The organism is Rhizobium grahamii CCGE 502 (assembly GCF_000298315.2).
In the GTDB taxonomy this organism is placed as follows: Bacteria; Pseudomonadota; Alphaproteobacteria; order Rhizobiales; family Rhizobiaceae; genus Rhizobium; species Rhizobium grahamii.
Map to the genome: position 1 here is coordinate 1 of NZ_AEYE02000024.1, position 57,451 is coordinate 57,451.

52 protein-coding genes and 4 pseudogenes (1 of these 56 cut by a window edge) are annotated in these 57,451 nt (G+C 56.8%); 28 read left to right on the forward strand and 28 right to left on the reverse strand.

Annotated features, from left to right (window positions below; genetic code table 11):
* The first annotated feature begins 2,667 nt into the window (after positions 1–2,667).
* From gcl to RGCCGE502_RS19570, 5 genes are all read left to right on the forward strand, one after another.
* Positions 2,668–4,452: a glyoxylate carboligase gene (gene gcl, locus RGCCGE502_RS19550; protein WP_016555921.1), complete on the forward strand. Its 1,785-nt coding sequence runs from the start codon at positions 2,668–2,670 to the stop codon at positions 4,450–4,452.
* A gap of 70 nt (positions 4,453–4,522) precedes the next feature.
* Positions 4,523–5,338, forward strand: coding sequence for a hydroxypyruvate isomerase (gene hyi / locus RGCCGE502_RS19555; RefSeq protein WP_016555922.1), 816 nt, complete (start codon positions 4,523–4,525; stop codon positions 5,336–5,338).
* A 3-nt stretch (positions 5,339–5,341) separates the two neighbouring features.
* Complete coding sequence (locus tag RGCCGE502_RS19560; RefSeq protein WP_016555923.1) at positions 5,342–6,226, forward strand: 2-hydroxy-3-oxopropionate reductase; 885 nt, start codon at positions 5,342–5,344, stop codon at positions 6,224–6,226.
* Positions 6,227–6,277: 51 nt separating this feature from the next.
* Complete coding sequence (locus RGCCGE502_RS19565; protein ID WP_016555924.1) at positions 6,278–7,546, forward strand: glycerate kinase type-2 family protein; 1,269 nt, start codon at positions 6,278–6,280, stop codon at positions 7,544–7,546.
* A gap of 44 nt (positions 7,547–7,590) precedes the next feature.
* Complete coding sequence (locus RGCCGE502_RS19570; protein ID WP_016555925.1) at positions 7,591–8,190, forward strand: hypothetical protein; 600 nt, start codon at positions 7,591–7,593, stop codon at positions 8,188–8,190.
* A gap of 309 nt (positions 8,191–8,499) precedes the next feature.
* Here the strand turns inward: RGCCGE502_RS19570 and RGCCGE502_RS34635 are convergent, their stop codons facing one another.
* From RGCCGE502_RS34635 to RGCCGE502_RS19585, 3 genes are all read right to left on the reverse strand, one after another.
* Positions 8,500–9,087 carry a response regulator gene (locus tag RGCCGE502_RS34635; RefSeq protein WP_016555926.1) on the reverse strand — a complete coding sequence of 196 codons (588 nt, stop codon included), beginning with the start codon at positions 9,085–9,087 and terminating at the stop codon, positions 8,500–8,502.
* A 104-nt stretch (positions 9,088–9,191) separates the two neighbouring features.
* Positions 9,192–13,136 (reverse strand): chemotaxis protein CheB, encoded by a 3,945-nt coding sequence (locus RGCCGE502_RS19580; protein ID WP_016555927.1) that lies wholly within the window; start codon positions 13,134–13,136, stop codon positions 9,192–9,194.
* A 128-nt stretch (positions 13,137–13,264) separates the two neighbouring features.
* Positions 13,265–13,744: an Lrp/AsnC family transcriptional regulator gene (locus RGCCGE502_RS19585; protein ID WP_016555928.1), complete on the reverse strand. Its 480-nt coding sequence runs from the start codon at positions 13,742–13,744 to the stop codon at positions 13,265–13,267.
* Between the two features lie 96 nt (positions 13,745–13,840).
* Between RGCCGE502_RS19585 and RGCCGE502_RS19590 the strand changes: the two genes are divergently transcribed.
* Genes RGCCGE502_RS19590 through RGCCGE502_RS19600 form a run of 3 tightly spaced genes read left to right on the forward strand, consistent with a single transcriptional unit; the run spans position 13,841 to position 16,989 of the window.
* Positions 13,841–15,337: an aminotransferase class V-fold PLP-dependent enzyme gene (locus RGCCGE502_RS19590; RefSeq protein WP_016555929.1), complete on the forward strand. Its 1,497-nt coding sequence runs from the start codon at positions 13,841–13,843 to the stop codon at positions 15,335–15,337.
* Positions 15,324–16,202, forward strand: a complete 879-nt coding sequence (locus tag RGCCGE502_RS19595) for an MBL fold metallo-hydrolase (RefSeq protein WP_016555930.1) — start codon at positions 15,324–15,326, stop codon at positions 16,200–16,202. The genes RGCCGE502_RS19590 and RGCCGE502_RS19595 overlap by 14 nt, the downstream gene beginning before the upstream one ends.
* Positions 16,203–16,206: 4 nt before the next feature.
* Positions 16,207–16,989, forward strand: a complete 783-nt coding sequence (locus RGCCGE502_RS19600; protein ID WP_016555931.1) for a sulfite exporter TauE/SafE family protein — start codon at positions 16,207–16,209, stop codon at positions 16,987–16,989.
* 308 nt (positions 16,990–17,297) lie between these two features.
* Here RGCCGE502_RS19600 and RGCCGE502_RS19605 read toward each other — a convergent pair whose 3' ends face one another.
* The 3 genes from RGCCGE502_RS19605 to RGCCGE502_RS19615 form a co-directional block, all read right to left on the reverse strand.
* Positions 17,298–17,510 (reverse strand): hypothetical protein, encoded by a 213-nt coding sequence (locus RGCCGE502_RS19605; RefSeq protein ID WP_016555932.1) that lies wholly within the window; start codon positions 17,508–17,510, stop codon positions 17,298–17,300.
* 309 nt (positions 17,511–17,819) lie between these two features.
* Positions 17,820–18,023 (reverse strand): hypothetical protein, encoded by a 204-nt coding sequence (locus RGCCGE502_RS19610; RefSeq protein WP_016555933.1) that lies wholly within the window; start codon positions 18,021–18,023, stop codon positions 17,820–17,822.
* Complete coding sequence (locus RGCCGE502_RS19615) at positions 18,013–18,375, reverse strand: hypothetical protein (RefSeq protein WP_040675174.1); 363 nt, start codon at positions 18,373–18,375, stop codon at positions 18,013–18,015. The genes RGCCGE502_RS19610 and RGCCGE502_RS19615 overlap by 11 nt, the downstream gene beginning before the upstream one ends.
* Before the next feature lie 82 nt (positions 18,376–18,457).
* Here RGCCGE502_RS19615 and RGCCGE502_RS39250 point away from each other — a divergent pair, with 82 nt between their 5' ends.
* The 3 genes from RGCCGE502_RS39250 (at position 18,458) to RGCCGE502_RS38095 (ending at position 20,670) form a co-directional block, all read left to right on the forward strand.
* Positions 18,458–18,796, forward strand: coding sequence for a hypothetical protein (locus RGCCGE502_RS39250; RefSeq protein ID WP_439332347.1), 339 nt, complete (start codon positions 18,458–18,460; stop codon positions 18,794–18,796).
* 1,077 nt (positions 18,797–19,873) lie between these two features.
* Entirely contained in the window at positions 19,874–20,353 is a 480-nt protein-coding gene (locus RGCCGE502_RS19625) for a pyridoxamine 5'-phosphate oxidase family protein (protein WP_040675177.1), read from the forward strand.
* 134 nt (positions 20,354–20,487) lie between these two features.
* The gene (locus RGCCGE502_RS38095) at positions 20,488–20,670 is read left to right on the forward strand and encodes a hypothetical protein (protein ID WP_081647282.1); all 183 of its coding nucleotides are present in this window, start codon (positions 20,488–20,490) and stop codon (positions 20,668–20,670) included.
* 43 nt (positions 20,671–20,713) lie between these two features.
* Here the strand turns inward: RGCCGE502_RS38095 and RGCCGE502_RS19630 are convergent, their stop codons facing one another.
* From RGCCGE502_RS19630 to RGCCGE502_RS38105, 3 genes are all read right to left on the reverse strand, one after another.
* Positions 20,714–21,013, reverse strand: a complete 300-nt coding sequence (locus tag RGCCGE502_RS19630) for a hypothetical protein (RefSeq protein ID WP_016555937.1) — start codon at positions 21,011–21,013, stop codon at positions 20,714–20,716.
* Positions 21,014–21,257: 244 nt separating this feature from the next.
* Positions 21,258–21,416, reverse strand: coding sequence for a hypothetical protein (locus tag RGCCGE502_RS38100; RefSeq protein ID WP_244441748.1), 159 nt, complete (start codon positions 21,414–21,416; stop codon positions 21,258–21,260).
* Positions 21,400–21,612, reverse strand: coding sequence for an RrF2 family transcriptional regulator (locus RGCCGE502_RS38105; protein WP_016555938.1), 213 nt, complete (start codon positions 21,610–21,612; stop codon positions 21,400–21,402). Before RGCCGE502_RS38105 ends, RGCCGE502_RS38100 begins: the two co-directional genes overlap by 17 nt.
* A gap of 97 nt (positions 21,613–21,709) precedes the next feature.
* On the opposite strand from RGCCGE502_RS38105, the gene RGCCGE502_RS19640 reads away from it, so the two are divergent.
* A complete protein-coding gene (locus RGCCGE502_RS19640; RefSeq protein ID WP_244441749.1) occupies positions 21,710–22,126 on the forward strand; it encodes an NO-inducible flavohemoprotein in 417 nt (138 codons plus the stop codon).
* A 200-nt stretch (positions 22,127–22,326) separates the two neighbouring features.
* Here the strand turns inward: RGCCGE502_RS19640 and RGCCGE502_RS19645 are convergent, their stop codons facing one another.
* Positions 22,327–23,862 (reverse strand): sensor histidine kinase, encoded by a 1,536-nt coding sequence (locus RGCCGE502_RS19645; protein WP_016555940.1) that lies wholly within the window; start codon positions 23,860–23,862, stop codon positions 22,327–22,329.
* A 596-nt stretch (positions 23,863–24,458) separates the two neighbouring features.
* Between RGCCGE502_RS19645 and RGCCGE502_RS19650 the strand changes: the two genes are divergently transcribed.
* Entirely contained in the window at positions 24,459–24,644 is a 186-nt protein-coding gene (locus RGCCGE502_RS19650; protein ID WP_016555941.1) for a hypothetical protein, read from the forward strand.
* Between the two features lie 162 nt (positions 24,645–24,806).
* Positions 24,807–25,088 carry a hypothetical protein gene (locus RGCCGE502_RS19655; RefSeq protein ID WP_016555942.1) on the forward strand — a complete coding sequence of 94 codons (282 nt, stop codon included), beginning with the start codon at positions 24,807–24,809 and terminating at the stop codon, positions 25,086–25,088.
* Positions 25,089–25,232: 144 nt separating this feature from the next.
* Here the strand turns inward: RGCCGE502_RS19655 and RGCCGE502_RS19660 are convergent, their stop codons facing one another.
* Both RGCCGE502_RS19660 and RGCCGE502_RS19665 read right to left on the reverse strand, forming a co-directional pair.
* Complete coding sequence (locus RGCCGE502_RS19660) at positions 25,233–25,439, reverse strand: hypothetical protein (RefSeq protein ID WP_016555943.1); 207 nt, start codon at positions 25,437–25,439, stop codon at positions 25,233–25,235.
* A gap of 357 nt (positions 25,440–25,796) precedes the next feature.
* Positions 25,797–26,195: a response regulator gene (locus RGCCGE502_RS19665; RefSeq protein ID WP_016555944.1), complete on the reverse strand. Its 399-nt coding sequence runs from the start codon at positions 26,193–26,195 to the stop codon at positions 25,797–25,799.
* A gap of 290 nt (positions 26,196–26,485) precedes the next feature.
* On the opposite strand from RGCCGE502_RS19665, the gene RGCCGE502_RS35560 reads away from it, so the two are divergent.
* The 4 genes and pseudogenes from RGCCGE502_RS35560 (at position 26,486) to paoC (ending at position 30,687) form a co-directional block, all read left to right on the forward strand.
* Positions 26,486–26,830 (forward strand): GAF domain-containing protein, encoded by a 345-nt coding sequence (locus RGCCGE502_RS35560; protein WP_244441755.1) that lies wholly within the window; start codon positions 26,486–26,488, stop codon positions 26,828–26,830.
* 110 nt (positions 26,831–26,940) lie between these two features.
* Positions 26,941–27,538, forward strand: a pseudogene (paoA, locus tag RGCCGE502_RS19675) (aldehyde dehydrogenase iron-sulfur subunit PaoA).
* Positions 27,535–28,485, forward strand: coding sequence for an FAD binding domain-containing protein (locus tag RGCCGE502_RS19680; RefSeq protein WP_016555947.1), 951 nt, complete (start codon positions 27,535–27,537; stop codon positions 28,483–28,485). Before paoA ends, RGCCGE502_RS19680 begins: the two are co-directional and overlap by 4 nt.
* Before the next feature lie 3 nt (positions 28,486–28,488).
* The gene (gene paoC / locus RGCCGE502_RS19685; RefSeq protein ID WP_016555948.1) at positions 28,489–30,687 is read left to right on the forward strand and encodes an aldehyde oxidoreductase molybdenum-binding subunit PaoC; all 2,199 of its coding nucleotides are present in this window, start codon (positions 28,489–28,491) and stop codon (positions 30,685–30,687) included.
* A gap of 176 nt (positions 30,688–30,863) precedes the next feature.
* On the opposite strand, the gene ypfJ is transcribed toward paoC, so the two are convergent.
* The 6 genes and pseudogenes from ypfJ to RGCCGE502_RS19710 form a co-directional block, all read right to left on the reverse strand.
* Positions 30,864–31,775, reverse strand: a complete 912-nt coding sequence (gene ypfJ / locus RGCCGE502_RS19690) for a KPN_02809 family neutral zinc metallopeptidase (RefSeq protein ID WP_016555949.1) — start codon at positions 31,773–31,775, stop codon at positions 30,864–30,866.
* Between the two features lie 36 nt (positions 31,776–31,811).
* A complete protein-coding gene (locus RGCCGE502_RS19695; RefSeq protein ID WP_019280167.1) occupies positions 31,812–32,144 on the reverse strand; it encodes a response regulator in 333 nt (110 codons plus the stop codon).
* A gap of 75 nt (positions 32,145–32,219) precedes the next feature.
* Positions 32,220–32,324: pseudogene (locus tag RGCCGE502_RS38780) on the reverse strand (DUF2934 domain-containing protein); the annotation flags it as partial.
* A 163-nt stretch (positions 32,325–32,487) separates the two neighbouring features.
* Positions 32,488–34,647 carry a catalase gene (katE, locus tag RGCCGE502_RS19700; protein ID WP_016555951.1) on the reverse strand — a complete coding sequence of 720 codons (2,160 nt, stop codon included), beginning with the start codon at positions 34,645–34,647 and terminating at the stop codon, positions 32,488–32,490.
* Between the two features lie 74 nt (positions 34,648–34,721).
* The gene (locus RGCCGE502_RS19705; protein WP_016555952.1) at positions 34,722–35,222 is read right to left on the reverse strand and encodes a YciE/YciF ferroxidase family protein; all 501 of its coding nucleotides are present in this window, start codon (positions 35,220–35,222) and stop codon (positions 34,722–34,724) included.
* 329 nt (positions 35,223–35,551) lie between these two features.
* Entirely contained in the window at positions 35,552–35,785 is a 234-nt protein-coding gene (locus RGCCGE502_RS19710; RefSeq protein ID WP_016555953.1) for a DUF6894 family protein, read from the reverse strand.
* 540 nt (positions 35,786–36,325) lie between these two features.
* Here RGCCGE502_RS19710 and RGCCGE502_RS19715 point away from each other — a divergent pair.
* The 3 genes from RGCCGE502_RS19715 to RGCCGE502_RS19725 all read left to right on the forward strand — a co-directional run bounded on the left by RGCCGE502_RS19715 (position 36,326) and on the right by RGCCGE502_RS19725 (position 42,720).
* On the forward strand, positions 36,326–36,577 hold the full coding sequence (locus RGCCGE502_RS19715) for a hypothetical protein (protein ID WP_016555954.1): 252 nt from the start codon (positions 36,326–36,328) through the stop codon (positions 36,575–36,577).
* A gap of 328 nt (positions 36,578–36,905) precedes the next feature.
* The gene (locus tag RGCCGE502_RS19720; protein WP_016555955.1) at positions 36,906–38,399 is read left to right on the forward strand and encodes a L,D-transpeptidase family protein; all 1,494 of its coding nucleotides are present in this window, start codon (positions 36,906–36,908) and stop codon (positions 38,397–38,399) included.
* Between the two features lie 322 nt (positions 38,400–38,721).
* Positions 38,722–42,720 carry a hybrid sensor histidine kinase/response regulator gene (locus RGCCGE502_RS19725; protein WP_016555956.1) on the forward strand — a complete coding sequence of 1,333 codons (3,999 nt, stop codon included), beginning with the start codon at positions 38,722–38,724 and terminating at the stop codon, positions 42,718–42,720.
* A gap of 257 nt (positions 42,721–42,977) precedes the next feature.
* Here RGCCGE502_RS19725 and RGCCGE502_RS34645 read toward each other — a convergent pair whose 3' ends face one another.
* The gene (locus tag RGCCGE502_RS34645) at positions 42,978–44,363 is read right to left on the reverse strand and encodes a YsnF/AvaK domain-containing protein (RefSeq protein ID WP_016555957.1); all 1,386 of its coding nucleotides are present in this window, start codon (positions 44,361–44,363) and stop codon (positions 42,978–42,980) included.
* Between the two features lie 450 nt (positions 44,364–44,813).
* Here RGCCGE502_RS34645 and RGCCGE502_RS19735 point away from each other — a divergent pair, with 450 nt between their 5' ends.
* The 6 genes from RGCCGE502_RS19735 (at position 44,814) to RGCCGE502_RS19760 (ending at position 48,920) form a co-directional block, all read left to right on the forward strand.
* A complete protein-coding gene (locus tag RGCCGE502_RS19735; protein WP_016555958.1) occupies positions 44,814–45,215 on the forward strand; it encodes a low affinity iron permease family protein in 402 nt (133 codons plus the stop codon).
* Between the two features lie 259 nt (positions 45,216–45,474).
* Complete coding sequence (locus tag RGCCGE502_RS19740) at positions 45,475–46,659, forward strand: sensor histidine kinase (RefSeq protein WP_016555959.1); 1,185 nt, start codon at positions 45,475–45,477, stop codon at positions 46,657–46,659.
* Positions 46,640–47,044, forward strand: a complete 405-nt coding sequence (locus RGCCGE502_RS19745) for a response regulator (RefSeq protein ID WP_244441751.1) — start codon at positions 46,640–46,642, stop codon at positions 47,042–47,044. The genes RGCCGE502_RS19740 and RGCCGE502_RS19745 overlap by 20 nt, the downstream gene beginning before the upstream one ends.
* A 255-nt stretch (positions 47,045–47,299) precedes the next feature.
* A complete protein-coding gene (locus RGCCGE502_RS19750) occupies positions 47,300–48,193 on the forward strand; it encodes a hypothetical protein (protein WP_016555961.1) in 894 nt (297 codons plus the stop codon).
* 263 nt (positions 48,194–48,456) lie between these two features.
* A complete protein-coding gene (locus RGCCGE502_RS19755; RefSeq protein WP_016555962.1) occupies positions 48,457–48,705 on the forward strand; it encodes a DUF982 domain-containing protein in 249 nt (82 codons plus the stop codon).
* Between the two features lie 2 nt (positions 48,706–48,707).
* The gene (locus RGCCGE502_RS19760) at positions 48,708–48,920 is read left to right on the forward strand and encodes a hypothetical protein (protein ID WP_016555963.1); all 213 of its coding nucleotides are present in this window, start codon (positions 48,708–48,710) and stop codon (positions 48,918–48,920) included.
* Positions 48,921–49,252: 332 nt separating this feature from the next.
* Here RGCCGE502_RS19760 and RGCCGE502_RS19765 read toward each other — a convergent pair whose 3' ends face one another.
* Positions 49,253–49,474: a hypothetical protein gene (locus RGCCGE502_RS19765; protein ID WP_016555964.1), complete on the reverse strand. Its 222-nt coding sequence runs from the start codon at positions 49,472–49,474 to the stop codon at positions 49,253–49,255.
* A 63-nt stretch (positions 49,475–49,537) separates the two neighbouring features.
* Positions 49,538–49,734, reverse strand: a pseudogene (locus RGCCGE502_RS38110) (DUF6894 family protein).
* A 282-nt stretch (positions 49,735–50,016) separates the two neighbouring features.
* Here RGCCGE502_RS38110 and RGCCGE502_RS19770 point away from each other — a divergent pair.
* A complete protein-coding gene (locus tag RGCCGE502_RS19770; RefSeq protein WP_016555965.1) occupies positions 50,017–50,976 on the forward strand; it encodes a c-type cytochrome in 960 nt (319 codons plus the stop codon).
* On the opposite strand, the gene RGCCGE502_RS19775 is transcribed toward RGCCGE502_RS19770, so the two are convergent.
* From RGCCGE502_RS19775 to RGCCGE502_RS19810, 7 genes and pseudogenes are all read right to left on the reverse strand, one after another.
* The gene (locus tag RGCCGE502_RS19775; protein ID WP_016555966.1) at positions 50,977–51,387 is read right to left on the reverse strand and encodes a c-type cytochrome; all 411 of its coding nucleotides are present in this window, start codon (positions 51,385–51,387) and stop codon (positions 50,977–50,979) included.
* Positions 51,362–52,252 (reverse strand): cytochrome c oxidase assembly protein, encoded by an 891-nt coding sequence (locus RGCCGE502_RS19780; protein ID WP_016555967.1) that lies wholly within the window; start codon positions 52,250–52,252, stop codon positions 51,362–51,364. Before RGCCGE502_RS19780 ends, RGCCGE502_RS19775 begins: the two co-directional genes overlap by 26 nt.
* 286 nt (positions 52,253–52,538) lie before the next feature.
* On the reverse strand, positions 52,539–53,141 hold the full coding sequence (locus RGCCGE502_RS19790; protein ID WP_016555969.1) for a cytochrome c oxidase subunit 3: 603 nt from the start codon (positions 53,139–53,141) through the stop codon (positions 52,539–52,541).
* Positions 53,138–55,044 (reverse strand): annotated as a pseudogene (ctaD, locus tag RGCCGE502_RS19795) (cytochrome c oxidase subunit I). Before ctaD ends, RGCCGE502_RS19790 begins: the two are co-directional and overlap by 4 nt.
* On the reverse strand, positions 55,041–56,027 hold the full coding sequence (gene coxB, locus RGCCGE502_RS19800; protein WP_016555970.1) for a cytochrome c oxidase subunit II: 987 nt from the start codon (positions 56,025–56,027) through the stop codon (positions 55,041–55,043). Before coxB ends, ctaD begins: the two are co-directional and overlap by 4 nt.
* Complete coding sequence (locus RGCCGE502_RS19805) at positions 56,024–56,617, reverse strand: c-type cytochrome (RefSeq protein WP_016555971.1); 594 nt, start codon at positions 56,615–56,617, stop codon at positions 56,024–56,026. The genes coxB and RGCCGE502_RS19805 overlap by 4 nt, the downstream gene beginning before the upstream one ends.
* A 25-nt stretch (positions 56,618–56,642) precedes the next feature.
* Positions 56,643–57,451, reverse strand: partial view of an FdhF/YdeP family oxidoreductase gene (locus RGCCGE502_RS19810; protein ID WP_040675149.1) — the 3' portion only. It continues 1,591 nt past the right edge of the window; the window shows 809 of its 2,400 coding nt (coding positions 1,592–2,400); its start codon lies off the right edge, out of view; the stop codon is at positions 56,643–56,645.

Consider the following 57,451-nt stretch of genomic DNA (forward strand, 5'->3'; position numbering starts at 1 on the left):
AGGATGCGAGGATAGCTCGCCGATTACCCGCATCACCTGACCTGGCGGGAGAGATCATCTCTCGACGTTTCCGTGCGAGCGAAGGGGAACGTCCAAAACGAGAACGCCCAAGACATTCCGGCGGACCATAGGACCATCGGAAGCATCACGACGTTTGCGAATTCTTTGCCACTGCCATCAAAGTCACTTGGAGAGGGAACATCGCTCCGCTCGAGTGCTGGTGGTGAAGGAGACGTGACTTCTGCGGCGATATCATCGAGAAGGGCGGAGGTGACGGCTTGTTCTGCCGTTGGTCCGTTACCCAAAACAATGGCAGTCCGGCTGTTGTTCTCTTGATCTTTAGGCATGGATTGTCCTCTGTTGACCCTCCCATAAAGCCCGCGCGGGCGCAAAGTTGCATAAAATTGCTAACGCGCAAAGCGAATTGGCGCGAGCGGATCCAGCTGCGGACCGTTGTCCAAAGCCGGAAATGATCACTGAGGGAGCGCCTGATTTGGAAGTTAGGGCCTTCATTCCACAGAGCCGTCAGGAATAGCAAGTTCATTGTGCCTGAGAAAAGAAGTAACCTTGCGACCGACCGTATTTGTTTTCCCTCGCTGGCGTTGTGGATTAGGCTTGCCTAATATGTCCACTTCGATATAGGAACATTACTGAAACGGAGGACCAACACTTGACCCAATTTGTCGAACCAGCAATTGCGGAATGCATGAGCACACAAATATTGGCCGTTCGTGAGTTCTGCATGCGATATCAGATCTCTGCGGAGGAGGAGACGCAGCTGGTTACACTGTTTGGGCGATTTGCAACGGCGGGAGAGTTGCTGCGCAACGTTAGCCGGACGCCCCGCTGGAGATAGGCTTTCGTCCAATGAACGGGGCAACGAAGTACATTGTCAGCATAATTACCCGCTATCCGCGGAAGTCTTTTGGGATGTGCTAAGAGCGATAATCAATGAGAAGACGCCAACTCTTCCATGTCCGCTAAGGCTGCGAGGAAGAGCAACTTGTGATCTTCCAAGCCATCGGGATCGGTGCCATTCTGGTCGGAAGCAACTGCGTGCTCTGGCTTTGGTACAAGTCGGCATCGCCCAACGTGAAAGAGATGCTGCAGCGTGTTTACCTATAGGACGGCGCAATGGCCCGTATGGGCATCAGCGACAGGTGGGCCATTCCTAAGCAGCCGCGACTATTTTTCGACAACTCGCTAAAATACGTTTATCACATTCCGCTACTGTTCGAAGGCGTGTTCGGTAGCCCTTTCGAAAGTGCGCAGCGGTTTCCTTGCCAACGACAGCAATATAAAAGCAGATGGATAGGCTGATCTCGTCGCCGTTGGTTCAACCTTTGAGAGGGTACAACCAAAAGGGGGAATTGATGCCAGCTACATATTGAATATGCTTCGAGCTAGTCGGGCGTGGGCATAATCGGAGCGAGGCGCTCTCCAATTTCCTCTATGGCGATAGTTGTAGGGGTTGCCCCCAGCCTGCGGGCTGCGATGCGGGGTTCGAATCCCCGCCCCGACTACCATTCAATTCGATCCAACCCGCTGGAACGCGGCATCACTGGGTGCCTCAGACTCGGCCCTCCCGTCGTCGAGAAGAACGGAGAGTCAGGATCCGCCTTTCCGGGCGTACTGGACTATGGACTAGTTCTCCGATTTGCCCTTCGCTGAGCAGAGCATGGGCAGAAGGGAAGCGCGTGACTCTGTGGACCACGTGCAGAATGAGCCCGCCTCCCGGTTCCCCATTTTTCAAACCCCGCTATGGGGACTCGGAACCGGATCACGTCGGTGGCCGTCGGTATTGCGGAATAGAGGGTGCTGGGTGGAAGGGCGGGATTGGAAGGTCATCCTGCAGTGTAGCGCGTCGCTTGCAATCGCGGTTCCGATCACCTTCGTGTTCCTCTATCCCTGGTCGTGATCCTCTTCCTGGCGCATGTGACTTACGAGGGTCTCCAGAAGCCGCCCCATTCAGTCATGCCGCCGCGAAAGAATTGGCGCAACGCGAAGCCAGAGGACGCCGACATGACCCTTTTTTGCGGAGGTTGCGAATCCCCGCCGAAGAGCAGTTCCTGCGCGCGATGGTGTCCAGGCTGCCATGTCGGTCCGATCCGACAGTGCCGTCAGCGTTGCTCCGTTCGTCTCGGCTACTATCGAAAGCGGCGCGAGACTTCGGTCGAGAACCTGAACGGATATTGGGGTGGTCCACTCATCTCCTTTGCGTCCCCGCTTCGATTTGGCTCCCGTGGATTGCATCGGCGCTCGCAACTTGGAGAGTTGTATCGGCGGCTTTGCACTTTGGTAATTTCTAGAACGCCTGAGCACAGTTCGATTTACGGTTCTCAGAGGCCCCTGGGCGATCTCTTGCAAATCGAATTGTGCGCGCAACTGGTGCAGTCCCGACGGCCGGCCACCCAGCGCTCATGTTAAGCCCGAACACACGCGGTTAGGGCAATAACTCGGCTTAGAATTTCTAATCGCTGTTCTGGAAGAAAACCTCGACATTCTGGAATCATTTTGGGCTGCTCTTCACCCATTGCTGCGCCCGATGCCCATTGTTCGGGTTTTATTGAATGTGTTTATTTCCACTTGGTGGGAATGATTTCCATTTTGCAGTTGCACCGTTGAACCGATGGTCTACGCTCGCATTCAAGAATTGGAGGACTTCCCATGGCAAAAATGCGTGCTGTCGATGCAGCGGTCCAGGTGCTGGAAAGGGAGGGTATCAAATGTGCCTTCGGTGTTCCTGGCGCGGCAATCAACCCTTTTTATTCGGCCCTGAAGGCGCGCGGGTCGGTTCGTCATATCCTTGCCCGACATGTCGAGGCCGCAAGTCATATGGCAGAGGGCTATACTCGTGCCCGCGCTGGCAACATCGGTGTTTGCATCGGAACATCAGGGCCAGCCGGCACTGACATGATCACCGGCCTCTACTCGGCATCGGCCGACTCAATTCCGATCCTCTGCATCACTGGCCAGGCGCCACGCGCCCGGCTCGACAAGGAGGATTTTCAGGCTGTCGATATCGCAAGGATCGCGGCTCCCGTCACCAAATGGGCAGTGACTGTCATGGAACCGGCGCTTGTCCCCTTTGTCTTCCAGAAAGCGTTCCACGTCATGCGGTCCGGCCGCCCGGGCCCCGTTCTCATCGACCTGCCAATCGATGTCCAGCTAGCCGAAATCGAATTCGACGTCGAGACTTACGCACCGCTCGAACCCTACAAGCCGACGGCAACGCGTGCCCAGGCCGAAAGGGCCGTTGCGATGTTGAATGCGGCCGAGCGGCCACTGATCGTGGCCGGCGGCGGCATCATCAACGCTGACGCCTCGGACCTGCTTGTCGAATTCGCCGAGATAACAGGCATTCCTGTCATCCCAACGTTGATGGGTTGGGGTGCCATCCCCGACGACCATCCACTGATGGCCGGCATGTGCGGCCTGCAAACCGCGCATCGCTACGGCAACGCCACTTTGATTGCTTCCGATTTCGTCTTCGGCATCGGCAACCGGTGGGCAAATCGGCATACCGGCAACATTGCGACCTATACCGAAGGCCGGACCTTCGTACACGTCGATATCGAGCCGACCCAGATCGGCCGCGTTTTTGCCCCAGACTTCGGCATCGTCTCCGATGCTGGTGCCGCTCTGAAGCTCTTCCTTGAAGTGGCGACTGAATGGAAGGTCGCCGGCAAGCTGCGTGACTGGTCTGCATGGGCGGAAGAGTGCCGCCAACGCAAACGCACGATGCTCCGAAAGACCCATTTCGATCAGACGCCGCTGAAGCCGCAACGCGTCTACGAGGAAATGAACAAGGCCTTTGACCGCGAGACCTGCTATGTCTCGACTATCGGTCTCAGCCAGATTGCGGGCGCCCAGTTCCTGCACGTCTACAAGCCGCGCAACTGGATCAATTGCGGCCAGGCAGGTCCCCTTGGCTGGACATTGCCGGCAGCTCTCGGTGTACGGGCGGCCGATCCGGATCGGCCTATCGTCGCACTTTCGGGCGATTACGATTTCCAATTCCTCATCGAGGAACTCGCGGTCGGGGCTCAGCATAAACTGCCCTACCTGCACGTGGTCGTGAACAATTCCTATCTCGGCCTGATCCGCCAAGCCCAGCGGGGGTTCAGCATGGACTTCGAGGTGAGCCTTGCCTTCGATAACATCAACGCTTCAGGTGATGCCGTACCAGGCTACGGCGTCGACCACGTCGCCGTCGTCGAGGGTCTGGGGTGCAAAGCAATCCGCGTTCGCAGTCCGAACGAGTTCCAGGAAGCGTTCACCGCGGCCCAGGCTTTGATGAACGAGCATCGGGTTCCTGTTGTCATCGAGTTCATTCTTGAGCGCGTCACCAACATCGCCATGGGCACCGACATCAATGCCATTGTGGAATTCGACGAACTCGCAGAGCGGGGCGAGGATGCGCCGACCGCTACACTTGCCCTCCTGGATTGAGACGGGCGATCCGTCAAACAGGATAGGGCGAAACGGTCGCTAGAAATTGCCTCCAACAGAGAGAAAAACCATGCCGAGATTTGCGGCCAATCTAACCATGCTCTTCAACGAGGTGCCATTCCTCGAGCGTTTTTCGCATGCTGCGAAAGCAGGATTTGAGGGCGTTGAATTTATGTTTCCCTATGATTTCGACAAGGAGACGCTTCGTGCCGCTCTCGATTGTCATGGGTTGACCCAGGTTCTGCATAATCTGCCGGCTGGCAACTGGGCTAACGGGGAGCGTGGTATTGCAATCATGCCGGACCGAATGGAAGAGTTTCGTCGCGGCATCGCTTCTGCGATCGATTATGCGACTGTGCTCGGATGCAAACAGGTGAACTGCCTGTCTGGCATTGCGCCGGCAGGCGTTGCCGACAACGAGCTTCGGGCGACCTTTGTCGCAAACCTCACCTTCGCGGCGAGCGAATTGGCAAAACACGGAATCCGTCTTCTGATCGAGCCGGTCAATCGCTTCGATATTCCAGGTTTCTACCTCCATAGTCCGGATCAGGCGGCATCGATCATCGCTGATGTCGGAAGTGAGAACATCTTCATTCAATACGACCTTTATCACCAGCAGCGCACTCAGGGCGAACTGATTGCCACCTTCAGAAGACACCAGGAACGGATAGCCCATGTCCAGCTTGCGGATAATCCGGGCCGAAATGAGCCGGGTACGGGCGAGATCGCCTATCCCTTCCTCTTTGATGCGCTCGATGGCCTCGGCTACGACGGTTGGATCGGCTGCGAATACAAACCGCGCACAACCACCGAGGCGGGGCTCACATGGCTAACCGCTGCCAGCAAGCAGACCGAAAGCGCAAGCATTCTCAAGATCAGGAGCTAGAAAATGGCAACAGTCGGATTTATTGGCCTGGGCATCATGGGCACGCCCATGGCGCGTCACCTGCAGGACGCGGGACACACTATCGTCACCTCTAAATTTTCCATCGCGCCGCGTCAGGAACTCGTCGACAATGGCCTCCAGTTCGTCGAAACGCCGCGCGCGCTTGCTGAGGCAGTCGACACAATTATCCTGATGCTGCCCGATACGCCCGAGGTGAAAGATGTTCTCTTCGGCGTAAACGGCGTCGCCTTTGGTCTGTCCGCCGGTAAGCTTGTCATCGACATGAGCTCGATCTCGCCGATCGAAACGAAGGAGTTCGCGGCGAAGGTTCGCGCGACCGGTGCCGAATACGTCGACGCGCCGGTCTCTGGCGGCGAGGTCGGTGCAAACAACGCGTCACTCTCGATCATGGCGGGTGGATCGCCGGCAAGCTTCGAGCGGGCGCTGCCGCTTTTCCAACTAATGGGCAAAAATATCACCCTCGTGGGTGATTGTGGTGACGGCCAGGTCACGAAGGTCGCCAACCAGATCATCGTCGCTCTGACAATCGAGGCCGTCTCCGAAGCACTTGTCTTCGCGTCGAAAGCAGGAGCGGATCCGGGACGCGTCCGGTCGGCCCTCATGGGCGGATTTGCGTCCTCGCGCATCCTCGAAGTGCATGGCGAGCGCATGATCAAGCGGACCTTCGATCCAGGCTTTCGCATCTCGCTGCATCAAAAGGACCTCAATCTTGCCCTGCAAGGCGCAAAGGCCCTCGGCATCTCGCTTCCAAATACCGCCGCAACGCAGGAACTCTTCAATCAGTGCGTCGCAAATGGCGACAGCGGGCTCGATCATTCCGGCCTCGTTCGGGCGCTCGAACGGATGGCGAACCATCCCGTCGCGTGACCGTGCGGCCGGGAACAGGGTTCCAGGCCTTAATGACCAGTGGAGAAACAAATGCCGGCCATAGCCGACCCCCGCGCTTTTCTGGAAGGACTTTTCGATGCCGCGGTTGCCGCTGCCGATCCGGACCGCGTGCTCGCCAGCTGCCTTCCGGGAAAGCCGAAAGGGCGGACCGTGGTGATCGGTGCCGGCAAGGGCGCCGCGCAGATGGCGCGCGCCTTCGAAAGGCAATGGGACGGACCAGTGTCCGGGGTCGTGGTCACTCGTTATGGCTATGCCCTTCAATGCGACCGTATCGAGGTCCTCGAAGCGGCTCATCCCGTTCCGGACGAGAACGGGCTTGCCGCCTCTGCGCGACTGATGTCGGCTGTGCGTGCACTAACCGAGGACGATCTCGTCGTCGCGCTGATTTGTGGCGGTGGCTCTTCTCTGCTTCCAGCACCAGCCGGCGATCTGACGCTTGCCGACGAAGTGGCGGTCAACAGGATACTGCTCGCATCAGGCGCCCCAATCAGCGCCATGAATGCCATCCGCAAGCAGATTTCACGCATCAAGGGCGGCCGGCTCGCTGCACTTGCCTATCCGGCACGCGTCGTTTCACTTGTCGTTTCGGATATTCCTGGCGACAATCTCGCTCTCGTTGCCTCTGGCCCGACCATTGCGGACACCACATCCCGTCTCGATGCAATCCGCCTTATCGATCACTACCGCCTCGATCTGCCCGATGCCGTTATACGCTATATCAGCCATGGCAATGGCGATGCACTGCTGCCAACCGATGCCCGCTTCGCAGGCAATGAGGCAAGGCTCGTTGCATCGGCTTCCACCTCGCTGGAAGCTGCCGCTGAGACAGCACGTAGGTTTGGTGTCGAGGCGGTCATTCTTTCCGATGCGATTGAAGGGGAGGCATCGGAGGTCGGCGGCGTGCATGCCGCGATCGCGGCCGAAGTGGTGCGCCGCAACCGTCCTTTTCGAAAACCAGTCGTCATTCTTTCCGGCGGCGAAACCACTGTGTCGGTTAGAGGCAACGGAAAGGGCGGGCGAAATGGCGAGTTTCTGCTTTCCTTGGCTCGCCGCATAGACGGTTTGGCGTCCGTTTCGGCGCTTGCCGCCGATACCGATGGTATCGACGGCTCCGAAGACAATGCCGGAGCTTTTGCCGACGGCACAACGGTGACACGGCTTCTCGAGAAACAGCGGGATCCAGCAAAACTCCTGGCCAACAATGACAGCTGGTCTGCCTTCAACGCACTCGGCGATCTCTTTGTGCCGGGACCGACCGGCACCAACGTCAACGATTTCCGCGCCATCCTTATCCAATAGCTCAGATCAATGGACTGCAGCGCCACCTTGCGGGAGGAACGGGAATGATGTCTCACGAGTGCTCGGCGCAGACGATCATCGAAATGCGCACGATCGCGAAGCAGCTTTTCACGACGGGGGTCAATGCGCTGGCGTCGGCGGTGTCGGGAACGGTCCAGCTTCATCCGCGAACCGCGCAGCTTGCCTGTCTCGGTGCAGTCAGCAGGGCCGCAGTCCGATACTTCGAAACTGTATTGGCGCCACACGCAGCCATTCCTCATGTCAAATCGGTCACTACGAGCGAGTTGGTCGCACAGGCAAGGAGTGCTGCGTACATAGAAGGGCCTGTTGCGATCATTCTCTGTCGGACGGAAAAAGGGCAGAGCAACGAGCATCGGGCGCTGAGCTTTGCGCTTGAAGTCGAACGGTCGCCACTTCATCGCCCCTGGATCTTTCTGAGCGGCGCGACCGGTCACCGGCAATGCCGTTCCGGGTCGGCGGGGGCGATCGTCGATGCCGGGACATGTTCCTGGATCTGGCCATCTGGAAAAAGATCAGGTGTGCCGAACAATCCTTCATCCTTCCTTGCCGCGTCCGGTGATCTCCTGCCGGCCGACCCCATGTCATCTTATTCGATGAGTGTCGATCTGATCATTCTGGGATAGGCGACGGCAGCACGCTCGGTCCGGGGGAGGCGCCAGCTTCATTTAAACCCAAAAAAGAAGGCTCGGCACAAGCGACGTCGACACTCGATTTCTGCGTCATCCTTCTGGGAAGCACTTGTCCAGATCACGCCCTACGCTGCTCCACCGTGAAAGGATTTTACTACCCAGGGAGCTTGAAGGGGAACTGAAGCCGTAATGCCGCGCGACACCACGTATCAAGCGCCTCATCACGACTGACGGCGGAGGCGAAATCCAGCCTGCGGCGTGGCCGCGCGGCAGTAATACGTTTGCCCGCCTGAAATCCGGGCTTCAAGTACTGGAGACGGCAGAGGCCATCATGCCCCAGTCGCATGGCTTTCGGAAAGTGGGAATTGATCGATAGAAGGCTGGAACCTGGCGTTGCTCGTATCCTGTAACAAACGCAAACGGGATCTGCCTCATCGCCAGAAAGGCGGCGACCGGATAGACGGTCTGCCCATTGACCGCGATATCGAGAAGCGCCCCGTCAAGCGGTTCCTCATCGGTGTCGACGATCCTGAGTGCGTCGCCCACATTGGCGACCGGGCCTACAACCTCCACGCCCAATTCCCTTAGCTGTTCCTCTGCATCTCGAGCGATAAGATATTCATCCTCGACAAGCAGAATGCGTTTTCCCGAAAGAGCAGAAAGGGGATCGCGGCTGAATTGCTTTCTTGCGAGAGCGCGGCACACGCTTTCGAGGCGATCAGGAATGACAAGCCCCCGTGCATACATACCGACGATCAATCGCGCAAATTTCTCGCGCTGATCTGCCTGCGATGTAAACCACGTCTCTGCCGTAATGCGGTCGAACGCTGCCTGCATTATCGCAAGATCATTTCCGTCGAAAGTGCCATACAGAAAACCAGGTATCGACATGCGGTCCTCCGAATTTTGCAAGAGGCGGATCCTGATTTTGTTTCATGGTGCGAGCCGCGAATCAACGGATCGCCCGTTTTTGACGAGCAATGGTACGCTACCGTTCAATCGTCCGATCGAGTCCACTCGTCATTTGTCTCTTTCGGAGGTCTCGTTGATGAAACGGGCAGCGAAATTGTACAATGGACCCCGTCTGTTCCCAAGTTAAACCTCGTCTCGGCACCGAGCTGATAGGGCAATGCGTGCTCGATCAGTTCCCGCCCCTGGCCGGTGCCGAGGGGTGCAGGTCCTGCCGGCGGCATGCTGACGCCTCGCTCTAGCCAATCAATGTGCAGCCATGGCCGACCGTCCGGTCCCACTTCTTCAAGCGCCCAGGTTACGCAGAGCTTGCCGTTGCGCTGTCCAAGAGCGCCATACTTGATGGCGTTCGTTGCAAGCTCATGAATTGCCATTGCCAGGGTCTGCACCGTGGACGAGCGTAACCGCACACCGCGCGGTCCCTCAAGGGTGACGCGATCGCCGGAACCGCCCATGGCCGAGAGTTCAGTCTCGACAACCGCATCGAAGCTGACGCGATCATGGTCACTCAGCTTCGACAGCAGGCCTTGAACGCGGGCCAGGGCCTCCAGCCGATCGCGGAACCGGTTGCGGAAATTCTCGAGGCTGCTGCTCGCGCGCCCAGTCTTGTCGGCCATCGATCGAACCACGCCCAAAAGGTTTCTGGTTCTATGCTGAAGCTCGGCGACCAGCACTTCCTGACGAGCCTGCATGCCTCTAAGGTCGTCGACGTCAGTCGAGGTGCCAAGCCATTCAATGACCCCTCCTGTCGCGTCGCGCACCGGGGTCGCGCGGGTATGGAACCAGCGATAATTATCGGTGCCTGCCTGTCGGATGCGGCATTCAACCTCGAAGCCACCCGATTCCAGCGCTTCAAGCCAAGCGTTCTGCGCAATTTCACGGTCGTCAGGGTGTAGCTGTTCCAGCCAGCCCGTCCCGCGACTATCCTCTTCCGTCTGACCGGTGAAGGCCGTCCATTGCGGGCTCGCCGACGTCCATTGTCCTCCGTCAACTCCGCGCCATACGAGCTGAGGTATCCCCTCGAGCAGGGCGCGTTGGCGCACTTCGGCCGCAGCAAGCGCTTCCTCTACCTTCTTGATCTCGGTGATGTCATGGCCGATGCCGCCGATATGGACCACTCGTCCGGTGTCGTCCTTGATTGGGAAGTCGGTGTTTCTCAGCCAACGAATGCCGCCGTCAGATGGCCTTTGAATTCGGTACTCGAACGTTACCCATTCGCCGTTGCGAACGCGCTTGAGATTTTCCGCCGCAACCTCACGGTCCTCTGGAACGATCAATTCAAGCCACCCGACCATATTGTTGCCGCGAAGCGCTGCCTCGCGATCGAGGCCGTAAATGACCTCAAATGCCGGCGTGAGGTAGGACCACTGGAAAGTCTCGGCGTCGCGGATCCAGAGGATGTCCTGGGATGCCTCACCAAACTGCCGCAGCCGGTCCTCGCTTATCCAGAGAGCAATTTCGGCGCGAGTCCGGTCCGTTGTGTCCACAAATGTGACCACAGTGCCATCGATCCGGTCTTCGACAGTCCGATAAGGCCGCAGACGCATAGAGTAGTGGTTGCCCCGGAGGCTGCCGACGCTCCTCTCTATTGGAATAAGGTGCGCCAGAACCTTTCGAGCATCAGTCTCGATATTGTCGTAATCGAGCTGGTGGGTAAAATCTGTGATCGCACGGCCAATGTCGTGCTTGGTTATATTGAACAACTCGGCGACCGGTGCCGTGAACATCTTGATGCGCAGCTCGGGATCGAGGAACAAGGTCCCGATTTCGGTCGCTGCCGACAAATTCTGAAGATCGCTGTGTGCCGCCGAAATGCTCTCGAGCTTGCTCTTCAGTTCGGCGTTGACAGTATGCAGCTCCTCGTTGATCGACTGAAGTTCTTCCTTCGATGTCTCAAGCTCTTCTGCGGTGGAGCGGTACTCTTCATTCATCGACTGAAGCTCTTCATTGGCGGCGCGAAGCTCCTGAACCAGGGCCTCGTGGCCGCTTCGGCTCACCATCAGCGCTTCCTGGGAGGCTTTCAGTTCGGCGTAGACGCGACGGACCTCGTCTGAGCGCGTGTCGGAAATTGCGTCGAGTTCGTCATTTCCCCAGACCACGCCTCCATCAAGAAAGAAGACAAGTGCCTGCGGGGCTTTCTGAGCCTCGTTGTTAATAGGCGTCACCTGTATGGCAATGCGTCTTTTCCCGTGTTCGAAAACGACGACCGTGGGAAGCGTCACGCTCGGCTCACTTTTTTCGAGGGCGCGGGTAAGGGCTATGCCAAGTTCGAGGCGCAACTCCGGCCTGACGACGGCGGTGAGGCTCTTGGAAACCGGGCCGGCGGAGTGCAGGATGAATCGCCCAGCTGAAGGCGACAGGTGCAGAATATTCTGCCCGTCGTCCACCAGGGCGCTTGCTGGCGCGCTCTGCTCCAGCGCGCCCAAATGGAGGGCAGCGGGGAGCGTGGCTCGCTCAGGCAGTAGGGAGGCTGATCGATCATTTGCCAGCTCGGGCGCGCCAAACTGTGACAGGATTGGCGGAAGGTGCCCACTGTGCGGACGGGAACTGTAAATGCGAGCTTGCCTGTCGACAGGCGCAAAGAGATCGGTGGCCACATCAACCGTTTCGGCGGATCCCAGGAAAAGATAGCGGCCTGGTCGCAAGCTGTATTGGAAGATGGAGCAGACTTGGGCCTGGAGGGCACGCTCGAGATAGATCAGCAGGTTCCGGCAGGTGATCAAGTCGAGCCGCATGAACGGCGGCTCCTTGAGGACGCTGTGTTTTGCAAATAGCACACTTTCCCTGACTTCTGTGCGAACCCGATAGTGGCTTCCGTCGTCGATGAAAAAGCGCGAAAGGCGTTCTTGCGAAACGTCAGCTTCGATGGTCCGTGGATAGCGTCCTTCCCTGGCCATGGCTAACGCACCTTCATCGAGATCCGTCGCAAAGATCTGCAGCGGTACTTTCACTCTCCGCCTGGCCATTTCTTCATGCAGCAGTATGGCAATGCTATAGGCCTCCTCGCCGGTCGCACAGCCGACTACCCATACCCGTATACTTTCCTCTCCCTCACTGTCGACGGCGTCGAACAAGGGTTTGATCGCCTGTCGCGACAATGCCTCGAATGCCTGTTCGTCACGAAAGAACATAGTCACTGAGATCAAGAGGTCGGAAAAGAGGTCTTGCGCCTCCTCGGGGGTCGTCAGAAGATAATCGGTATAGTCGGCGAGTGTGTCGGTGCCGCAAACCTGCATGCGACGGATGACGCGGCGCATCACCGTCGCGCGCTTGTAGGCGGAAAAGTCATGGCCCGTGCGCGTGCGCAGCAGGGCAACGATGCGCCGAAGGTCGTTTGCGCCTTCATCCATGTCGAGCGAGCGAACAGCCTCCTTGCTGTGCGCCACCTCGGCTAGGCGCTCTACAAGCCGGGCGATGGGGGCGACAAAGTCAGCCGCACCCGTCGCAATAGCGTTTTGCGGCATTGCGTTGAAGCCAGCCTCAGCAGGCTCCTGCACCATGATGACGCCACCGGCTTCCTTGATAGCCGTGACACCAAGCGCACCATCGGAACCGGCACCTGAAAGAACGATGGCAACGCCATCGCCGCGAGCGGCCGCGACCGAGCGAAAGAACATGTCGATCGGCGCGCGGCGGCCCCGACGCTCACTGAAGGGGCGTGCCGAAACGCTGTCTCCGTCGATGACAAGCTCTTTGTCGGGTGGGATGACGAAGACGCAGTTTGCCTTCAACCTTGGCGCATGGTCGATCTCGCGGACGGGCATGCGGGTGCACATAGACAGAATTTCGCTGAGTGCACTCGGCTCGTCCGGCGCGAGATGGACGATCACGACAAAGGCGAGGCCAAGGTCGGGCGGCACCAACCGGAAAAAAGTCTGCAGCGCGGATATCCCGCCTGCCGATGCTCCGATCGCGCAGACCGGCACGAACTTCTGCGTGATTTTGGTCTTGAAATCGCTATCGTCCGCCATTTAGGAACTGCTCATCTTTGATAGCTTAGAAATACGGCTATCATCTTAGCACTTCGCGCCCTCGGCGTCGTACAAACGTTCCGGCGGTCGCATGTTCCGACAGGCGGGTGGCAAGGTTTCGCGCGGCGTCAAAGCCTCGTGATGTCTACCGGGCGATTGTTGATGATCGCTTCCATGGAGAAGAACCCGGTGACGGTGGCAAGATCAAAATCCGTGATCAGTTTCTGATAAAATGTGTCGTAGCCCTTCATGCCCTGCGTCACAACCTTGATCAGATAATCCCAGTCCCCACCGATCCGATAGAAATCGACCACCTCCGGTAGCCGCTTGACATGCGCCCTGAACCCCTCACTCCAGTCCTTGGAATGATGACGCGTGCGGATCATCACGAAAACAGTCAGGTCGAGCCCGAGTGCTGGAAGGTCAATGTCGGTATGCGATCCCTTGATCAGACCAATGGAATGCAGGCGCTGCAAGCGCCGCCAGCACGCGTTTTGAGAAAGTCCGATCTTGTCAGCCAGATCGCGTTGGGAAAGGTTTGCATCCATCTGGATGGCGCTTAAAATTTTGCGATCAAAAATATCGAGATTCGCACTTGCATCGTTCATTTGATCCACATTTGCTGGAAACGGCCCGAAAATAGGTGATTTTTTTGATCGTGAAGGAGGATACGATCCCAGTCAATATCCAAAGGGAGGGTTACCGTGGACTTCACGCCGACACCGGTAAGACAGGCCGAAACGACTCTTTCAAAGTTTCGTCAGACGTTGAACACGGGCCGCATCATCGAGGCCCTTCGCGGCGGTCTCGTTGGATCAAACGCCAGGATCGTCGGGCCCTATGGGGAAAAGGAGCTCATCTACGCCGACTACGTCGCGTCCGGACGGGCACTCCATCAGGTCGAGCGCTTTGTCCTGGACGAAGTACTTCCTTATTATGCCAACAGCCATACGGAGGCCTCCTACTGCGGAGGCTTCATGACGCGGCTGCGGCGGGAAGCACGTGCCGTGATCGGCAAGTCCTGCGGAGCAACCGATCAGCACGCGGTCGTATTCACAGGCTCGGGCGCTACGGCTGGGATTAACCGCCTCGTCAAACTGTTTGGCCTCAGTGAAGCCGTTGCTGCAGGCAAGCGGGTTCGCGTGATCCTCGGACCCTATGAGCATCACTCCAACATCTTGCCCTGGAGGGAAAGCGGTGCCGAGATTGTAGAACTTGCCGAAAGTCCAACCGGGGGACCAGATTTTGCCGATCTCGAGGATGCTCTTCGAAAGGGATCATCCGATCTGACGATTTGCTCGCTCTCTGCTGCATCGAACATCAGTGGCATCACCAGCGATGTCGCGGCCATCACCGCGACCGTCAAGGCAGCCGGCGCTACGATGATTTGGGACTATGCAGGCGCAGGTCCCTATCTGCCGATCACAATGTCGCCGGCGCAAGGCGCCGAGATCGACGCCATCGTCGTTTCGCCACACAAGTTCATTGGTGGCCCAGGTGCTTCAGGAATCCTGATCGTTCGTCGTGACAGTGTTTCGACACGCAAACCGTCGTGGCCCGGTGGCGGTACAGTTAAGTTCGTGTCATCCCAAACGCATGATTATTCCGATAGTCTGGAATCGCGCGAGGAAGCCGGAACACCAAATGTTGTCGGTGATATCAGGGCAGCGTTGGCATTTCTCGTCAAGGACGCAATCGGAACGACCAGAATGGCCGCACGCAACAGCGACCTTACGGAACGGGCGTTCCGCGCATGGAAGGACGTCCCACACCTGGAACTTCTTGGCCTGTCTGAACCTGACAGACTTCCGATCTTCTCTTTCAGGGTGAGGAACGGAAAGGGCGGCTACGTGCATCAGCAATTGGTAACGCGCATGCTGAGTGACCGGTTTGGCATCCAGGCTCGGGGCGGCTGCGCCTGTGCCGGCCCGTATGTGCATCGGCTCCTGGAGATCGATGAGGAGCAGTCGGAAGAGATCAGGCAGGCCATCCTCTCCGGTGATGAAATCAGGAAGCCTGGTTTCATTCGGCTGAACTTTAGCGTTCTTCTTTCGGACGAAAAAGTGCAGTTCATTCTCGATTCCGTGGCGAAGATCGCGACCGACGCAACGCTCTTCGAAGCCGACTACGACGTCGACAAGAGCCGAGCTATCTTCATTCCACGCGTAGGCCTGCAAGGTACGGCCCATGCAAGCGCCTGACGTTGCGGGCTTCCACGATCCACGCACGGGCAGCGTTCAGTATGTTGCGTCCTGCCCGAGTACACGCAGATGTGTCATTATCGATCCGGTTCTCGATTTTGACGAGAAATCCGGATCGACGGCAACGTCGAATGCGGACATTATCCTCGACTATATCGCCCGCCATGACCTGAAGCCGGAATGGATCCTCGATACCCATCCTCATGCGGATCATTTTTCGGCAGCTCGCTATCTCAAAGAGAAAACCGGAGCGCCGACCGCGATCGGTGAACATGTCAGGCAAGTCCAGGAGATCTGGCGGAGCATCTATAACTTGCGGGACCTTGTCTGCGACGGATCCCAGTGGGACCGGCTGCTTTGCGATGGCGAGATATTCAAGGTGGGTGATCTCGGTGTCCGTGTCATGCATTCGCCAGGACACACACTGGCGTCGATCAGCTATATCATCGGCGATGCCGCTTTTATCCACGATACCCTGTTCATGCCCGATAGCGGTTCGGCTCGGGCGGATTTCCCGGGAGGCAGCGCATCCAGGCTCTGGCAAACGATCCAGGATATCCTGCGCCTTCCCGACGAGACGCGGCTTTTTACCGGCCACGATTACCGACCGGGAGGCCGCATGGCCCTATGGGTAAGTTCAGTGGCGGAGCAAAGGGCAAAAAATTCCCACGTCGCCGGTCTTTCGCAGAGCGATTTCGTCCGTCTTAGGGAAGACCGCGACAGAACCTTGCCGATGCCGAAGCTCATCTTGCATGCGTTGCAGGTCAATATCCGGGGAGGGGAACTGCCAGACCTCGAGGAGAATGGCAGGCGCTACCTGAAGATTCCACTCGATGCTTTGACAGGATCGGTATGGGGCTCGTAAATCCGTGGATACATCTTTCCCACAGCTGTTTCTTGCCCTTGGCTCCGGGTCGCTTATCGGATGTTCGCTCGGCCTGATCGGAGGAGGCGGGTCTATTCTTGCAACGCCCTTGCTGGTCTATGTTGTTGGGCTGAGGGATGTTCATACGGCGATCGGAACTGGCGCACTCGCTGTTTCGGCAAGTGCGTATCTTAATCTGGCGGGGCATGCGCTGCGGGGCCACGTCTGGTGGCGATGCGCCACAATCTTTGCGGTCACCGGTTGTCTTGGGGCCTATCTCGGTTCAAGCCTAGGTAAGCTGGTCGACGGGCAGAGCCTCCTTGTCATGTTTGGCTTGCTGATGATGGGCGTAAGTTTTGTCCTGCGGGGGATGCCGAGCCATACGAACGTCACGGCAGACTCGTTGACGATCGGCGCTCACGGCAGAACAAGCCTGATTGCGCTTTGCGCCGGGATCTGTTCCGGTTTTTTCGGAATAGGCGGTGGTTTCCTCATCGTTCCAGGCCTCCTCGTCGCCACGGGCATGCCGCTCATCAACGCAGTCGGAACCTCGCTTCTCGCCGTTGGCACGTTTGGTCTGACAACCGCCGTCAACTATGCCTTGTCTGGTTTTGTCGATTGGCTGACGGCCGGATACTTCATCGCGGGTGGCATCGGCGGCGGCATCATCGGCACGCTTGTTGCCGCCCGGCTGGCCTGCCATCGCAACATGCTTGCCCGGATCTTTCGGTGGGTGGTGTTCACCGTCAGCGTCTATGTCCTGTGGCGCGGTATGGCGGCGCTTTAGCGTGTTGAAGCTTTGTAAGAGCTCTCGTTCGGTTGGCCGATGGAGCAATGTCTGAGTGCTGCCTTTACGCCTACGATGTCGTTCATGTCTCAGCTGTCCAGGCCCTGAAAAAACGATCTTTTTGACGGACAGAAGTTGCGGAAGGACTTTGGTCAATTAAGTCCTCGCGGCTCAACCCAACCGAAGAGAAGAGATCAACCACGCAGAGAGTCAGCTTTGGATGCTATGGTCGAGGGCTTTTCGACAAGGGCGTACGATCGTGTGAGGCGTTCGTCTCACTCATCGAGGGATCGCCGCCCAGCTGATCGTCACGCCACTTTTGCGGCGAGCGCTTCCGCAAGTTCGGCGGCCTCCAGGGCGGCCTCAAGGCGTGCCGACGTCTTGTAGGGATAGTGCTTCCAACACCACCAGTCCTCGTTCTCCCCTTTGCAGAACCCGAAGCCTGCCCAATCCCCGCAATGGCACTTCCGTGCTACGAGCTTGGGAGCGCGCTGCAATGTTGTGCGATCGACGTCACTCATAATACCTCCTTGAGAACCCAACCTTTGGGTCGTTTCCAACCTCGTTTGGCGGCCGGATCGCCCGCCTTTACGATAGCCTTTCGTTTTGCTTCCAACAGTCCCTCGGCCCAAACGGTGATACGAAGCCGGCCGGCAGTGAATATGTATCGGTCAAGGTTCGCTCTGCGACCGGACGAGTATCCTGCGTGGAACAACGTCCTCGCGAAGATGAGATCGAGGCGGCTTTAAACTTCGGCCCTTGGGCAAACCACCATTTCCGGAAGGCAGTCTCGAAACTCGGTTTGGGTGGCCTGCTGGTTCGGTCGAGCATCAGTGCTCCCGCTCAAAGCTTGGCTTCCACCCGCGCGTCATCCCGTGGCTCATCGCGGCCTCGGCAAGTGCCAGCTGCATGCGCAGATGCTTGATGTCACAGAGCAGTGTGGCGATGGCCGCCCTGGCATCTTCGTCGTGGAAGGCGAGTGCGGCTTCGACCTCAAAATCCACGTCCAGCCGTTCTGAGGACTTAGTCGACATGGCCAGCTTCTCTGACGAGTTGGTAGAAGGCCTGCACGACGTCGTTTTCGTTTCCATGGGATTGGAACCAGATCGGTCTCCGCATAACTGCGCTCGAGCCGACGGCATTGTAGAAGCCACAAGCTCGTAGCGTGGTTGGCTCAAAGGCGATATCGAAATAGCCGAGAGGATCCCCAGAACCCATGTCGTACACGTCGGCTGAATAGAGGCTCCAGCCCTGACGGTGCGGCAGCATGATTAGGATCGCCATGAGAAGCGGATGGATTTCGGCCATTGTCGCTCTCGTCGGTGGTGTCCAGTAAGTGCCTGAAAGTTCTACAGCGCGCGGTCGTGCGATCGGCATGTATGGCATGGCCGTCATCCTTACTCAAATATTGGAGGTTCCTATTATGTTCTCTTTTTTGTAGCTGAGTCAACATACAGGTGAAGCGAGAATCGTTGTCGCTGAAGTCTGTGGAATGGTCGTCGGATTGTTGGTCGACAGGGTTTCGGACATTATGACAATCGCCGCAACCAATTTACAACCCGTGCCGGGGATCGCGGTGCCCGATAGCTGCGCTTCTCCGACGGTGTCATTGGCCAACCGGACGGACTATCTGCTTTCTGAATCTCGAGAGGATGTTCGGTTCAGACACCGTGACGATGACGGCCGCTTGAGCTGGGCGGCTCTCCGGCCCGCTGTCGCTCCCGCCATAGAGAGCGGAGAAAGATCGGATTCCCATATTAGGGTTTACTTAACTTGTTGTCGCTATGGTTATGTCTGTCACGAATAGGTTATCGGTGACAAAGGCAATACAGAAATGACAAGGCTCGTCTCCCGTTCCGCGTGGCGAGCCTTTTCTTATGCTCTCGTTACGGGCAAATGCTATGCAATCGAGTCATGGCTGGAAACGTGGGTTTCCGATGCAAAGTTCGCGCGCCATTATGTTAAAGAACCGTTATCGAAGCGAATGAAGCGTCCAGGCTGGCAGCTGGTCTTCGAATCCCAGGAACGGGCTCCATCGTGAACATTCACGCTCGTTCAACAGTTGGCGCAAGGATCCTCAGACGGCCTCCGGGCTTGGCCGCAAGACCAACCTTGACCCCAAAGACTCGGGCTGGCTAGCTGCAATATTCCAGATATCGGGAGAGCCTCCGCGGCCGGGTGAGTCGTCCCACGGCTGGCCATTCTTTTACAAAGCCCCGGTTCTTTTGCGGGCGTTATTGCGTTCCTGTCGCATGTTTTGAGATATGCGGGCAAAGCATTCCTCCCCTGCGAAGATTTGCATACTATTTGTGCGGTCGTGTTGGTATCAGGGTTTCAACGAAGCGCTCCACCTCCTCCCGTGGCGCTGCGTTTTGCAAAAGGGCCAACCTCCTCCCATGGTCCGTTTGCGTTGGACAGCAGCAATCCTCCTCCCAGTTGCTGTTCTACTCTTTCAGAAGAGCCTGCCGCACCTCCTCCCGCGGCAGGCTCTTTTGCTATTTGGTATCCGATAGCCCTGAAGAATTGTCCGATCATCAATGCGACGGCAGGCCCGCTGGTGCCCTTAAGCCGTCCTCTGACGCCTGGAATCCGTCTATCCCGGAACGGCCGTAGGGCCCTATACTTCCAAGCAAGGCGCCGGTCTTGGCCATTCCTTCGACCGGATTCGAAGCGGCTTCATTTCATGAGTTCCAATTTCGGCGGAGGAGGAGAATTGTGGGAAGTCCAGACCTTGAAATCCGGCGGAGGGATCGGGCTTCCTCGTGGGGACGCGGCGCATCGAAGGGAGTGGCTTCCCGTGCAGTGTGCTCCGATGTTGAGGCGTTCCTCGGAACATCTGACTTTTTCCCGTGTTCCTGTCTTCCTGAAGATGGAGACGAATTTCATGGACGCTGAAGACGACATCACCAAGGTTTGGGACCTGGCCGAGAAAATCGGATTTTGCATGCTGACGACACAAACAGGGGCCGATTTGCGAGCGCGGCCCATGTCGGCATATGCAGAGCGAATGGAGAATGCGGTCTATTTCCTGACCGATGGGGCGAGCCACAAGGACGAGGAGATCGCAAGCTGTCCCAATGTCTGTCTGGCTTTCGCTGATCCAAAGGGCCAAAAGTATGTATCGCTGTCTGGAACAGCCGAGATGCAGAATGACAGAGAGAAAATCCGCGAACTCTGGGCTACGCCTGCGAAAGCTTGGTGGGACAGTCCCGATGACCCGTCCATCCGCATTCTGAAGGTGACCCCGAATTTTGCCGAGTTCTGGGACAGCCCCGGAACAGTTATGAGCTACATCAAAATGGCGGCCGCGGCAGTTGGCAGTTCACGTCCGGATATGGGCGAGAATGTCAAAGTAACGATGTAGCGGAAAGGGCAAGGGCCAACGCCCCCCATCCAGGTCAAGATCCCTGCGTAGTTGCCTGCTGTTCCTTGCAAGCCATGCAGGTCGAAGGGAACACACCCGTCCGTCGACCGTTTCTCAACGAAGGGAGCAAGTTCATGAAGACGAATGATACCAACGCCACACCCGAACAACGGCGACCTCGGGATGTCCGCCCAACACCTGAAAAGCCGGAGCCTGCTGACAAGGAATCTCTCGCGCCGACAACCGTTCAGCCTTCAGGCGCAAAGGACGAAAGTGAGAGGCCCGTCGTAAACCCTGTAACTGGCGCGCCGTTCTGAGCCTCAGATAACGAGGTCGGTGGCGTTACGTTCACGGTGCCTCTCAATGCCTCGTTGCACATCCGCCTGACGAGGCTACCACAGAAGCGATCTCGTCTTCGACTGCATCCATCATCGTCAGTGCGCGTTGCAGCAATCCAGCGCTATCGGCAGAGAAAAGAAAACTCGCTACGTGAAGACCCTCACAAATCTTTTCGAGCAGGTCGACGATATCGTATCTGCCAATGCGCCGCATGCTGTGCGACAGTTCTCGCATGCGATCGCAGATTTCTCCAACCACCACGCTGCGTTGTTCAATCGACAGGTGGTGAAAATCATGCAGGGTCCGATTTTTTGATTCCATTCCTGCCTCCAGCAAGCTGCACTGTACGGCAGGGGAAGTGGCGCGGATCACATGAATTCTTGCGCGGTGCTACTTTAACCGCGTGGCCAAGCAATTTGACCACTCGTTGAGTACAAGTCCACCGGGGACGACGCTTCTGTCGCCTCATCATGGAATTCACAGAGCGTTGATAGTTTAGGATCAGGATGCAAGCAATGCCCGGAGGTCTGCCTTCCTGCGCACAAGATCGGCAACGGTATATCGATCAAAGACCGATACAAAAGCCGCGGTGGCCTCGGATAGGATTGGCGGCATCCCGCATGCGCGGGAAAACTAGCCACTCCGAGCACTCCAGCACATTCGTGAGCCCTTCTGTGTGACGAAGAAGCGTTCCGAGATTTATCCTTTCAGCCGATCTGGTCATTCGGATGCCACCGCCTCTGCCACGAGTCGCAGTGATAAAACCCGGGTGCTGACAGATCCTGCACCACTTTCATCACATGGCTTTGCGAGATTGCAAAGGCGGTGGCTATCTCGCGAATGGAGCACAGTTCCCCCTCAGGGGCACCGAGATACACAAGCACCCGTATGGCGTAATCCGTATACGTCGTCAGTCGCATTTTTCCCTGCGTCAAAAAGACCGCGAATAAAAGATGCTAACCTCTTCGCCCTGTTGTCCTTCTGTCGGGTGGCGTCGGCTTGACGCCGATGGTCAGCATGCTTGAGACGGTTGCGGCGGGCTATCCGGATCTCGAGACCCATTTCGTGCATGGGGCACTCAACAGTGCCACGCACGCGATGGATCGGCACGTCCGCTCATTGGCGACGACTCACGGGCGCGGGACGGTCAACACCTTCTACAGCGAGCCATTGGAAGCTGACGCGGCCGGTTATTCTCACGACCACGATGGATTTATTTCGGTGTCCTGGCTGAAGGAAAACACGCCATTTGAACAGGCGGACTTCTATCTCTGCGGACCACGGCCGCTCCTCCAGGCCCTTGTCGGCGGACTTAGCGCAGCCGGGGTCGATCGAAAGCATATCCAATCACGAACTGTTCGGACCCGCCGATGTGCAGATCGCGGCGTGAATGGAACGGGTGTCTGCGACGAGAATGGTTTGGAAGCGCACTGACGCTGTCGACCGCCGCCAATGATGGCGCGTGATGCGAAAGGTGATGGGACGGCCTTCCTGGCAGCTTGTTCTGCTGCTGGAGCGCTAAAGTGGCAAGGAGAAGGCCCGCTTTTCGCGGGCCTTCGGGCGATCGAGCCGTCAGCTCACCCCCCGGCCAACGGGCGTTCCTGGAACGATCCGACCCGCCCAGTAGTCGGCTTTTACCTGATGAGATGCAGGCTCGCGACAAACTGGGTGCCGTTGGATCTTGTATAAGCAAATGAACCTTTCAGCTGCTTGACGAAAGCGGCGATCAAGCGCGTTCCCATGCCTGGTTTCTTGGTCTGTCCATTGTAGCCGATGCCATCATCGGAGACGATCAGCTGGCAAACGTCCTTGTCGAGAACCTTGAGTTCGACGTGAATCCGGCCACTCGGGCGGTTCTTGAAGGCATACTTCATGCTGTTGGCAACCAGTTCATTGAGAAGCAGGGCGAGCGGGGTGGCTTTGTCGGCAGCAACAACGAAGTCATCGACATCAAATGTCGTATCGATGTTTAAGGCGTGCATGTTGACGAGGTTTCCAACAAACCCTGGTACGAAGTCACGCGCCGCTACCCCCGCGAACTGGTCAAACCCGTACATTTGCTCATGGACCGCTGACATCGCTGAAATTCGCTCGTTGACCTTGCCGACAGCTTCGGGGTCGAAGCCTTGTAGGCGAATGAGTGCCATCACGGTTTGTAGATTGTTTTTGACGCGGTGGTGGATTTCTCGCATCAGCATCTCGTTCGCCTTCACGGCGTCCGCAAGCTCCATTACATGCACCGCATCCACGCGAATAAGCCCGCGGATCCAGTAAGCCGCAGCGAGCGCGCCGACCACGGCAAGTATGACCAAGGCGATTGCGATCTCCACGTCATTCCAAAAGGGCCGCATGATGATCGCCATGTCGGCAGACGCAATCGCCACGAACGGTGTGCGTTCGATTATTCGATATGCAACCAGCCGGTCTTGCTCATCGATAGGGGAGAGGGCTCGGTAAACGCCCGTTGTGGACTTCTTCATGTAGTCGGTGAAGAGCACGTAGTCTTTCATGTTAACCGGACCATCAGGTTCCGGATGTCGTGCAACCAGCTGTCCATCGCGCCTGATCAAGCTCACTGTCGAGTTTTCCCCCATCGCTACGGCGTCCCACACCGGTTTGAGGATACTCGCATCGAAAGCGACGACCGCCGCGCCGGCAAAAGCCCCGTTGCGCTCCAGCCTCCGACTGAAAACGAAGATCTGGCGATTGGTAAGGCGACTCATGATCAAGGAGGACGTGTAGTCATCCGCGCCGTTGCGAAGTCGCACGAAGTAGTCCCGATCGGTCACATCAACTTTTCGGATGTTGGGATCGTTGGAAAATAGTGTCCGCCCGTCCGGCCCGAGAACATATGCCGTCACCTGTGAAGGAAGATCCGCCACGGCCGCATTAAGGTCATGGATACGGTCCGGACCGGGGACTGGAATGTTTTCCCCAAGACCGTCATCGATCCGGTGAAGTGTCTCCCTTGCGAGCGAGTTCATCCATATGGCGTTCGCAGCCACAATCTTCGACGCCGCGATGATCCGTTCGTCGCCCCTATGCACAGTGGTTCGATAGCTCGTTATTAGCCAGACACATAAGACGGCGAGCAGGGCAAAAAACATCGAAACGATGATTGCTACTGATGCCTTTCCAAGTGAAGTCTCAGCTTTTTGGCGTTTCTTCATCAGTGCTTGTCTTGCTCACCATTTGAGACGCGGGGAGTGCTGTTGTAACTTGACCAGCGGTCGGCGCAACGGAGATTGCGCATCAGCGCCATGATTTCCTTCGTACTCAGCAATTTCAGAACGCAGTGGAGGGTTGCAGAACAACGCGAAAATCCTCGACACGTCAAAGACATAGGTCGTCTATGGAGTCCGTTTGCAGTTGCTACCCTTACCAGAGGGCCTACGCACAAAGCCCGACAATCACAACCCCTTCTCCTCAGGGGCGTAGCCCGATCGGTTTGAGTTGAACCGAATAAAGCGTGTTTCTGATAATCGAGTTGATGATTAGCAGAGATTGTGGGCGTCATCTCAACTGTGTCCTGGCTTTTTAGCGCTATGTATCATGCCCAATCGATATGCTAGAGGCGGCGAAACTCTGCGTAACAGTGCGTAACCGTCTCGAAGACCTGGTCGAGACTGTCTATCGCAGCTTGGGCAAGTGGCGGGAGTGCATAGCCGGCTACGTTTTCCACTGCGCGCTATCTTATTGGAACCGGACGACTCCTTGACCGTTGTTGACTATGGACAAGGAGTACATAATGACGTCGAGAAGAAAATTGGTCGAGGTTGCCGTGACATCAGAAGGCGAGCGCGTTGCGCTGGGCATCATGAATGCTCAACAGGCACTTTCCCTTCCGAAAAACATCGACATCGAAATTTCCCATCCCGATCATGAGGCCGGAGCCACCGATACTTTTATCGATCGGGAAGAGTTGAAAGAGCGCACCAGCCGCGACATCTAGCTTTTTGTAAGGGGGGCGAAGTTAGGTTAACCCATGCATACCCTGCGTGACTGGTATGATTTGTGTCTTCGTGCCGCAACTACTATTTGCGGAGAAATCAGTTGACTTCACCTTGAAACAATCGCCGCGACCCGGTCATCGGAGCGCCGGCAAGGAGGCATCGTGAACACCATTTCGAAGACATTGGATGAGATGACCCGGATTGAGCGATCGAACTTGCTGGAAGCGGTCGCAGATGCACTGGAAGCCACCGCAAGCGAAGCAGAGGAAAATGGGGACGTACGGTTTGTTGCCAACTCGACCTGTTTGGCAAACACTATTCGCGGGCTATCCGGAGATCTCGCACCGAGAGAGATGGCAGCTGCTGAGTTGCTTCTGGAGCAGGGAATTATGCTGATGCACCAGTTCTCCACCCGAGCAAAGCCCCAGACGCTTCTCAATTAGGAAGGCCAACCGGAGGTCATCCGGGGCTTGCCTGTGAAGGGAGCTCGGTCGCGGGTCGCAAGCAGGAAGAAAGACGCAGGTCTCTGCGCGAATGCGGCCTGTCAAGACCAGAAGCTCGGTTCTTCAGGGCCGGAAGATCGCCGCTCAGTTGAGCATCTGGCCGCGCTCGAGAAGCTTGTAGCCGCAGCGAATGACGCCAGCCTGGACAGGAACGACATCGATCAGATCGGCGACAGCAAACTCATGGCGCTGGCCTCCGGCTTGGACAATAACTGTTCCGTTCGATAGAACAACTTCGTTGGCAACAAGATTTCGTTCCTGCCCATTGTCTGAAACCGCCACGATAAACATGTTTAGAAGCGCCCTGTCGCAATTGTTCGAAATCCAACATAGAATTTCAGCATCCGGTTATGGAAAGGTTAGCAACGCTTCCTTCTGCTTGCTTTCCTATGCAAAGCCCCAAAAAAGGTTTTCTACATATTCGCTTGTGTTGATACTTGCATATACTTTGCCAACGGTGCGGCTTTGCGGCATCCTCGGGCGGATCCTCACTTGAAATTTTTCGGAATCTAACCCGAGAACCAACGGCGCCTGCCCCTATCGTAAAATGAAAGGGCGTGTGGCGGGCAGGCCTCAAGAGGAATGGTCGGACCGCTGATCCTGCTCGACACAGAGGTAAGATTGAGCCCGCATTGAAATTGCAACCGATCATTCGCCGGTCAAAAGCCTGATCGCGGATGCGACGTCGTTTGCAGCATAGGGCTTGCTCATGAACGGCGTGTCGGTGGGAAGCTGGCCAATCTCTGGAAATCGATGACCCGATGTGACAATGATTTTGATCGGGGGCCACCGATCCCGTACGAAAGCTGCGAGGAGCAAGCCATCCATCGTTCCTGGCATGTCGATATCGGTAAACAGCAATCTGATATCTGAGTGTTTTTCTAAAATTCCTATTGCCTCAGCGGCGCCGGAAGCCTCAAAGACCGTAAATCCCTCCTCTTCGAGATCCGCCACGATCGCAAGGCGAAGAAGCGGTTCGTCTTCAACGACAAGGACGGTAGTTGATAGTTGGGGCACGGCCAGTCCACTTCTCTGTTCTGAATACATTCCGACTCTTCCGCCAAAAATGGTACGCCAGCCTAAGTTTGGTACGCTAGAAGACATAACTGGCTCATGCCGCATTTATCTCAAGCGGCATATTTTCGTTTAGACCCCAATTTTTGCCGTTGTAGGTGATTGCACAGAAGGCAAGGGGCCTTTGCTGCTGTGGCACGCGTTACCGAGACAAAATGGATCACCTGCCAGGCGCTTGATCACGTTGCTTCGGCCTCAAGCCAGGCGACGAGCTTCCGGTCGAGACGACACTCTGCAACGAGATCCGTAACCACCGCCAGCCCATCGTCTTCGACAATGCTGCAAGCGATCCGGATTACCGCGACCACCATACGCCGCGGATCTATGGCCTGCGAAGCTACATCTCAATGCCGATCACTCTTGCGGACGGAGAACTATTTGGCACGCTCTGCGCCATCGACTCCAGTCCGTCCAATGTCAATAACCCGATGGTGCTTAGAACATTCAAGCTCTTTGCCGAACTGATTTCCGATCATCTCGACGCGGGCGAAAGCTTGAAGGCCGCGCACGTTTCTCTGGAACGTGAACGGGAGCTTGCCGAGCTTCGCGAACACCGTCGAAGCAGTTTCGCTGATCGCCTTTCACAACCCTTGCCCGGATTCACCTGATCAGTGCCGATCGGATCCGAGTGACCACGCCTTTATCGTAGGGCCACGCGCCCCCTAAAAACCAGAGCGCACAAGTCACGCCCCGATCCGCGGAACTTTCACGTCGCGACCTGCTTTATCTTGTCAGCCGCCACGATCGTGGTCACGGGATTGAGAGGTAGGGCAGTTACCCAGCCCTCTGGAGATGAGATGAAGCATTCGACCTCCGTTACGCTTGCCGTGAATGGCGAACGTCATGAACTTACAATCGACAATCGCACGACACTTCTCGACGCGTTGCGTGAGCACCTCCACCTCACCGGGACCAAGAAGGGCTGCGATCACGGTCAGTGCGGCGCTTGTACCGTAATCGTCGACGGACGTCGGTTAAATGCTTGTCTGACACTCGCCGTTATGCACGACAATGACGACATCACGACGATCGAAGGTCTCGGGCAGCCAGGCAGTCTTCATGCAATGCAGGCAGCGTTCGTGAAACATGACGGTTTCCAATGCGGATATTGCACTCCAGGACAAATCTGTTCATCGGTGGCGGCGCTTGAGGAAATCAAGGCAGACATACCGAGCCATGTCACAGGCGACCTCACACAGCCGCCTTTGCTGACCGCTGCGGAAGTCCGTGAACGGATGAGTGGAAACATCTGTCGTTGCGGCGCTTACGCGAACATTCTGGAAGCCATTGCTGATGTCGCGGGGTTCAAGCCATGAGAGCGTTTACCTACGAACGTGCATCGTCCGTCGAAGCCGCCGCGGCGGCAGCAGTGTCCAACGAGCAAGCAAAATTCATCGCCGGGGGTACGAACCTTCTCGATCTCATGAAGCTCGACATCGAACGACCGACGCATCTGATCGACGTCAACGGCGTCGGCATGGATAAGATCGAAGCGACGCCTGAAGGTGGTTTGCGCATTGGCGCTCTGGTCAGAAACACTGATCTGGCTGCCCACGAAACAGTGCGTCGCGACTACGGCCTCTTGTCCCGCGCCCTGCTGGCTGGCGCCTCCGGTCAGCTGCGCAACAGGGCAACGACTGCGGGAAACCTTCTGCAACGGACCCGCTGTCCATATTTTTACGATCCGCACCAGCCCTGCAACAAGCGCCAACCAGGCAGCGGGTGCTCGGCGATTGGCGGCTTCACGCGCCAGCATGCGGTTGTGGGCACAAGTGGCGCCTGTATCGCCACCCACCCGAGCGACATGGCGGTTGCGATGCGTGCCCTCGACGCGATAGTTGAGACCGTAAGGGGTGATGGCAGCCGCCGCTCCATTCCAATCGCCGACTTTCACCGTCTGCCTGGTGATGCACCCCACATTGAGACGTCGCTCCAACATGGCGAGATAATTCGTGCCGTCGTGCTGCCGCCGCCTGTCGGCGGCAAACACATCTATCGGAAGGTTCGCGACCGGGCGTCTTATGCCTTTGCGCTTGTCTCTGTCGGTGCGGTCATCCATCCCGATGGAACAGGGCGGATCGCCGTCGGTGGCGTTGCTCACAAACCATGGCGAATGGAAAGCGCGGATCGGGAGCTTGCGAACGGAGCCAAGGCGACGGCTTGCGTGCTGATGGCGGACGCCCGGCCTGAAGAGGGCAACCGGTTCAAGATCAAACTCGTAGAGCGCACGCTCGGTGCCGTGATTTCTGAAGCAGGGGATTGATAAATGAAGTTTGATAGTCCAGCGGCAACCAATCCCATCGACAAACTCAAAGTGGTGGGAAAACCTGTCCACCGCGTTGATGGGGAAATCAAGACGACTGGCCGGGCGACCTACGCTTATGAGTGGCACGACCTTGATGTAGCGTGCGCCATTGGTTATCCAGTCGGGTCTGCGATAGCCAAGGGCACCATTAGTTCAATGGAGGTTTCCGCAGCGCAAGCAGCCCCCGGGGTGCTTGCCGTCGTCACAACACTCGATGTAGGCGGCCTCAAAAAGCCGAAGCGAAACACGGCGCATCTCTTTGGCGGCGACAAGATCCAACATTATCACCAGGCGGTCGCAGTGGTCATCGCGCGAACCTTCGAAGAAGCCCGCGCTGCAGCCGCGCTCGTAAAGGTCCACTACAGACCCGAGCCCGGCACTTTCGATCTTGAGAAGGCAAAGGAAGCAGCGGTCAAGCCAGATGAATCGCAGGAGCCTGATACCGCGACCGGCGACTTCAATACCGCTTTTGCAGAGGCAGCTGTTACACTGGACCAGATCTATACTACGCCGGATCAGTCCCATTGCATGATGGAACCACACGCCTCTATCGCTTCCTGGAATGGGGACGAGCTGACGGTCCGAGTATCGAGCCAGATGATCGACTGGTGGCGCACTGATCTAGCCACAACGCTCGGCATGCAAAAAGAGAAGATCCGCCTGATTTCACCGTTCATCGGTGGTGGATTTGGTGGCAAGCTGTTCCTCCGGGCCGACACTGTGCTTGCCGCTTTTGCTGCCAAGGCTGTCGGCATGCCGGTGAAGGTTGCCCTCCCTCGGCCCATGATCCCCAATAACACCACTCACCGTCCCGCGACGATCCAGCGCGTCCGTATCGGAGCTGAGCGGGACGGCAAGATCACGGCAATTGCACACGAAAGCTGGTCCGGCGACCTGCCCGGAGGAGGGCCGGAGACTGCAGTAAACCAGACGCGCCTGCTTTACGCCGGGGCAAACCGGATGACCACGATGCGGCTCGCAACGCTAGACCTTCCCGAAGGAAATGCCATGCGTGCGCCGGGCGAGGCACCCGGTATGATGGCGCTCGAAATCGCCATGGACGAAATGGCCGAGAGACTTCATCTGGATCCAGTGGAGTTCCGGATTCTCAATGATACTCAGGTCGATCCTGAAAAACCGGAGAGACCTTTCTCGCGTCGCAATCTGATCGGCTGTCTCATGCTCGGACGTGACCAATTTGGATGGGAACGACGTGGCAAAGCGGGCTCTCGTCGCGAAGGTCAAAAGTTGATAGGGCTTGGCATGGCAGCAGCATTCCGCAACAATCTGGTGATGCCATCGGGCGCCCGGGTCCAGCTTGGAAGAGATGGTGGCGTCACTGTGCAGACAGATATGACCGACATCGGAACCGGCAGCTATACGATCATCGCTCAAACTGCCGCCGAGATGATGGGGGTCGGCATTGACCGGGTGACTGTAGAGTTGGGGGATTCCCGCTTTCCGGTCTCTGCTGGGTCAGGTGGACAGTTTGGGGGCAATTCCTCGACATCGGGGGTCTATGCGGCCTGTGTGAAGCTTCGCGAGGCCGTGGCCAGCAAGCTTGGCTTCAACTCGGACGACGCCCTGTTCGAGAATGGACAAGTCCGCTTCGGCAACCGATCGGTACCGCTTTCGGAAGCGGCCGGAAGCGACGGACTGGTTGGCGAGGACAGGATGACGTGGGGCGATATCGTCGACACCCAGCAACAATCGACCTTCGGCGCTCATTTCGTCGAAGTTGACGTCGATGTTTTCACCGGCGAAACCCGCATTCGCCGGATGCTAGCTGTTTGCGCTTCGGGGCGTATCCTCAATCCGATCACTGCCCGTAGCCAGGTCATCGGTGCGATGACAATGGGCGCAGGCGCAGCGTTAAGCGAGGAACTCGCCGTAGATCTGCGCCGCGGCTACTTCGTCAATCATGACCTTGCGGGGTATGAGGTGCCAGTTCATGCCGATATCCCGAACCAGGACGTTATCTTCATGGAAGAGACAGATCCAAGGTCGTCGCCGATGAAGGCCAAGGGGATTGCTGAACTCGGGATCTGCGGGGTTGCCGCAGCAATTGCCAACGCAGTATTCAATGCGACCGGCATCAGGGTTCGAAATTACCCGGTCACGCTCGACAAACTGGTCGGCGGACTGCCCGATGCGACTTAATCTGATGCGACGGCCGACGTCAAACAACCTTCAAGCCCGAAGCCATAGGCACCGTCCTATACGATGAGAATAATCGTGGACGGACTTGAGATGGGTTGGCGCCTGTCACGGCGCGAAAATGGATGGGGCAGATCCTATAATCATCCGTTTGCCATGGCGCTCCTGTCGTCCAATGCTCAGACCGGACCAGAAAACGTGTCACACGAGGAAAGCTTGCCGCTCTCAAAACCGCGCCGGAACCACCGGACGCGCTGTTCGGATGTTCCATGATTGAAGCTCTCAGGCACGACGTAGCCTTGTGTCCGCTTCTGGAGGGTATCGTCGCCAATCTGCTGAGCAGCGTTCAGCGCCTCCTCGAGATCACCTGCATCGAGGATACCCTTCTGGTCCGTGAACTTGCCCCAGATACCGGCGAAGCAGTCTGCTTGCAGCTCGACGCGAACGGATATCTTGTTCGCCTGAGCCTCGTCCAGCCGCTCACGAGCCTCATTGAATTTCCCCAGTATGCCAAGCTGGTTCTGGACGTGGTGGCCAACCTCGTGGGCAATGACATAGGCCTCTGCAAAGTCACCGCTGGCGCCGAAGCGGTTGCTCAGCTCCCTGAAGAACGGCGTGTCCAGATAAACCTTATGATCGTTCGGGCAATAGAAAGGCCCGGAGGCGGAAGAAGCGGCACCGCAGCTCGATCGGGTCTCACCATTGAACAATACAAGCCTAGGGTCTTCGTAAGTCTGTCCCTGCGACTGGAAGATCCCCTGCCAGGTGTCTTCCGTTTCGGCGAGAACCGTTCTGACGAAAGCCGATATTTGATCATTGGACGCTGGTCGGCTGTCCCCTGCACTCTGTTCATAGGCCGGCCCTTCAGTCGACCCAGAGTCAACCATCTGAAGAAGGTCGATGCCCATTGCCTTGAAGATGAGATAGATCACCACCAGGAAGACAATGGTCCCAATGCTAAGGCCGCCGCCGCGGCGACCGACCGGAAAATTGAAGCCTCCACCGCGACCAAACGGGCCGCTCCCATTGGCCCCGCCTTGCCCGCGGCGATCCTCGACGTTGTCAGACTGACGGCGTCCCTGCCATTCCATGCTGGCCTCCGATAGAATAGATGAGTCGATGATTGATCAACACGGCCCTCGAAGCATGCTGACTAGTGCTTCATGCGCATATGGCTTTGGAATAAAAGAAACTCCACTCGCGAGGTCGAAGGCGCCGAGGCGAACGTGGCCGGATGTCACGATTACCCTCGTACGAGGAAACCGTTCTCGCACACGGCTCATCAGGCCGAGTCCGTCCGTAGAACCCGGCATGTTTACGTCAGTGAACACCGCGTCGACATTGTTGCTTTGCAGGATGACGAGCGCTTCGTCGGCGCTTCCGGCCTCCAGCACATCAAAGCCCTCTGCCTCCAGCGCATCTACCGCGGCATAGCGGATCAGCGGTTCATCGTCGACCACCAGAATCTTCCTAATTTGCGTCTCAACGTCTGGCGACACCCCGTCCCCACCGTGCGCTCTCCATTCGGCGACCGCTTGTGACCAGTGGTCGCGGTCACGCCCATGCGGGCATCCTTCTCCCTGCCACAAGTCGTGTGCGCGCCGGGTAATCCAGTTATATGCTTCTTGATCCATGTCCATGCCTCATCTGCGAAGCGAACGCAGTAGGGAGAAGCCGGTTCCGTTGCCGGAGAACAATTCGAAGGTGAATGGAGCGGCGTAGATGAGAAGCGCGGGAATACGCTCGTTCGCCTGGAGGTGTGCAGGATCATGGAGGCGCGGCCGCGGGCCGCGCCCCCTCGTCTCAAGCGATGGGTGGAGATGCCTTCCCAAGCTTCACAGACGGTTCTCGTGCCCAAACGCGGAGCTTGCCGATCTCTTGGACGAATTCGGAAACGCCTTTATCTCCAGGCAAGGCAATGGTCCCCTCATCAAGCGAACCTGAAATCCCCGCCTTGTCCAGCAAGGGGAGTGCCGACTGATCGTAGCCAATGAACTTGCAATGCTGAAACGCATCAGCGACGAAATCACGTGCCGTTGCCTCCTTGACGAGGTCGTCCATAGCCTGGTGTGCGGTCAAAAGGGCCACGGCATCGAACAGGACTGAAGGCCCCCCGTCAATCATATGATGCGCTTCCACCCAGCTTCCGTCAGAAGCAGTCACCCCGCCAACCTTGGGCGCAATAATTTCAAAGGCAGCTTTTTCCTTCGTGACAGATTTGGTGAGCGCCTTCAGAAGTTTCGCGTCGACCCCGTCGGTTACGAGAATGCCTAGCTTTCGGCCTTCAAAGCGCTTGGGACCGCGCCCCACGATGCTGAGGGCAGGTGAGGGCTCGAGATCCTGACGGGTCGGGACTGCCGCTTCCGCCGGCTCGGGCATCGATTGAAAACCAAGTTTCTCCGCTACCGTTGTGGCAAGGGTCTCGTCGATATTCATCAGATGGGAAACCATTCGTTCGCGAATGACAGGCGTTTCCACCTTGCTCAACTCGAACGTCAGGGCCATGGCGATGTGGCGCTGTTCAGGTGGGGTTTGGCTGATGAAGAACTGGCGTGCTTGGCTGTAGTGGTCTGCGAAGCTCTCTGAACGAAGCCTGACCTTGGCTCCCTGTTCCTCGGCTGGAAAATGCCGATAGCCCTTCACCGGGGATTCTCGCGGGCCCTGATTGAATGAGTTTGGTTGATAGTTCACACGCCCAACCGGATTACGCATAGCCATATGGCCGTCTTGCTGGAAGGTGTGGAAAGGACACTTCGGCGCATTGATCGGCAGATGCGTAAAGTTAGGCCCTCCGAGCCGCTTGAGCTGCGTGTCGAGATAGGAGAAGTTTCGACCCTGTAGCAAGGGGTCGTTGCTGAAGTCGATTCCCGGAGGCACATTCTGGGTCATGAACGCTACCTGCTCGGTCTCGGCGAAGAAGTTGTCGGGCATTCGGTCGAGCACGAGGCGACCAATTGGCCTTACCGGCAAGACTTCCTCCGGAATTATTTTCGTGGCGTCGAGAACGTCGAAGTCGAAGTTATCCGCGAAATCCTGGTCGAAGAGTTGTACGCATAGCTCCCATTCAGGGAAATTTCCCGACTGGATAGATTGCCAGAGATCACGCCGATGGAAGTCCGGATCCGCCCCGTTGATCTTGACGGCCTCGTTCCAGGCGACCGACTGCAGGCCGAGCTTCGGCTTCCAATGGAACTTGACGAATGTCGATTGATCATCGGCATTGACGAAACGGAAAGTATGAACACCAAACCCTTCCATGAACCGGAACGATCTTGGAATCGTACGATCCGACATGATCCACATGATCATGTTCATACTTTCGGGCGTGAGGCTGATGAAATCCCAAAAATTATCATGGGCGGTCTGGGCCTGCGGGAATGCGCGATCGGGCTCCTGCTTGACCGCATGAACCAAATCCGGGAACCGGATCGCATCCTGGATGAAGAAAACGGGAATATTGTTGCCAACAAGATCCCAATTTCCTTCCTTCGTGTACATTTTTACCGCAAAGCCGCGCACATCTCGTGCGAGGTCGAAGGAGCCCTTGTTGCCAGCAACGGTAGAGAACCGCACGAAAACGGGTGTCTTTTCGCCAGCACGTTGGAAGATGTCGGCACGGGTAATATCCGTCAGAGGTTCGTACGTCTCGAAAAAGCCATGCGCACCATAGCCGCGGGCATGTACCACGCGCTCGGGAATGCGTTCATGATCAAAATGGAAGATCTTCTCGCGAAAATGAAAGTCTTCCATGAGAGCCGGCCCGCGCGCCCCGACACGCAGCGTATTTTGGTCATCGGCGACCGGCCCTCCCTGAGCGGTCGTTAGAATATCATGCCCATCCTCGGAAACTTGATGCAGCTCACCGCCGGCGCCGCGATGGAGCTTCTGGTCATGAATGGTGACACTGTCGGATACGATGGATAACTTTGATGGCACTGACGATTCCGATGGCTTCTTGGCCATGGTTCCCTCCGATTGTGAAAAACCAGGGAGGGCCGCTCGAATGAACGGCCTTCCCGACAGCCTGTGGATATGGCTTAGGCGGCTTTGGTGGCCTTGGCATTTGCGGAAGCCTTGGCGAGCTGGGTCAGTTTCTGATCGGTCGCTTCCTCTTCTTGGAGGTTGGCCTGCAGAAGCGGAACCGCCTGTTTGAGACCGAGTTGGTCTGCCCATGCGATAAGGGTGCCGTAGCGGGCAATTTCGTAGTGCTCGACTGCCTGCGCAGAGGAGATCAGTCCGGCTTCGAGCGCAGGAGAACCCTTGAACTCCTCCATGATTTCCTCGCCTTCGGCGATAATCCCCTGGATTGCCTCGCACGTCTTTCCACGCGCTGGCTTGCCGAGGATTTCGAAGACCTGCTCAAGGCGATCGATCTGCCCCTGGGTCTCATCCCGATGCTGCAGGAAACCTGCCTTGCCTTCTTCGGATTGAGCCGCGCGGGCCATCTTCGGAAGCGTTTTCAGGATTTGCTTTTCAGCGTAATAAATATCCTTGAGCGTATCGAGAAAAAGATCGTCAAGGGTCTTGGTGGTTGCCATGGTCTGTCCTCTCTCGTTAGTGGTGGCGCGGTAAAACCTCGACGTGCGCCAATTGTTCCACCACGAGATGATCTACGTTAAAGGATCGCACGCGGAGCATTATCAGCCACGCTATCTCAACCGCGTTCAGAGGTTTATCGGGCGGAGCCGTTCGAAAGCGGGAAGGGATGTTTATACGAAAAGTCCGTACCGGCGCTGGCAGCAATTCCGGCCTTGATGGTACATGAGGTTATTCGATCGAAACGGTCGACGGCAGCAAACAAGACCCGTTGCTCAGTCTCCGGATCAGCCTATTAAATCTGCCAGGATATCAAAGCCCGGGGTCAGACCTACTCAAATCTGATGACGTCTCGAAAACGCACTGTTTCCAGCCGGTTGCCGTCCTGATCGGCAATTTCGAAGCGCAAGCCGTCGATCCTGCGATTTTCCAGAACAAGTTCGGCAACCATTTCTCTTGCAGCGCGATCAGCTTCCCGCCTGGCGTCTTCAAGCGTTGGAAGATCCACACCTTGCTGATCGATATCGATCCAGTCGTCGGAGCAAAGGTTGAAGTAATACAGCATCTGGACACTCCGCCTCCACCGAAAACTCGTGACTTGGGCCGTTGTTCCCTGGCACTCAATCTTCGCTTGCAAATTCGCAATTGTAGGCACAGGAAAAAGCCACATTACATGCAGAACCAAATCGGGGTTCAAAGGCGCATCGCACTTTGTGGACTGCCACCGATCCTCGGTTCAAGCCGCCGAGCGCCGAGGATCGGCCGGGCTTCATTTGCTAATGTGATCGTCGTCTTCGGGAGGTTATTTTGCGCCGGTCTCAGACCCAGGAAAAGTCTTATCTTGAGGGAATAATGGGGGCGGCAGTTCCCGCCCGCTCACTGGCTAGTCGAATAGCCAGGGCGGTTCCTTGCCGCTGGCTCCGCATAAAACTATCTGCGCGCGGCGTTCTAGCTCTTCGTTGAACGAGTTATCTCTTAGCGGCGATATGGTTGTGGCGCACGTTCGCCGGTAACCGATGTAAAGGTCATCTCTGCCGAAAAGCTGATCATGTTGGTCATGATCCTGACGAAGTCATGATGGACCATGGGTGGCAGGAGGTGGGAAATGGCTGGAAATAGCGATTACTATGTCGAAATCACAACCCGACTGCGGGCCGTACAGTTGTTTTGCGATTTTCTCTCTGAAGGTGGATCCGTTCGCATTGCGTCCACCGAGGCAGCTCCTTTTATAGATGTCACGTCAGACTTGCTCTTTCGAAACCGTGCCGAGGCAGAACGGCTCATCACCCTGAGGAGGCAGCTCTTTCCCGATCGTGCGAATGAGGACGTCACGCCGCCGCTCTATAACCACCACTAAAGAGGACGCGGTTGGCCCAGCGCAAATCATTGGTAAGGCAGGGTATAGCCGCATTCTCATTTACGTCTAAACCTCTCAACGTGTCGTCGTTCTTTTTGCCGACCCATTGCCTCCGGCCGCCGGGGTCAGGAACTTGTCCTCCGGCGTCGAGCGCAACCTCGAAAGCGGATGACCACCAAATGGATTGAAGGCAGTGGTATTGATCGCGAACTGTGCAAGATAGGGTATAGGCCAACGCCCATCTTCTGCCTAAATGTGGCGTTGTAATCTGGATCGCCGTGCCCATGCGTGTGTGCATGGTTTCGCATTCCCGGTTCGAGGACATCAGATGATCCTGAGAATGACTACGGTAAGGGTGGCAATCGTCGGCGTGCTGGCTCTTGCTTCAGGTGCCGGAATCCTCCGCGCTGAGCCTCAGCCTGCCCCTTCGGCAGAAGCCAGTTCCAGCATTCCATATACCGTTTCGGCGCGCCGCCCGGCTCACATTTCACGGCAGAACAGTGGAGGAGCGTTCACCGCACTGTTTGGCGTCGGGAACAGTCAATCCAAAGTCCTGCAGGAATTGGGCAGTCTTTCGGTATTGATGAACAGCGACATAGCAGATGCAGTCGAAGCCTATTACAGCGCCCCCAAAGCAAGACTCATCTGGGTTGATGGCAGAGGGCAGAACGCAAAGGCCGTTCAGGCAATCAGTCTGTTGAAGCAGGCGGGTGATTGGGGTTTGAACGCGAGTGAATACGAGGTTGCAGTCTCCCTTGAAGGCATCCCACGGAATTCGTCGGACTATGCCAGGACCGCAGCCCTCTTCGAGGCATCCCTCTCGGAGAAGCTCCTGATGTTCCTTCAGGACAATTTTCGCGGTCGGATTGATCCGAACAAATTGTCCAATTACTACGATTTCAAGCGAAAGCCGGTTGATCTCCGCGCCACCGTCTACCAATTGTCCGCGGCGCCTGACCTGACGGCGATCTTTGACCGCTTCATGCCGAGCAACCCGAAATTCGCTCAGCTGGCCGCCGAACTCCACTGGCTTCGTACATCAGGCGAAGGCAATGCGTCCGCCAACGTCAACAAAGTCATCGTTGCGATGGAAGAAATGCGGTGGCTGCCACAGGAATTTCCCGACAGATATGTTTTCATCAACCAGCCCGCTTACATGGCATACTATTTCGACGGCGGAGAGCTGGCGCTTTCAATGAAAGCAGTCATCGGCCAGCAAGACCATCAGACAAACTTTTTCGATGCCACGATCAAGACCGTCCAATTCAATCCTGACTGGGGTGTCCCGCAATCGATCATTCGAAATGAAATGTTGCCTCATTTGAAGCACGACCCGGCTTATCTGGACCGGGAGGGTTACAAGGTCTCGGTGAACGGGAAGCAAATGTCCTCGGCCAGGGTTGACTGGGCCCAACCTCTGGAAAATATCTCAGTCGTCCAGCCACCAGGCCCGGACAACGCTCTTGGCCAGCTCAAGATCCTGTTTCCCAATCCTCATGACATATACATGCATGACACACCGGCCCGAGGAAAATTTGCCTCGCAGGATCGGATGTTCAGTCACGGTTGCGTCCGGCTGGAAAATCCTCGAGCCATGGCCGCCGCGGTCCTCAAGACCTCTGTCGAGTTTGTTAACCAGGAAATTGCCGGGGGCGACAAGAAGGACATGCCGGTCCCTGAAGAGATCCCCGTCTATGTCTCCTATTTCACGGCATGGCCTACTGCCGACGGAGTCGTTCACTATTTCGACGACATTTACGGTCGCGACGCGCAGACCTTGGCTGCGATTGCTGCAACCAGCTCAAGCCGCAACCAAACATAATTGGCCTCACCGCACCTTATAAGTTTCCGGTGACGTCATCGGCCCTCATGAACCGAGCTTCTGGTGTTGTCACGTCGCTTTGGTGCGGGAGTGCTGCCGTCTCGCCCGCCGATTGGTTGTGACGTTCAAAGACTTTGGGCGCTCTTGTCTATGAGGCTGCCAGCAATCGTTGCGAGCGGCTGCCCTTTCGTGCGCGTCTCCAGGTTGTGGAGATTGCTCATAGCGTATGTGGCGTCGAACAAATCGTCTTTTTCGGACTTCGGGCTACTTCCCTAGCGGAATGTTCCGACTACATAAGTCGCGAAAAATGACAGTGGTTTCCATGATAAATGACGACTTTGACTTTCTTGCTCACAATGGTGAGCTTGCCAACCTGATACGGAATTTCGAGTGGGAAAAGACGTCTCTAGGACCGCCGTCGCGCTGGCCGCAAGCCGTCAAGGTGACAACGACCACCATTCTTCAATCTCCCGTTCCCATCGTGACTCTATGGGGGGATGAAGGGATCATGATTTACAACGACGCCTATTCCGTTTTTGCGGGAGGGCGTCATCCGCAGTTGCTCGGCTCGAAAGTTCGCGAAGGTTGGGCCGAGGTCGCCGACTTCAACGACAATGTCATGAAAGTAGGGCTGGCCGGTGGAACGCTCGCCTATCAGGACCAGGAACTGACACTCCATAGGCAAGGGCGCCCGGAACAGGTCTTCATGAACCTCGACTACTCGCCGGTCATGGACGAGGACGGCAGCCCGTGTGGTGTCATCGCGATTGTAGTTGAGACGACGGCGAAGGTCATGGCGGAGCGATGGCGCCACGGCGAACAGGACCGGCTGCGGCGTATGTTCGAGCAGGCCCCAGGTTTCATTGCGATGATGCGTGGCCCAGATCACGTGTTCGAGTTGACAAACGCTGCATATCAGCAATTGGTTGGCCACCGCGACATTATCGGAAAGACGGCCAGGGATGCGCTGCCTGACCTAGAGGGTCAGGGATATTTTGAGCTGCTTGACAAGGTTTATCAAGCGGGCGTTGCCTATGAGGGCCAGGCACTTGCCGTTGATTTTCAGCGCTCGGCTGCATCGGACGTCGAACGAAAATATGTTGACCTCGTCTATCAGCCGGTGCTGGACGCGGACGGCGCCATTGGAGGGATATTCGCTCAAGGAACTGACGTGACCGACCGGGTAGCAGCCGAACAGGCGTTGCGCGCGAGCGAACGGCAGTCTCGTCAGATACTGGACGGTGCGATCCACTATGCAATTCTCGCACTCGATTTGAATGGTCGTATCCTTCGCTGGAACGAAGGCGCTCGGCGGATCTTCGGCTGGACGGAGGAGGAGACCATCGCGCTTCATTGGGATATGCTGTTTACGCCGGAAGACCGAGCCGCAGGCAAGGCGCGTGACGCCATGGACGCCGCATTAAAGCATGGCAGCGCTCATCATGATCGATGGCACATTCGAAAGTCGGGCGAGCGCTTCTGGGCGAACGGCGAAATCAGTGTCATCCGCGACGAGGAAGGCCGGCCGGTTGGTCTGGTCAAAGTCTTGCGCGACAGGACCGAGGAATATCTGGCCGCTCAGGCCCTGAGGGATACGGAGGCCGGCCTTAGACGCGCGCAGGAAGCTGGCGGGGTCGGCGTCTTCTCGCTCGATCTCATCACAAATGTGCTCAGTCCGACGCCGGAGTTCTGCAAGATCTATGGGTTGCCCGAGGACAAGGATGTTTCGATCGAGCGGATCGAAGAGCTCGTTCTGGAAGAAGACCGCGAAACCGCGTCGAATTCAAGGACCCGTACTGCTGGAGATTCTCCTCTCAACGTCGAATACCGTATTCGCCGAGCAGACAGCGGCCAAAAGCGTTTTATCGCACGGCGTGGCGAATTTGAACGTAACGCAGATGGCGTGCCGGTCCGCTTCGTGGGTGTCGTACAGGATGTGACTGATCGCCGGAAAGCACAGCGCGATCTGCGGGAAAGCGAAGCCAGGTTCAGAGCACTCGCCCAAGCCATCCCGAACCACGTCTGGACAGCCAGGCCCGATGGTCAACTCGATTGGTTCAATGAACGGGTCTACGAATATGCGGGGGCCTCACAAGGAGAGCTGGATGAAGACCAATGGACAAGGATTGTTCATCCGGAGGATCTTGATGGCGTCCTGAGTGTCTGGCAGCTCTCGCTCGGATCCGGACAGCCATACGAAACCGAATTCCGTTTGCGCCGCGCCGACGGGAAATATCGCTGGCACATCGTCCGGGCGGTCCCAACAAAGGACGAAGAGGGGCGGGTCGTTCGCTGGATCGGGACCAATACCGACATTGAGGATCAACGTGAATCACGGGCCAAGCTGGAAGCATTGAATGAAACACTCGAGCAACGGGTCGCCGAGCGCACCGCGGACCGGGATCGCATGTGGCGTCTGTCAACCGATATCATGCTCGTCGCCGATTTCGATGCCAGGATAACCGCAGTCAATCCGGCCTGGACAACGATTTTCGAATGGGACGAGCAAGACCTGATCGGACGGTCGTTCATTGACCTGGTTCACCCGGACGATCGGGCAGGAACACTCGCAGAATTGGAAAGGCTCAGCGAAGGTGCAACGACGTTTTCCTTCGAGAACCGGTACCAGACCAAGGACGGTAACTACCGCAGGATTTCGTGGACGGCTGTTCCGGATGAGGCATTCATCCATGCCGTCGGACGCGATGTCACCGAGGAGCGCGAGGCAGCTGCATCTCTCAGAAAAACTGAGCTCGCGCTCCAGCAGGCGCAAAAGATGGAAGCGATTGGCAATCTGACCGGGGGCGTTGCGCATGACTTCAACAACCTCCTACAGATCGTAGGAGGCAATCTGCAGCTCCTTGTCAAGGATGTTGCGGGGAACGAACGGGCTCAAAGCAAAATCTCCAACGCTCTTGCCGGGGTCGATCGAGGATCGAAGCTCGCGGCGCAGCTATTGGCATTTGGACGTCGACAGGCCCTCGATCCGCGCGTCGTCAACGTCGGACGCCTCATTCGCGCGATGGACGAAATGCTCCGTCGAACTATTGGAGAGGGGATTGAGGTCGAGACTGTCATCTCGGGTGGGCTTTGGAACACGCTGATCGATCCAATGCAGATCGAAAACGCGGTTCTCAATCTCGCGATCAACGCCAGGGATGCGATGGATGGGTTCGGCCGACTTACGATCGAAGCGGGCAACGCCTATATCGACGACGCATATGCCAGGCAGCACCAGGATGTCGAACCAGGGCAATACGTGTCTTTGTCTGTCACAGATACCGGCACCGGGATGCCGCCCGAACTTATCGAGAAAGTATTCGAACCATTTTTCTCGACCAAGCCCGAAGGAAAGGGAACAGGCCTCGGACTTTCCATGGTCTACGGCTTCGTCAGGCAGACAGGCGGTCACGTTAAAATCTACAGCGAGCCCGGCCACGGGACGACTGTAAAGATCTATTTGCCCCGTTCAATGCAGCAGGAAGACCTCGAAGTCGGAAACTCCGATCTGCCGATCGAAGGTGGTCCGGAAACCATTCTCGTCGCTGAGGACGACGAAGGCGTGCGCATGACCGTTGTTGAGATGCTGCAAGAGCTTGGCTATCGTGTCCTCAAGGCGCCTGACGCTGCTGCTGCGCTGTCGATCATTGAAAGTGGAGTTCATATCGACATGCTGTTTACCGACGTCGTCATGCCGGGCCCGCTGAAAAGCAGCGAGATGGCGAGGAAGGCGAAGGAGCGATTGTCGCACCTCGCAGTTCTGTTTACATCCGGCTATACAGAGAATTCAATTGTCCATGGCGGCCGTCTCGATCCCGGCGTGCAACTCTTGTCGAAGCCGTATACGCGCGAAGCGCTTGCCCGAAAGATCAGACACGTGCTCAACAATGAGAAGCACGCGAGGGCTGTGCTGGAGCGAAAACTTACTGCGAAAGCTGGAACGCCAGCCGCACCAGCCACCAGCAACGACGAGCGGCCGCGACGCATTCTCCTCGTCGAGGACGACATGCTAATTCAGATGGCCGCGGCGGACATGCTTTCGGAACTTGGTTGCGATGTATTGGAAGCGGGATCGGCTGAAGAGGCTTTGGAATTGCTCGAAAAGACCGTTCCTGACATTCTGGTAACAGATCTTGGATTGCCGGGGATGTCGGGACATGACTTTTGCCGCCAGGTTCGCAAGCGCTGGCCGAGCCTCGGCATTGTTTTCGCTACGGGATCCGACCGCGTTCCCGATATGGAGGACACATCGCGAACAGCTTTGCTTTTGAAGCCATACGGAGTTGAAGACCTGGAAAGAGCGTTGAGCCTGGCTGGCTAAGGTGGGCGCATAAGGGGTTCGTCGCCGCAGGGAAACGGACACGTCCTCTTTACGAGACGACTTGCACCGTCGTCTCTCTCGGTCAACGTTCCTCGCGAGACGGGATCCGTCCTCCGTCCACTGGAAAACACTCTGCTGGCCCTTATCCGATGTCCTGAGTGAGCCGGTCAGAGCAAGATACTCACCCGAAAGGGTACCGTCACTTCCACCAAGGAGCCCGACCTCGGATCGGGCTCCTTGGTGGTGCCAACTTCGGATTACTCCTTGCGGAAATTCCGGCTCTGCCCACCCTGGAACTGAACAAGGCCATCCTGTGACTGCGACAGGCCTCGAGAACGATCGTCCTCAATCTCGACCTCAGTCTTTCGAACCGTGTCGTCGATCGTCTCAGTGCGGTCCGAGGCAGTCTTGCGAATACCGATCTCCTCGACGACGCGGGCCTCCTTCTGAACGATCGCTTCCTCGTGGTGCTCCTCAGCCGAGATGGTCCGGTCCATGAAAGCGCGATCGTCGTCGGTCAGGCCACGGTCGACAGGCCGCCTATCAATTTCGACGGTCTCATCGCGCAGGTTCACTTGCTTATGGATCGGCTCTTCCACCGTATAGGCGCGAACCCGCACTGTTCCGTGATTGACGTCACGCTTGCCGACGCGAAGGTTTTCCTCGACGACCGGAATGGTTTCGTCTCGAAGATCAGCGCCCGTGCTATCCTTCATTTCGAACGCATCCTCGCGCGAGGCGGAGGATTGAGCAACCCGATCGAGATCGCTATCAAATCGATCCTGCTCGGAAGCGCTTTTCGAAGAGGCGGAGAAGGCCTCACTTGAGCGCTGACCATCCCACCCCTCGCTCCTCCAAAAATCAGCGCGCTCGTCGATGTTGATTGATCCTTCGTCATCAAGGATGTCGTGCGCCGTCTCATAAAGCGCGTCATTCAGGCTCGAGACGGAAACAAGAAACCCACCGCGACGAAGACCTTCGGCATAAGTGGCGCGATCCTCGTCCGGAAAGAAAAAGTCCTCAAGTTTCGCCCAGAAGCCGCTGCGGTCGTCGCTTGCGACGTCGGCGGTGTCGGTGTCGGCCTCATAACCGGGCATGAAGCGGATATCTTTTTCCGGGATGCCTGCGTCCTTCAACCGGGACACGGCGCTCTCAGCTTCAAATCGAGAGTCGAAGAACGCCGAAAGCGTATTGTAGGACGTGCCGCCCTTCGTGTAATTTGTTGCATCTTCGTTATATAGGTTAGCCATTTTCGTCTCCTTGGCTTGATCATCATCGGAAATGCGTTGGACCGTCGCATATTGCTTGCGCAAGTCGGCCTTGACACGTTTGGTACGAAAGGTGGTCACTCGACGAAGCCAAATCTCTTCCACGAGAAAGAGCTTCTTCTCTACGACGAGACGTTCCTCGAGGACCGGAACGATCGTCACATCACCTTCTGTCGTGACGTCGGGTATATCCTCGACAAAGCGATTAACCGGTACACGTTGGACCTCGACGTCATCACGCCGGACGTCGATCATTGCCCGGGCGGTCGTGGTCTTCGTCCGAGTGGTGACCGAGACGCTTCCGTCGCAGACACGCTCGCGGTCGACCAAGAGACGCTCCTCGACGACATCCACTTTCTGTTCTTCATCCTGCATGCGTCACCTTCCGAAGAGGCAACGGCCACGATTCCGCTTGGTTCCGAAATTTAATTGCAACGGTCAGATTGCCGCCCACCGGTATGAAGTCCGGGTCGGGCGCAGTCGAGTGTCTCGCTAATGGCAGCCCTCTAACACGACCGAACCGAACATGGCCCCCCAATCCCTGTCACAAGAAAGTTGCTGAGGCGCGGGCGACCTGCCTCCGATCCATGTCAGAGACGTGATGATCCGACGGACGTTACAAACGCGGTATATGCAGAGAATGGCTCATGCGTTAAAAACGCCCGTCTCCTTCGATGCCGTTAAATGGCGAGCGCGCATTTACCTAAGATCGGGGTGCCGGAAAGATACCTGGGATTATTTTGGTCTTCCGCCGTACCGACGTCGGCCTCATGGAACCGTCTGTCGGATCAGACGTTTTCCAAAGCCGGCTAGAGCGAGACCACTATGAGCGAAAATGACGCGTCAAAATACTTTTCGAAATTTTCAACTTTCATTTCAGAATTCTCAGGAAAGCCCGGAACATTTGTACTGGCGATGTTTGTGGTCTTGGTATGGGCCATCTCAGGTCCATTCTTTGCCTTCTCGGAAAATTGGCAACTCGTCATCAATACGGGCACAACGATCATTACATTCCTTATGGTGTTTGTTCTTCAAAACTCCCAAAACCGCGACGGCAAGGCCCTGCAAGCCAAGCTTGATGAGTTGATCCTTACATCTCAGGCCCAAAACAAATTTGTCGGAATCGAAAAGCTCGACGAGCAGGAACTTCGAGAATTGAGCCGAAGTCTGGCTGAAAGAGCTGAATGCGTAGAAGACAAGGCTATGGACAAAGCGCAGCAAGCTTGAGGCAGCTCGATTTTAGTCCGGTTGTGCCGTCCCGCTTTGTTGTCGGGAACAACGTTAGATCCTAAGGCCAATGGTTGTCTCCAAAGCGCAAGGACCTTTCCCACTTCGCCAGAATGCCCCACACCACCAAAATTGCCAAGAATGATCCGGAGCCAAGTTGCCGCCTCATCGAGATTTTGAAGGGAGCGCAAGTCTTGGTGCGATACGGGGTTTGTCGCCTTTGGCCGGAACCAGAGGTCTTTTCGAAGGTTTACGTTCCATGACCATGCAAGATACGCCGCGGGTCCGCGGAGCAACCAGCGAAGACGATCTCAAGCTTGGAGAAAGCCGCATGGCAGACGCCATTCGTGCTTTCGACTGGTCGCATAACTCTTTGGGACCGCAGAACAGTTGGCCTCGCGCGCTCATCGTCAGCCTTCGCTTGGTCCTCAATACCACGCAGCCAATCTCATTGTGGTGGGGACCTGACCTGATCAATTTCCACAATGACGCCTATGAACCGATGCTCGGAGCGAGAGCGGCCGGCGCGCTCGGACAGCCCGCGCCAGCGCTGTGGCCGGACGTCTGGGAAGACGTGCGGCCTTTCGTAGAGAAAGCGCTTGCCGGGCGATCGACCCGCATGGAAGACATGCCCTTGCTTATGACGCGCAATGGCTACGACGAGCCTACCAACTGGACCTTCTCTTACTCCCCGGTCTTCGATGACGACGGAAACGTCGCGGGAATGATGAATATAGTCGTAGAGGCAACGGAGCACGTTCGTCGACGCGACCAACTTGCTCAGGCACTAGAGGAAGCCAGGGAGCATATTCGCATCCAGCGCCTACTCGAACGGCGCCAGCGGGAGCTTCAGTCCGAACTTACCCATCGGATGAAGAACACAATCGCAATGACGCAGGCGGTGGTGTCGCAGACACTCCGAAATGCGACATCGACACAGGAGGCAAGCGAAACGATCAACGGTCGCCTCGTCGCAATGGCGAGGGCTCAAGACCTCTTGCTTCAGGGAAGCACCTCGAGGATGGGAATCCATTCCATCATCAACCGTGCTCTCGAAGCGCATCGAGATGGTGATGGCAGATTTTTTCTTGAGGGGCCGGATCTCGTCGTCGAAGGGCAACGCGCGCTCGGACTCTCGCTTGCCATACACGAACTCGCAACCAATGCCGCCAAATACGGGGCGCTTTGTGCCGACACCGGAATTGTTCACATCCAATGGGGATCAAACGACGGCCACTTCACGTTCGAATGGAAGGAAAAGGACGGACCTCCGCCGGCGCCGCGCACGCGAGTTGGGTTTGGGTCACGACTGACGGAACGGATAGTTGCCTCATATTTCAAGGGCACCGGCCGAACCCTGTTTGAGCCCGACGGTATTCGCTACGTGCTCGAGGGCGCACTCGAGAGCGAGGAGAGCAATACGCATGCGTTCCATGCGCTGTAACAAGGTATTGAACATAATGACCCCATCCATTTCTCTTCTTGTCGTTGAGGACGAGCCACTCCTTCGGCTTGATATTGTCGATTTTCTGAGACAGGAGGGGTTCGTGGTCTGGGAGGCTGACAATGCGGCCAGGGCGATAGACACTCTCGTAGAACATCAGGAAATTAGGCTTCTTCTAACAGATGTCGATATGCCTGGTGCAATGGACGGCATTAAGCTAGCCGCCTATGTCAGGGATCGGTGGCCGCCGCTGAAAATCATCGTCGTTTCGGGTTACCGAACGGTTCAGACAGATGAGATACCGGCAGAAAGTCGTTTTATCAGCAAGCCTTATGATCCGCGCCGGATTGTTCGGACAATCAATAAAATGCTTGATTTCGGCTGAGCCGGACAAAAAGGGCGTAAAGTTTATGCGCAGCGGAGACCGAGCTTGGTCTCGGGTTACACGATACCCGCTAGTCATTCGCGTAATTTGACGGATAGCCCTGGCAGACCTTGACGCGCTCTCATCGAAACAGACTGGGCGGGTGCCTGCGGGGCGCGAACCGGCCACAGCGGCGACGCCAAGAAGGCCCTAGAGTTTTTGCAGCTCGAAGGCACGAAGCTGGCAACTGCAGGCGTTCGCGAGCGTTTTCCGTGAATGGAGCCAAAGGACAAAGAAAGCAACGGCCAAGTGCCTCCTGTCGAGACTGTCGCGTTTCCATTCGATCGGATGATGGTCGCGCGGTTTCGGGAAATGTTCCCGCGTGCGCGCTGGAGTGACAGCCTTAAAGCCTGGACGGTCCCGGGTAAGACGGCACGTCGACGTATCGATCGCTGGCTTTCCGCTGAAGCGGACCGTCGCGGACTGTTTGACCAGGAAAGAGGCCGGGATGCTTACGATTTTGAACCCATTCTCAGCCCATATCTGGAAGTTCACGATACCGGGTTTCGTATTCGTACACCCTTCTCGCGCAAAGTGGTTGAAGAACTCAGGCAGGTCCCATTCGCGCGTTGGAACTCCGATGACAAAGCCTGGGAGATCCCCTTTGCCTCGTATGATGAGCTGCAGCACCGCTGGGAGGTCATTGAGGGGGCGGCCAAGCGCAATGAACCTGACGAACGACGGAAGCGCGCCGCGGCGCGGAAGGGAAGCGACGAAGAAGCAAAGGCGAGGCGGCGTGCCCGTGAGCGAAGGCGACGCCGGGTTCCTGTGCCAGCCAACGACCTTCCGCCGGTGGGGAGGCCAGTCGTTACGTCGTGGTACGGCGTCGTGGTCATAACTGAAGTGACGGGTGAACTTATCGATACTGGTGATGTCGCCGAGTTCTATCCCGAAGCAGACAGCGACTTTGTGTGGGCCGTCTGGCGCAATGCGACGCTGGAGGAGCTCGTTCACACATGGCCAGCAAAAACGAACCCGGGGAAAAGCGAGCGTCGGCGAGGTTGGTGGCGACCCCTGCTTAACGACCTGCGCGACGCCAGGCGCGTGGCAAAAACGCGCGAGCGACGGAACTCGCTCGTATCTGCCTCGTCAGGGCCGGATATACCCTGACTTTCGGCACGCGGCAGTGCGCATTGAGCGGATGGATCATTATCTCCCAAGCTTGCTTCTTTCCGCGTTCCAAACCATTGTTACGACGGGGACCGCACCGAAGCTCAGAAACTCGACAGAGGATGATCGTCGTCACCGAAGATTCAGGTCTTTCCTGAAGGAGCCCGCTTCCCATCGTCCGATAGCGCACCAACCCCTTCGTGACCGGAACCTCGTTTCCCAGAAAAGGTTGTGGACCAAGCAGCTCATGGAGGAGAAGTCCAGTGACGAACGTTATCGAAGGCGAATTCCACGTGACCTGGAGACCCCCCGTATTCGTCCGCATCGGTATTGGGCCTCTTGCGGAGATCGATGGCCCAGACGCAGCGTTAGCACTTCTGCATTTGTGGCCCGGGCAACGCGAGCTCAAGGAGGCAAGAGCGACATGCGTTGATGCCATCAACCGGCGTGGTAGCGTCGAACTCGCCCGCATAAGGTTTGTGGAAGCCGCCAAGGCGGCGGAGGTGTTGTAAGCATGATGGGAATGGATGTTACTCAGGTTGCAGTGGTTCTTGGAATTCTTACCCTTGCTTTCTGGATTGCTGGAGGCGTGATAGCCGTTTTGGGAATAAATTCGGAATTATGGCGTAGCGGATCAGGTCGGTTGTCTGAGTTCCTTGCTGCGGGGTTAACCGGGGCCGGAATGGTGTCAGTGTTTGCCATGGCCATGTTCCTGCTGCTGCCGTGACGCTCAGCATTCATCAAACAACCGTCCGAGGCCCGGAATACGCCCTCAGGCTGCGTCTCGTCATCGACATCGTTGTCAATTACCGAGAACTTCATCGTCTCCATGCACGATACTGCTCTCCGGCGTGTGCGGCCGCTTTTGCAATTGAACCAGAGAAGAAGCCCCGCGGCGAGCGCGGGGGCGTAAAGTGGATTGAGGCGGCGGCCCTCAGGACCCTAGAACGCTCCAGCCTCTAGAACTCGGTAAAAAGTGTCTACCCAGATTTTTCCAGAAATCTTCGTTGTGCAACGGACATTGCACCGCCGATTCAGTCTGTCGAAGTGCAAAATCTGTTAATCTCTTGCCTTTTTATCATCGTCTCCACGCTGCTTCAGCCCGTCGGAAATTTTCTTGACTTGCGGGTCGGCGTTGGATTCGCCGTTGGCATCGCGCGCACTGTCGGGGTCGTCCTTGGCTGGCAAGTAGCCCCGCGGTCTGTTTTCCTCAGGCCCTTCCCATCTGGGCGACTGATCTGTCGTCCCCGGTGTTCCATCTTTGGGTGTGTTCATTCCCATCATTCTTCTCCTTTATTCTTCCAGGTAAACAAAGGAGGGAGGTCAGGGTTCCCTGGTTTGTCTCTACAATGTTGATTGAACTTTGTCGATTTCTTCAAGGATCAATCTGATTTCGCGGAGAGGTCTGCGTTGATCATCAAATATCTCAACTGATAACATGTTGTATTCGCCTCTCGGCAGCCCGTCAGCTGCCATTTCGGCCAGCGCTGTCCGACACCTTCGGCGATCGCGTCATCCGCGTTATCGAAATCGTACGCCATCTCTGTGGGCTTGATGCCCTCATGATCAATCAGCTGAAAATAGAACTATCTCCAGTTCTCCCCGTTCTCGGTCTTGCCAGCGTGCGCCGGTTGAGAAGCTAAACGCTCTATGTCGGGAAAGGTTGGAGAGTTTTCAAAATTACCCAAGCTGGCGAATTCATCGCCGGATCCCATGCGAGCTTGCCCCCGGCAGACCGTCGCCTCGGACAGGATTCTTTGGCCCGATTGAACCTGGTAGCGGAACTAAGCGGTGCGGCCAAAGTTTGAACGCGAGGAGGATGAATGAGCGCCTTATCAATCGTCGTGCGATCGCTCGGCAGTTTTTTTAACAGGACTGCGATAAAGATCATTCTCATTGGCGTCGCCATGATGGCGGTCGCATGCTTGGCCGCTTGGCAGTTCGTTAAAGCCGTACCGAGGTTCTTGCCGGGTGACGAGCAACTGGAGGGCGGCGATGCCCGGCGCGGTGCACTGGTCTTTGCCGCCGCGAATTGCTCCGCGTGCCATGCAACGCCCGGCCAAAGTGACCCTCTCAGGCTAGGCGGTGGCCTCGCACTCGCTTCTCCATACGGTACGTTTCGTGCGCCGAACATATCCTCGGATCTAGTCGACGGCATAGGGTCCTGGTCGGCATCCGATATCGGTAATGCATTGGTCGCTGGCGTCTCCCCAGACCACCAGCATTATTACCCGGTGTTTCCCTACACCAGCTATACTGGAATAACCGTGTCGGATCTCAGGGATCTCATTGCGTACATGCATACCCTTCCACCTGTGATGGGACGCCCGCCGGCGCATGACATCCCGATGCTATTGCGTTTTCGACCTTCGCTCGCAATCTGGAAACTGCTCTATTTCAGGGAGGGGCGAACGCAAGTCGAGGACAACGGAGACATTGTTCATGATCGCGGGGGCTATCTCGTGGAAGCTCTTGGGCATTGCGCCGAATGCCATTCAACACGTAACGTCATGGGCGCGGTAAAGTCTTCAACGCGCTTTGCTGGCGGGCCAGACCCAGAAGGAACGGGCTTCGTCCCGAATATCACGCCAAGCCGGATCGGGAGCTGGACGGAAGGCGATATAGTGAAAATGTTGCAGACAGGAGAGACACCCACACATGGTCGTGTCGGCTCGTCGATGGCAGATGTCGTCGAAAATATGTCGGAGCTACCGCAGGCGGACCGGTTGGCAATTGCCCGGTACATCAAGGCCCTTCCGTCTCGCCCAACTCCCAAACCATGATCATTGATTATAGAGATAGGCGGCGAGGTGTCGGGCCTCGGCCTCGCTCACACCGGTTGCTGGCATGGCAGAGCGCGGCGAGAAGCGCTGCGGCAATACAATCCACGCCGTGAGATTTTCAGGTGTGTTGTTTATGACCCCACCAATGTAAATCTGTTGTGCCATCTGCTCTAACGGAGCTCCGACCTTTCCGTCGGCACCTGGGATTCCCGGTATAGTGTGGCAGCCGCCACACCCGTACCGACGGAAAATTGATGGGGCAAGTGCGGGGTCGCCGCCTGTCATAGCTTCCACGACGGCTCGCCGTTTCGATTGCTCCTTCACCGAATTTGTTACATACCCGGCAAGCAGTACTGCAACAATCACGCCGGCAATCGTCGCCAGCCTAGACGACATCAAACCGAGGAGCATTCTTGCCTCCCTTACTTGAACGGTTGATCCAAAGAGCTAAAAGCCAGAGTGCAGCGCCCCCATAAATCATCCCGCCAGGAACCCACATGATGATCCCCGCCAGTTGTTGATCCTCCAGTGAGGTTATGCCCCAGTCAGCGGTGAACCGCGTTTGAGCAATATACAAAACGGTGGGGGCAAAGGTGATCAATGCGCCGAGGATAGTCGTGTGCATCATCGTGATCAACAGATGCCAGGCTGCCGCACCCTCCGCGCAGTGCCAGATGACGGCCCACCAAAATACCAGCCCTGTCAGGAAAAAACTCAGGTGCTGCAGTCGGTGAAGCATGGAATTGCTCACTGTAGCATCAAAGAGGGCCGGCAGATGCCAGCTCCAGACAGCCAGACCGTGCAGTAGCGTGGCAACAAGGGGCACGGTAATCACTTGCCACAGCACCTGGAGCAGCCGGTTGCCTAGCGCCTCTCCTACGAGTTGACGCAACTTCCGTGGCATGCCCCACAACAACACCCCTATCGGCTTCGAGAGAACGAACAAAGGAGCTGCTGCAGCCATAACCAGCTCGTGTTCGATCATGTGGACAGTGAACAGACGCTCGCCAAGTTCATGAAGAGGAGAGACAAGCGCGACAACAAGCGTGGCAACGCCGCTCCAGAAGAGTGTCGGACCGCGCAGTGTCCGTCCAAACCCGCTATGCCTACGGTTCGACAGCGTTATGGTGCCGGCAACGTACAGGATGCTAAGGCTTGCCAGCGGCAAGACAATCCATGGATCGAATGTCCAGGACAGATCGCGATGAGGTTCCACGCCGTGTGCCATCGCCATGCACGGAGTGATGAAGACATATATGGCTATCAGTGCAGACATGGGTCCAACAGCACACTGGCTGCCCCCTGCAACATAAGAGCGAAGGAGAAACTAAGTCCAAGCAGCACTTCCAATCTAGTGCCAAAGATGCCAATGCGTGACCTCCCACCTCTTCTTAACGCAATGGTAGTCGCGAAGGAGGTCAACACGATCAAGAGCGTTACAAGCATCGTCGAGCTCGTTCCCGCGTCGCAATCCTTGTAGGGAAGTATCATGCCGAGCCCTGTGCCGACTGCCCAAAGGGCCGGAGGCAGAACTACCAGAAAATGTCTGATTGCTGAGAATGTCATAAGCGGGGAACCCAGTATATGCAGCCATAAATTGGCAGCCATGTGAGCACGACGAAGTTCCAGTAGAGTGCATTGTCCTGGACGTCACCAAAGCGGCGTGTGTTGTTCCCGTGTCTGGTGAACATCAGACAGGTCAAGACAATCGTGTCTATCAAATCCGTCAGGATGTGAGTGGTGTGCAAGCCGAGAACCGTCCAGACGATCGACCCATATGCATTCTGGTCCCATTGTACGTGAAGCGCCGGGAACTCAAAAATACGAAACGCCAGGGGCAAGATCCCAAAGAGAGTCATCACCAGCAGGCCAATCTGAACGCGCCGTAACTGCTTCCGCTCGGCCCATCTAGATATCAGGACATTGGGAACAACGCTCACCAGTAGGATCGCGGTCAGCCAGGTCCCCGCCCAGAGATCGGGCGGCGGTGCATCGATCGGCCAATGCGGCGCAAGGCTCATGAGATAGAAATAGACGGCAATGCCGAGTGCAAACCCGCTGCCCTCAATGAGCATGAATGCACAGGTTGCCCACCAGGTTGGACTGGCCATGCCCATACCGTGAAGAGGTAACCTGGACGCATCAAGCACAATATGATCCTTCACGACTCGTCCTCCGGTGTTCCCTTTGGCCAGAACCATCCGATCAATGTCACCGCGATCGGGATTGAGCCCCAGATGACCGCCCAGGGAGAAAACATCGACCAGATCAGCATGACCGACGTTGCTACAGCGGCCCAGAAAGGCCAGGCCGAATTTCGCGCGGATGATTCTCTCGCCTCAGGAGAGGCTTCGACCAGCCCCGTTATTAAAATCTCACGACGGTCAACTCGAAGGCCGACCGCGACCGAGAGAACCTCACCGTTCGCCGAGAGAGGATAAAGGCTGCTGACCACAGGTATGCGGCGGAAATTGTAGGGTGGGGGGGCGACGACGTTGCCCATTCCAAGGTGGTCGCGTTCCACGGGTTGGGTCCTGCCGCCTGTCCGCTTCGCCAGCTGCGCACCATATCGAAGAAAAAAATAAAAAAGCCGGCAGCCAGAACGAGAGAACTCAAACTGATGAAGAGGTTCAGCCCTGCCCAGGGCAACTCCGGCTGGTAGGTATAGACGCGGCGGGGCATGCCCGCCAGCCCCAGGATATGCATTGGAAAAAAAGTGAGATGAAAGCCAATAAAGATGAGCCAGAACGCCCACCGTCCCAGACGCTCGCTCATCATGCGTCCAGTCGCCTTGGGATACCAGTAACAAATTGCTCCGAGTAATGGGAAAACTGCTCCGCCGATCAGGACATAATGGAAGTGTGCAACGACGAAGTAAGTGTCATGAACCTGCGTATCCAACGGGACAGACGCCACCATCACTCCCGTCAATCCGCCCATCACAAAGGTTACTATGAATCCCAGAACAAACAGGAGGGGTGTTTTGAACACCGGCTTGCCGGCCCAGAGAGTTGCTAGCCAACAAAAAATCTGGACACCGGCTGGAACCGCAATCGCCATGCTGGAAGCTGTAAAGAAGCTCTCTCCCACCCTTGGAAGTCCAACCGTGAACATGTGGTGCACCCAGAGACCGAACGATAGGATCCCCGTCGCAATGAGCGCCGTAACCAACGCAAGATAGCCGAACAGCGGTCGTCCGGTGAAGGTCGGGAGGATCGTGGACACCATGCCAACGGCTGGAAGGAAGATGATGTAGACTTCGGGGTGCCCAAAAAACCAGAACAGGTGCTGCCACAGCAGCGCGTCGCCACCTTTGGCGGGGTTGTAGAATTGAGTTTCAACCAGCCGGTCGAGGATCAGTGTTGAGCTTGCGAACATGATCGCAGGCATTGCGATGATGACGAGAAACGACATGACCAGCATTGACCAGACAAGGACGGGAATGCGGTCTAACGACATACCGGGCGCCCTTTGCTTGAAGACCGTAGCGACGATCTCAACAGCAACCGCGAGTGCGGCGACTTCCGTGAAGGTGATCATCTGCGCCCAGATATCAGCGCGCTTTCCAGGGCTGTACTGCGGACCGGCGAGCGGAACGTAGGCGAACCACCCGACATCTGGCGCTGTGTCGAGCGCGAAGGACAACCAAAGGAGGATGCCGCCAAACAGGAATATCCAATACGAGAAGGCGTTGAGGCGGGGGAAGGCAATGTTGCGCGTTCCAACCATCAGCGGAACGAGATAGACCGCCATTGCCTCCATGACCGGCACCGCGAACAGAAACATCATGTTCGAACCGTGCATCGTGAAGATCTGATTGTAGCGGTCGGCGTCTATATATCGTGCCTCAGGCTGTGACAACTGCAGGCGCATCGCAAGCGCCAGAAGTCCACCGAGGATCAGGAACACGAAGGCGGTGAGGATATAGCGTCGCCCAATGATCTTGTGATCCACAGACGTTAGAATGCCGCCGAGACCCGAGGGGGAAGCCCAGGTCTTGGCGAGCCGTGATTCCAGATCGGCATCGGTCAAGTCGATATCGGTTACCGGTTGCTGGTCGCCACTCATTTCAGGGTTTCCATGTAGGCTGCCAGCTGTCGAAGCTCATCGCTCGTCAATGGGACAGTCGGCATGTTGTTCCCGGGCTTCACTGTCTGAGGGTCGGCGATCCATGCGGCAAGAGAACCGCGGGTGGTTTGGAGCAAGCCGGCAGCAATCGTCTGCCGACCGCCGACATGGGTCAGATCAGGCCCACTTGTTCCAACTGCGGGTGTTCCCCGGACTGTATGGCATGCAGCGCAGGGCTTGCTATTAAACACCGCCTTGCCGGCCGACGCCTCCTCCACTGTAGGCTCAATCGCTGCGGCCGCCTGGCCCGCCGCCCACCGTTGGAAGTCCACCTCGTCCTGTGCTATCACAAGCAAGGCCATGTGGCTGTGTTGCAGACCACAAAACTCCGCGCACTGACCCCGATAGATGCCTGGCCGGTCGGCTCGAAGCGTCAGGAGATTGCGACGACCGGGGATAAGATCAAGCTTTCCGGCGAGACTTGGGACCCAGAATGAGTGAATTACATCGATCGATTCCAGCTCCAACTGCACGTTCTCCCCAACCGGCACGTGCAGTTCGTTGGCCGTCTGAAAGATCGTCACGTCATTTTGGTCCTTGTAGATGAATTGCCACCACCATTGCTGCGCTTTCACTGTGACCACGACCGCAGGATGCCCGCTGATGCTTAGCGAGCGGGTTGTATAGAAACTGGCAAGAGTGAGACCAGCAACGATGACCGCCGTCGCTGTCGCCGCCGATTTAACAGACGTGGTCATAATGCGCGTAGAGACCTCATCCTGACGAACTTCTCCTCGACGAATTAGAGTCCACGCAAGAAATCCTGTCACGATTAGCCAAATGACGGTGCAAATGACGATCATGCCGATAATGAGATGCTGGAGGGCAATGGCGGAGTGGCCATGAGCATTGAGAGCGGACTGGTTACTGCTACATCCGGCAAGGGTGATGAATAGGAGGGCGGTCAGACAGAAGGATTTCACGGTGATGGTCCCTGGTCAGGCCGCACCGGCGTCGGTCCCTCGTCGAAGAGAATAGCGGCTGGGGCTCGATTCTCTGCTGGTCGGCCGGTTTTGTCGTCATTGCGGCTGGGCGCCATCGGGCTTGCCGAATAGGCACCAATGGATTTGATGTAGCCGGCCAGCTGCCAGATCTGATCGCTCGTCATCTTGTCCTTGAACGCGGGCATCCCATGCGGTCGTCCATCGCGAATGGACGCAACGATCGAAATCATTGAAGGGCCGTAAAGCCACCACCCGTCGAGAAACGAGGGGCCATTTTTGCCTTGCCCGTCGCCATGGCACTGCGAACAACCGAACCATGCATAGAGCCGTTTGCCCTGGCTCAAGTCGTAGGCGGTGCTTTCATAGGGCTTGCCCATTGCAAAGTAGACCTCAGGCGGCGTCCCACCGATGCCGTTCGGCATCAAGCGCAGATGGTCAAGCGCTGCAGCGACAGGTGGATCAGCCCGAAATTGTCGAGGCTCTCTCGCCCATCCAACGACAATCGCGATGCCGCAAAGGCAGAAGAAACCTGTCGCAGAAACAATCTTTCCAGTTGTGATGCTCGCCATGGCCTCCCGCCATAAACCGCTCAAACTATTCCACAGGTACGATGTTCGATCGACTGAGCCTTACCGGCAGTAACTTATAGGAAGGCGTCTTTGCCTTCGGATCGTGATGGGACAATGGGAAAAGCGGATTTGACTCGGGGTAGTAAGAGGCACAACACCCTTGAGGGATATTGTACTCTACGATGCGAAAGCCCTGCACTTTGCGCACCGTTCCTGAATCAATCGCAGTGGTCACGTCAACGATTTCGCCTGGTTCGAATCCCAATCGCTCAATATCTTTTCCGTTCACGAAAATGACCTGTCGCGTTCCATCAACCCCGCGGAACCGGTCACTGTATCCGTAGATGGTGGTATTGAACTGGTCGTTAGAGCGGAGTGTGGCAAGATTGAGTACGTCCGCATCCGCGCTAGTGGTCTCAAATTCGGGAAAAAGCCTGGGAGGCGTTATGAAGTTCGCCTTCCTGTTCGCCGTGACCCACTTCCGCTCCCTCGCGGGAACAGGTCGCGGGAAACCGCCTGGCTTGAAGAGCCGTTCGTTGAATTTTTTAAAGGTCTCCGGGTAGGTGGTTTCGATAGCGTCGCGGATCAGCGAGTAATCCGCGACCCATTGATCCCAGGGAACGTCGCCTCTTGTTAACGTCGCCTTTGCCAACCCTGCAATGATTGCCGGCTCGGACAGAAGGTGAGGGCTCGCGGGCTTCACGCGCCCCCTTGAGCCATGAAAGTAGGCGACTGAACTTTCCATTGAAACAGCCTGTGGGCCTGTGTCCTGCTGGTCGACCTCAAGCCGCCCCAAGCACGGCAGTAGATATGCAATCTCGCCGTGAATAAGGT

Coding starts and splice junctions, on each gene's coding strand:
- RGCCGE502_RS38105 (WP_016555938.1), bottom strand. CDS start 21,612: ATGCGACTGACGACGTATACGGATTACGCCATACGGGTGCTTGTGTAT.
- RGCCGE502_RS19565 (WP_016555924.1), top strand. CDS start 6,278: ATGCCGGCCATAGCCGACCCCCGCGCTTTTCTGGAAGGACTTTTCGAT.
- RGCCGE502_RS19805 (WP_016555971.1), bottom strand. CDS start 56,617: ATGGCGAGCATCACAACTGGAAAGATTGTTTCTGCGACAGGTTTCTTC.
- RGCCGE502_RS19570 (WP_016555925.1), top strand. CDS start 7,591: ATGATGTCTCACGAGTGCTCGGCGCAGACGATCATCGAAATGCGCACG.
- RGCCGE502_RS19705 (WP_016555952.1), bottom strand. CDS start 35,222: ATGGCAACCACCAAGACCCTTGACGATCTTTTTCTCGATACGCTCAAG.
- hyi (WP_016555922.1), top strand. CDS start 4,523: ATGCCGAGATTTGCGGCCAATCTAACCATGCTCTTCAACGAGGTGCCA.
- RGCCGE502_RS19625 (WP_040675177.1), top strand. CDS start 19,874: ATGGACGCTGAAGACGACATCACCAAGGTTTGGGACCTGGCCGAGAAA.
- RGCCGE502_RS19615 (WP_040675174.1), bottom strand. CDS start 18,375: ATGCCATACATGCCGATCGCACGACCGCGCGCTGTAGAACTTTCAGGC.
- RGCCGE502_RS38095 (WP_081647282.1), top strand. CDS start 20,488: ATGAAGACGAATGATACCAACGCCACACCCGAACAACGGCGACCTCGG.
- RGCCGE502_RS19610 (WP_016555933.1), bottom strand. CDS start 18,023: ATGTCGACTAAGTCCTCAGAACGGCTGGACGTGGATTTTGAGGTCGAA.
- gcl (WP_016555921.1), top strand. CDS start 2,668: ATGGCAAAAATGCGTGCTGTCGATGCAGCGGTCCAGGTGCTGGAAAGG.
- RGCCGE502_RS19640 (WP_244441749.1), top strand. CDS start 21,710: ATGCTTGAGACGGTTGCGGCGGGCTATCCGGATCTCGAGACCCATTTC.
- RGCCGE502_RS38100 (WP_244441748.1), bottom strand. CDS start 21,416: ATGACCAGATCGGCTGAAAGGATAAATCTCGGAACGCTTCTTCGTCAC.
- RGCCGE502_RS19735 (WP_016555958.1), top strand. CDS start 44,814: ATGAGCGAAAATGACGCGTCAAAATACTTTTCGAAATTTTCAACTTTC.
- RGCCGE502_RS19720 (WP_016555955.1), top strand. CDS start 36,906: ATGATCCTGAGAATGACTACGGTAAGGGTGGCAATCGTCGGCGTGCTG.
- RGCCGE502_RS19595 (WP_016555930.1), top strand. CDS start 15,324: ATGCAAGCGCCTGACGTTGCGGGCTTCCACGATCCACGCACGGGCAGC.
- RGCCGE502_RS19715 (WP_016555954.1), top strand. CDS start 36,326: ATGGCTGGAAATAGCGATTACTATGTCGAAATCACAACCCGACTGCGG.
- RGCCGE502_RS19665 (WP_016555944.1), bottom strand. CDS start 26,195: ATGTATTCAGAACAGAGAAGTGGACTGGCCGTGCCCCAACTATCAACT.
- ypfJ (WP_016555949.1), bottom strand. CDS start 31,775: ATGGAATGGCAGGGACGCCGTCAGTCTGACAACGTCGAGGATCGCCGC.
- paoC (WP_016555948.1), top strand. CDS start 28,489: ATGAAGTTTGATAGTCCAGCGGCAACCAATCCCATCGACAAACTCAAA.
- RGCCGE502_RS19585 (WP_016555928.1), bottom strand. CDS start 13,744: ATGAACGATGCAAGTGCGAATCTCGATATTTTTGATCGCAAAATTTTA.
- RGCCGE502_RS19780 (WP_016555967.1), bottom strand. CDS start 52,252: ATGTCTGCACTGATAGCCATATATGTCTTCATCACTCCGTGCATGGCG.
- RGCCGE502_RS19605 (WP_016555932.1), bottom strand. CDS start 17,510: ATGAGTGACGTCGATCGCACAACATTGCAGCGCGCTCCCAAGCTCGTA.
- RGCCGE502_RS19560 (WP_016555923.1), top strand. CDS start 5,342: ATGGCAACAGTCGGATTTATTGGCCTGGGCATCATGGGCACGCCCATG.
- RGCCGE502_RS19775 (WP_016555966.1), bottom strand. CDS start 51,387: ATGCTCCTCGGTTTGATGTCGTCTAGGCTGGCGACGATTGCCGGCGTG.
- RGCCGE502_RS19725 (WP_016555956.1), top strand. CDS start 38,722: ATGATAAATGACGACTTTGACTTTCTTGCTCACAATGGTGAGCTTGCC.
- RGCCGE502_RS19580 (WP_016555927.1), bottom strand. CDS start 13,136: ATGGCGGACGATAGCGATTTCAAGACCAAAATCACGCAGAAGTTCGTG.
- RGCCGE502_RS19770 (WP_016555965.1), top strand. CDS start 50,017: ATGAGCGCCTTATCAATCGTCGTGCGATCGCTCGGCAGTTTTTTTAAC.
- RGCCGE502_RS19710 (WP_016555953.1), bottom strand. CDS start 35,785: ATGCTGTATTACTTCAACCTTTGCTCCGACGACTGGATCGATATCGAT.
- RGCCGE502_RS19745 (WP_244441751.1), top strand. CDS start 46,640: ATGCGTTCCATGCGCTGTAACAAGGTATTGAACATAATGACCCCATCC.
- RGCCGE502_RS19630 (WP_016555937.1), bottom strand. CDS start 21,013: ATGGAATCAAAAAATCGGACCCTGCATGATTTTCACCACCTGTCGATT.
- RGCCGE502_RS19645 (WP_016555940.1), bottom strand. CDS start 23,862: ATGAAGAAACGCCAAAAAGCTGAGACTTCACTTGGAAAGGCATCAGTA.
- RGCCGE502_RS34645 (WP_016555957.1), bottom strand. CDS start 44,363: ATGCAGGATGAAGAACAGAAAGTGGATGTCGTCGAGGAGCGTCTCTTG.
- RGCCGE502_RS19765 (WP_016555964.1), bottom strand. CDS start 49,474: ATGGGAATGAACACACCCAAAGATGGAACACCGGGGACGACAGATCAG.
- katE (WP_016555951.1), bottom strand. CDS start 34,647: ATGGCCAAGAAGCCATCGGAATCGTCAGTGCCATCAAAGTTATCCATC.
- RGCCGE502_RS19760 (WP_016555963.1), top strand. CDS start 48,708: ATGATGGGAATGGATGTTACTCAGGTTGCAGTGGTTCTTGGAATTCTT.
- RGCCGE502_RS19660 (WP_016555943.1), bottom strand. CDS start 25,439: ATGTTTATCGTGGCGGTTTCAGACAATGGGCAGGAACGAAATCTTGTT.
- RGCCGE502_RS34635 (WP_016555926.1), bottom strand. CDS start 9,087: ATGTCGATACCTGGTTTTCTGTATGGCACTTTCGACGGAAATGATCTT.
- RGCCGE502_RS19740 (WP_016555959.1), top strand. CDS start 45,475: ATGACCATGCAAGATACGCCGCGGGTCCGCGGAGCAACCAGCGAAGAC.
- RGCCGE502_RS19680 (WP_016555947.1), top strand. CDS start 27,535: ATGAGAGCGTTTACCTACGAACGTGCATCGTCCGTCGAAGCCGCCGCG.
- RGCCGE502_RS19750 (WP_016555961.1), top strand. CDS start 47,300: ATGGAGCCAAAGGACAAAGAAAGCAACGGCCAAGTGCCTCCTGTCGAG.